This window comes from Halomicrobium sp. HArcel3 (assembly GCF_058933135.1).
Genome location: NZ_JBZYDN010000007.1, coordinates 1 through 55,529 on the forward strand (window position 1 = coordinate 1; position 55,529 = coordinate 55,529).

Sequence of the window (55,529 nt, forward strand, 5' to 3'; positions counted from 1 at the left end):
CAACAAACTCTTTAACATATTCAATGGCTTCAACGTAGCCACTCCCGCCGGAGGTGTCTCTGGTCGCGTAGATCATATCGTACTCATAGCTCTTTGTTCCACTGCGAACCTTTACTGGGACTTGGTGGCTCTTTGTGTCAAATAGACTCTCCATTTGGTCCATGTATTCCTGTTTATATTCTTCGCGCGAAGAGAGATTAAGGCTCCAAAGGTTGCGCCCAAAGAATTCCTTCATCTTCCCCTCATGAGCACCTTGATTATTTATATTCATTCCAACGGCCATTGCACCAGGATAATTGATGAGATAGTCCCCAGTTAGTTCACTTAGCTTTTCAAGGGCGTCCCAACAGAAGTCCATGGCTTGATTATCTGCGAAAGTTATCGTATGAAAACTGCTAGAGGGACCTCTCACCTCCCAGATATCGTCGTATATCTCATATATTACTTCATTAGAATTTCCTTGAAGAACGTCCCAGTCTCCCGGCTCCTGAATGTCTGAAGCAGGATCAGTAAAGATGTTCTTTAGCCTTTGCTCCAGCAGGTCACATTTTTCCTGATCGCTGTCAACAAAGTACATCTTGGTGAACGGCTCAGAGGCATGCTTGGCTGCAACAAGGGGAGATCCCAGAAAGCATTCGCCTTCTCCGTACTCAGATAAACCAGAGCCAGCAAGCGCATCAATATAGAAGAAGTCGTCAAAGTGCTTGGAAATGACTTTGGTATACATGTTGATGGTTGCTGAGTGGACAATCAATTTCAGTGCAGACCATGTATTGAAGCTATTGTCGACGCCTTCGACGTAAGTTGGTTCAATCTTATCAGCGCCTTCTGTGAGTCCTGCGACGCGATCAAGAATCCATTCGCGCTCTCCGTTCGGCATTACCTATCGCTAGCTATTTTTGCCGATAAATGTTGCGGGAGTTTCGAAGAGTCAGGGTCATTTACGGGTTGAAATGAAGAATATTACGTCCTCCAGGGTTGATTAGACTCTTTCCCCAATATCTTCCTTTTCAAGGGGTTCTTCCTTCAATTGTCCATGTTGGCAGGGAAGGAGAGAATCTGAAGTCGTACAATAGATATCTATCTATGTCGTCCATGGCTCGGACGGCGTGGATCAGCTGGCGGTCGTCGGCGCGTTCACTGTCCCGGGCGGCTCCTCGCGCGGCTGCGACGGCGGCCGACTGGAGACGGTCGTAGTACTCGTCCTCGTCGGCGGCGAAGCCCGCCTCGACCGCCTGTGCGGGCCAGTCGGCCGGTTCGTCCGCGCTCCCGTCGCGTATCGCGCGGGCTCCCCCGTCGACGTCGTCGGGGTCCAGCCCCGCGAACCACCCGTCTGTCATGCCACGACGTTGCGCCTCCCCGGCGAAAAAGGCACGCGATCCGTCCCGTGGAAACGTCGCTCGAACGGGGGCCTGAAACCTCGATCCGGATCACGAGACCGGACAGATCGGTGCCGAGAGGACCGGTATCGGGCGAATGATAGCACAGCTCCTGCTGAGTATATATAGACTCGCAACCAAGTATAGCCCGTTATGCCAAGCGCAAACGACCCCTTCGAGCAGATGGAAGCGATGTTCGAGCAGATGCGACGCTCGGTGATGGGGAACCGGGCCGTCGACGGTCACCCGATGCTCGGTGACGGAACACACGCTGGGTCTGCCCTCACGGCGGATGACGCTCGCGACGCGGGCGTCACAGTCGAGGAGCGCGACGGCGAGTACGTGGTCCTGGCCGACCTCCCCGGGTTCGAACGCGAAGAGATCGACCTGACCTTCGACGACGGCGTGCTGACCATCGACGGCACCCACGAGGTGGCGGGTGACCAGGAGTACCGCCAGCGGACGGTATCCGAATCGGTACGGATCCCGGGCGAGGTAGCGGTCGACGACGTCGGCGCCACCTACCGCAACGGCGTCCTCGAAGTGACGCTCCCCGTCGACGAACGCGCGAGCGACGCCGTCCGGATCGACGTCGAGTAGTCCTTCCGTCGAGGGGAGCGACAGGAAACTCCCGACAACTGAACGAACTCCGGAGACCGGGGCCTATATTTGCGTGCCATTCGTACGCAAGGGGTATGGGTACCGACGCATCGACCCGGGACTGGCGGGCGGCCGAGGCCGACTACGACGACCCAGTTATCGGGGAGGATACGCTTTCTGAGATGTTCGAGGCCACCGCCGACCGGAACGCGAACCGGGTGGCCCAGCGATACAAGGGTGGGGTGTACGACCGGTCGCTCGGCGGCGACGTCGTTCCGACGGCGCCGGACGGCCAGTACCGCGATATTTCCTACGACGAGATGCGCGGGATCGTCCGCCGTCTCGCGGCCGGCTTCCGTGAAATCGGCGTCGACTTCGACGACCGCATCGGCATCTACGCGAACACGCGCATGGAGTGGGCGCTGTCGGACTTCGGCCTGCTCGCCGCCGGTGGCGTCGTCACGACGGTGTATACCGAATCCTCGACGAAGCAGGTACAGTACCTGCTCGACGACCCAGACGCGACCGGCGTCGTCGTCGAGAACGGCGAACTGCTCGAACGCGTCCTCGCCGTCGAGGACGACCTGGACCTCGAGTTCTTCGTGGTGATGGACGCCTACGAGAGCGACCGCGACGACGTCTACTCGCTCGGGGAGGTGTACGAACTCGGTGACGAGGCGTTCGACGAGGACGAGTATCGCGGCTGGTTGGCGGCCCGCGACACCGAGGACCTCGCGAGCCTCATCTACACCTCGGGGACGACCGGTCAGCCCAAGGGAGTCAAACTCACCCACTGGAACTTCCGGGTGAACGTCAATCAGGTACACAAACGACTCGCCCCGCGGCCGGACAAAACTCCGGACTTGCCGGCGCTCACCCCCGGGACGAAGACGATTTCCTTCCTGCCGCTGGCCCACGTCTTCGAGCGGCTGGCGGGTCACTTCGTCATGTTCGCCGCAGGCGCGGCCGTCGGCTACGCCGAGCACCCCGACACGCTCGCGGACGACCTGAAACTGCTCGAACCGAACACCGGCGCCAGCGTCCCCCGCGTGTACGAACGTATCTTCGACACGATGCGCGAGCAGGCCAGCGAATCCGGCGTCAAGAAGCGCATCTTCGAGTGGGCGCTGGGCGTCGCTCGCGAGTGGCAGCGGACCGAGGATCCTGGTCCCGGGCTCAGGACCAAACACGCCCTCGCCGACCGCCTCGTCTACAGCACGGTCAAGGAGAACATCGGCGGCGAGATCGAGTTCATGGTCAGCGGCGGCGGGAGCCTCGCGAAGGAGCTCTGCGAGACGTTCAACGGGATGGGGATCACCATCGTCGAGGGGTACGGGTTGACCGAGACGGCCCCAGTCATCACGATAAACCCGCCGGAGGACATCCGACCGGGAACGCTCGGGGTCCCTGTCTACGGGATCGACGTGCGGCTGGACGAGTCCGTCGTCGACGCCACCGAGTTCGACGACGTCGAGGGCGCCGTCGGCGAACTCCAGGTCCGCGGCCCGAACGTCACCGATGGGTACTGGAACCGCCTGGGAGAGACGGAACGCGCGTTCACGGAGGACGTCCCCGCGAGCGAAGCGAGGGGGGAGTCGGAAACGGGGTCAGTTTCCGGAAGGTGGTTCCGGACGGGGGACATCGTCGAACAGACCGACGACGGCTTCCTGACCTACCACGACCGCATCAAGGAGATCATCGTCCTCTCGACGGGGAAGAACGTCGCGCCACAGCCGATCGAGGACGCGTTCTCGACGAACGACCGGGTCGACCAGATAATGGTCGTCGGCGACGAGCGGAAGTTCATCGGTGCCATCCTCGTCCCGAACTTCGAGGCGCTTCGCCACTGGGCCGACAGCGAGGGGGTCGACCTCCCGGCGGACGACGAGGCGCTCTGTGAGGACGACCGCGTGAGAGACTGGATAGGGGAGGCCGTCGACGAGGTCAACGAGGACCTCGAACGCGTCGAGCGCATCAAGGAGTTCGTGCTCGTCTCGCAGGAGTGGACCGCCGAGAACGACCTGCTGACCCCGTCGATGAAGAAGAAGCGCCGGAACATCCGGAACGCCTTCGAATCGAAGCTGGCCGAGATTTACGGGGGCGAAGACGAGGAGGAAGAGGAAGCGGTCGCCAGTTGAGGGCTGGGAACTGTGGGCCGGGAGCACCGAATTCTCACGTGCGGACGTCGACTGTCCGCGTCCGCGGCCCGTCGCACTCGACGAGCAGGACGGACTGCCAGGTACCCAGGTCGAGGTCGCCGTCCGACACCGGAATCGTCGCGTCCGGACCGATCAGCGCGGCCCGAAGGTGAGAATCGGCGTTCCCGTCTAGCTGGTCGTGAGCCCACCCTTCGTCGGCGACGCGGTCGGCCAGCCAGTCCTCGAAGTCGCCGATGAGTCGCGGTTCCGCCTCGTTGACCGTGACACCGGCCGTGGTGTGGCGGACGAACACCGTCGCGGTTCCGTCGGCGTCTGCCGGGAGTGCGTCGCGGACGTCGTCGGTGACGTCGACGACCGATAGCCGCCGGTCAGTGTCGACCGTGAACGTGGACATCGACGAAACTGTTCGACTGGGGCGCAGTAGAACGTCACGGTACCGACCGGCAGCGTTTCGACGGCATCGCTCACGACGGTGTGGAACGCGGAAACCCCGAGGGGGTCACGGGTTCGTGGGTAAGCAGGTGAGGAGAGAGCTCAGAACGCGCCGAGGCCGACGCTGAACGCCCAGCGTTCCACGGCGAGGACGGCCAGCGCGAGCGCGCCGCCCGCCAGCGCGACGTTCTTGAGGAAGTGCGTCATCTCGTCCTGTTGCTGGTCCTCGGGGACGGCCCAGAAGTCGTGGAAGAGCACGCCCGCGACGACGAGAAAAGCGGCGACGACGACGCCCCCCACCGTCGGGAAGATACCGAAGACGATGGCGAGGCCGCCCAGGATCAGTGCCAGCCCCGACCCGAGAACCGCCAGCTTCGGTGCTGGAAGCCCCTTGTGCTGGGCGTAGCCCGTCATCTGTTCGGTCTGCACGAAGTGATTGAGCCCGGTGAAGGCGATGACGCCGCCGAAGAGCACGCGCGCGACGAGGAGGACGAGTCCCTCGGTTCCCGTAAACGCCATCAGGCGCTCACCTCGGAGGCGGTATCGGCAATTGCAGTCGTTCGGCCCGGTACTACTGGTGTGGTTCGCACAGCAGGTATCATTGCGTTACCTGGTTCCTTCCGGAACTAATATATACGTTAGGCGATAGAAGTGATACTAGATTACGTCCATGTCATCGACGTTCGAGCAATCGGAGGAGACGGTCGAGGAGAAGAACGCCGGCGCCTGTCCGGTGATCGAGGCGGTCGACCAGATCGGCTCGCAGTGGCGCCTCATCGTCCTCCACGACCTGGCCGAGGGGGAAAAGCGGTTCAACGAACTCAAGCGCTCGACGGACGCGAGTTCCCGGACGCTCTCGCGCGTGCTGGACGACCTGGAGGACGCCGAACTCGTCAACCGCCGGGTCGAGGACCAGCCCATCGCCACTTACTACACCCTGACCGAGAAGGGCGAGGCGCTCTGTCCCGTCTTCAGCGACATCGAAGACTGGGCCGACGACTGGCTCTGAGGTCGCTCGCCGACCGCGGGCGGTATCGGAGGCCGTGAGAGCCAGAGAATTATCCCCGTCGCGTCCCTACGGTGACACATGCCCACGGAGATTCCCGGAATCCACCACGTCACCGCCGTCGGCAGCGACCCTGGCCGGAACCTCGCGTTCTACACCGAGACGCTGGGACTCCGCCTCGTCAAGCGAAGCATCAACCAGGACGACGTCTCCGTCTACCACCTGTTCTACGCCGACCACGACGGCACGCCCGGGACGAGCATGACCTTCTTCCCCTACCCGGGGGCTCGCAGCGGCCGCGTCGGCACCGGACAGGTCAGCACGACGGCGTTCACGATTCCGACCGACGCCGTCGACTACTGGACCGAACGGCTGTCCGCGGAGGGGGCCGACGTCGACGAACCTCGCGAGCGGTTCGGCGACACCGTCGTTCCGTTCCGCGACCCCGACGGACTCCCGCTAGAGCTGGTCGCGACGGCCGACGCGCCGCCCGCGAACCAGCCGGACGGACCAGTCCCCGAGGAACACGCGATTCGGGGCTTCTTCGGCGTGACGCTCTCGCTCCAGAGCGCCGGGCCGACCGTCGACCTCCTCCGAACGATGGGGTACGAGGAGACAGCGGGCGAAAGCGAGCACGACCGCCGCCGGTTCGAGGCCAGCGCCGATCTCGGCGCGGTCGTCGATGTCCTGGAGCAACCGCAGGCGCCCCGCGGCCAGCCGGGCGCCGGGACCGTCCACCACGTCGCGTTCCGGGTCGAAGACGACGAGCAGGAGGCCTGGCGCGAGGTGTTTCAGGACCAGGGACTTCGGCCAACCGAGATAATCGACCGCAAGTGGTTCAGGTCGGTGTACGTCCGCGAACACGGCGGCGTCCTCTTCGAGTTCGCCACGAAGTCGCCGGGCTACACCGTCGACGAAGACGTCGCAGAACTGGGGAAGCGACTCGTCCTGCCCGAGTGGCTCGAAGACCGGCGCGGGGAAATCAAGGCCGGGCTCCCAGACCTCTCCTGACCTGCGATTCTGGAGGGCGTAGTTTGCGTCAGCGGGGCGGGCGACGCGGTGGCGCAGCCGCGCGGTCGCTGGCCGCGACGCGAAGCGAGTACGCGATGGTCACGAGTCCGACGAACTGGAGGACCCGGACCGCGAGCCGGAACACGTTCTGGTACCGGACGGGGACGACGCGGAACGTGATGAGGCCCTGGCCGGCGAGGGCCACGACGTACGTCACGCCGAAGAGGAGGATCATCCCGACCGAGAGGTACCGCATCGACCGGTCCTCGTTCCGCCGGAGCCCGCGATAAGCGTGAACACCGATGTAGAGGCCGACGATGGCCGACCCCGTGGCAGCGACGCCGGCCGCGAGTCCAACGGTGCTGAAGAACGCGATCATCTCAGAAGTTCCCCCACAATCGCGAGAGCTCGTCGGCGACGTCCCCGCCGGCCCGCTCGACGGTCCAGTCGAGGTCTCCGTCGCGGATGGTCAGTTCGAACCGGTCGAGCGCCGAGGCGTACACCGTCTCGTGGTGCCCGTCGCGTCGGGGCCTCGTCCGCTCTTCCAGCAGGTCGAGGTCGCGCAGTTCGTCGACCCGCCGGTAGATGGACGACACCGAGAGGTCACAGTGGTCACCCAGTTCCTTCGCCGACAGCGGTTCCGCGCTCGTCGCGACGAGGATGGACCGGACGTGCTCGTCGTCGAGCAGCGCGACGACGTCGGCCAGGTCGTGTTCCCCGTTCACAGCTTCGTCTGTCATACGTGGGGGATATAGCTTGCTCTCGACCGGCGGGGTCCGCGAGCGGTCCGGACTGGGACAGCGAGATCCGAGGGCCGCGCTCATTCGTCCGCCTCCAGCCGGTAGTAGAACAACGTCCGCGACCCGATGCCTTCAGGACCGTACTCGATCTGCACGCCGTCCGCGTCGGGACTGTCGCTCAGGTCGACCGTCGTTTCGTCGCCCGGTCCCACGCGGTCTCCGCTTGACCACAGCGGGAGCTTCTCGATCTCGCCGTAGTCGTCGGGCGAGTCGACGTCGTACCACAGCAGGTCCGCGTCGACCGCCTCGCCGGCCTCGTGTCGGATCGTGACGGTCCGCGCGTCGGCGTCGAACGACGCGCCCCAGGTGACCTGTGGCAGGTCCCGAATCGGATCGCGGTCCCTGTCCGGTGCCAGCGGGACGCGCGCCTCGACCGTGGCGAGGCGGCCGTCCACCCCGACCTCGGGCGCGTTCGTTTCGGACGAGAGTTGGTGCGGCTGGTCCTCGAGGAGCCGCCTGAGCCGCTCCGCGGAGACGGCCTGCCCCTCGGGATACCGTTCCAGGAGTATCTGGTAGCCCGCGTCGCGGATCCTGAAAGCGTCCGCTCCCAGGGTCGCGTACTCGGTGGCGAGTCCCGGATGGCCGCCGCCGACGTAGAGCAGTCGGCTCGCGCCGACGGCCTCGGTGACCGCAGCGAAGTCGTCGTCGGCCTCGTGGTACCGCTCGACGGTACCGCGCCCAGCGTCGATGGTCGCTTCCAGGCTCGCGACGCGGTGGTGTTCGGCGCTCGTCCAGACGAACACGCCGTCGCGGACCGCCAGGCGCCGGGGGACGTCAGAGCGAGCGTACAGGTCGTAATCGCGGTACGTGCCGTCCGGTTCGTAGGCAGTGTCTGCGAGCGTCGCCGCGACCTCGTCGGCGGCGAACTCGGCCTCGACGACCGTCGCGAGGTTCGTGGTGACGAGCCGATCGTAGTTCTCGTACCCGATCCCGAAGTAGTCCTGTTCGGCCCGGTGGTGACCCCTGCGGGCCACGAACAGTTCGGGAGCGGTGCCGTCGAACGGTCCTGGTTCGGCGTACGTGAGGAGCCAGTCGTCGTCCGTCTCGACGACGGACTGGGCAGGGAGCCATCGCCGATAGTCGGGTCGGCCCGCTTCCGGGACGTCCACGCGCCCGTACGATGCTCTGCTACCGAGCGGCGGGAGCGCAGTACATCCCGCCGTACTCGCCGTCAGTCCGGTCGATACGGCCGCCGCGCCGGCCCGGAGGAGGGATCGACGCGTCGGCATGGAGGGCTCGTCTGGTGGCGTCATCTTCGCACGTGAACGGCTGACCGCCATCCCCTTCATAACAGCACGTCGACCGCGGGGTCGCGCATACCGGCGAAGGGTTTAAGTAAGCGGTAATCACCAGGCAGGTGTTCTGTGCGCAGCCGATGAGTGGCTCCGGCGGTCGGCTCGGACCGCCAGTCGGTGAAGCGGAGCGACACGGGCGCGCGGCGTCCAGAGAAGGGGGCGGGCAAGTAGGGGACCGAACGTTCAGGCCAGCCACTCCTCGGGCTTGGTGTCGTAGTCGACGTCGTCGGCCGCGAGGTGTTCGACCTCGGACCAGTCGACTTCCTGGACCGTGACCTCCTCGCCGTCGTAGCGCAGGCGCTTGCCGACGTCCTCGGGTTCGGGCTCGCGGTCACGCCGCCGGGCGACCTCGACGTCGTGCTCGTCGAACACCTTGTCGATAGTCAGCAGGTTCACCGGCCGGCCCCACAGCTGGAACACTCGCTCGAGCGTGTCCTTCGCCTGGTCCATGTCGAGGACGACGCCGTTGAACTGGTGAGTCAGGAGTAGCTCGTTGCGGTTCTCGTAGTTCCCGTCCGCCACAGTGATGGTGGGCTTGCCGAAGTTGGTGAACTGGAGCATCAGCTTCTTCTTGACGTCGCGGTAGTCCGTCGAGGTCACCCGGTAGTCGCCGGTGGACTGGGTGTACTCGTAGGTGAAGTAGTCGTTCTCGTCGACGAACTCCTGGCTGAGGAACTCGTCGAGGAAGGTGACGTCGTTGTGGCTCTCCCGGATTTCGCGCATGCGGTCCCAGCCGCGGGCGAAGTCCACGTCCGCCAGCGCCTCCGCGACGCTCTCGTACCGGGAGTCGTCGAACATGTACCGCGAGACCCGTTCGAGGTCCTCCTGCCCGATGCGGGAGACGAACCCGCGGTACTGGGGCTTGACCAGTGAGTAGTGGCGCTCGGCGAGGCCCTCGTAGGTGAGGACCTTCCAGGGGTACCGCTCGACGTCGAACTCGCCACTCTTCGCGGCGTCCAGCATCTCCGCGTCGACGTGGGGGTCGTCGGCAGGTATCTCCTCTAGCGACCCCGGGATATTCCGGAGCCAGGGTTCGGGCGCGAGGTGGTCCTGGACCTCGCGGAAGTCGACGACGTCCTGGAAATTGCGCCAGGTGATCCCCTCGACGCGGAGGAGTCGCTCGGCGACCTCCCGGCGGTTCTCGCTGTTCTCGATGTACTCCCAGAGCTCCTTGCCGAGCTTGTAGGGGTTGAGGCCGGCCGACCCCAGCACCTTGGACTGGTGGTCGGCGTAGAGGACGAACTCGTCGTCGCCGGCGAACCCTTCCTCGCCCATCATCATCGATTCCCAGTATGCAGCCCACCCCTCATTCATTATTTTTGTCATTTTCTGCGGGGCGAAGTAGTAGGCCTCGCGCCGCAGGATTTCGAGCACGTCGACCTGCCAGTCCTCCATCTCGACGGCCTTCTCGCCGTCCTCGTCGTACTGCATCCCGTGGGTCCTGAGGAACGCCAGCACGTCCTTCTCCGGTTCGGCGGGGAAGGTGATCGCCTCGTCGTCGGGCGACTGGGCGTCGAGCCACTCCTGGCTGAACACCTGTTTTTTGACCTCGTCTGAGACGTTCAGGTCCTCCAGCTGGTCGGCGACGTCCTCGAAGTCCTCGTCTATCTCTGGGACGTCGGGGTCGCCGACGGGGGCGTAGGGCTGGTGCTGGTCGACGTTGTCCTCCAGGCAGAGGACGTGGTCGATCCACTTCTCGACCTCGGCCCTGTCGATCTCCGGGTCCTGCATGTACTCCCGGATGGTGTCGCCGTGGCGGGCGAGCATCGCCGAGGCGTCTGGAGTCCTCGTGCGGCTGTCGCCGCCCTCGCTTTCGTCGTCGCGTCGCGACGACCTGCCCGCAAACATCCCGAACCACTCGTTGTTCGAGAAGAAGTCCGCGTGGGCCTCAACGTGGGTGATGACCGCCTTCTGATCGGCCAGTTCGTTCGACTCCTGCAGGAACGCGTGGGCCGGGTTGTCGTTGTTGACGATTTCGAACGCCTTCCCGCCGAGGAACTGGCCCTGTTTCTGCTGGCGGTCGTACTGCATCCCCCAGCGCCAGTGCGGGTATCGCTGCTGGAACCCGCCGTAGGCGATGAGTTCGTTCATCTCGGCGTAGTCGACGATCCAGTAGTTCACCGGGTACGGCTCCAGGCCGAGGCGCTCGGCCAGGTTGGCAGCCTCCTCGACCGGTTCCTCCAGTTGCTCGGCCGCGCGCTGGGCGCGGATACGGTCCTTTCTGCTCATGCGTCTTCCTCCTCCGTGCTCAGTATCTCGTAGATGGCGTCGACGACGTCCTCCGGCGAGGAGACGTAGGCGACGGCGACGTCGCCCGCGTCCCGGAAGTGACGCCCGACCTCCTCCGCGTGGGTCGCGTTGATCGCGTTCCCGCTGGGCTGTGTCTCCACGTATGCGTGGAGGTTCGCCGGAATCCGCTCCATCAGCGGAATGACGTGCTCCTCGGTGTCGTTCGAGGAGTTCTCGGAGTCACCGGCGGCGAACACGTAACGGTTCCACTCGCTCCAGGGGTACTCCTCTTCGAGGCGCTCCATGGCGACTTCGTAGGCGCTGGAGATGCGCGTTCCACCACCGGAGCGGATGCCGAAGAACTCCTCGCGGTCGACCTCCCAGGCGTCGGCGTCGTGGGCGATGTAGACGAACTCGGCGTTGTCGTACTTGCCCTGGAGGTACCAGTCCAGCGGCGTGAACGTCCGCTCGACGAGTTCGCGCTTCTTCTGGCGCATGCTCCCCGAGACGTCGCGGATGTTGACCACGACGACGTTGCGCTCCTTCTCCTCGATTATCTCGGGGTAGCGGTAGCGCTCGTCCTCGCGGCGGAAGGGGATCTGGTCGACCCCTTCCCGGCGGATGCGCGCCGCCGTGTCGGTTCGCTCGACGTTCGCCTCCATCTCCTCGATGGAGTCCCAGGTCGCCTTCTCGGCGTCGTCTATCTCCTCGTACGTCTCCTCCAGCCAGGCCTTCGAGACCGGGACGTGCTGGTCGCGCGCCCAGTCGAAGACGGTGGCCGGTCCCCAGCCGTCGACCTTGAGCGCCTCGCGGACGAACTCGCGGTCGAAGTCCATCGCCAGCTTGCGCTTCAGCCCTTCCTTGAACAGGTGCTCGAAGTCGAGCGTGCTGGAGGGACCAGTCCTGGTGATGTCCGTGAAGTCGCCCTCCGACTCCTCGACGACTTTCTTCCCCTTCGGGTCGAGGTCGAGGCCGAGTTGCTCGTCGAGTTCCTGGGCGAACTCCTCCGGGTCCATCTCGTAGTACTCGTGCTCGCCGCCCTCCTCGCCTGGCTGCCCGTCCTCGTCGCCGTCGCCGGGCTGTGGCTGGGGCTGGCCGACGGGGTCGCCCTCCTCGGCGCCCTCGCCCTGGCCGACACCGCCCATGTCGCGCTGGTCGTAGGCGAACTCGGGCAGGTCGACGATCTTGATGGGGATCCGCACCTCGTCCTGGCGGCTCTGACCCAGGTCGCCGTACTGGATGAACTCCGCCAGGTCCTGGCGGCGCTCCTCGCCGACTGCGCGGTACCGTTCGAGGTCCTCTCTCAGTCCCATTTGTAGCTCACCTGGCTCATGACGTAGCGGCTCGTCAGTTCGGCCGACGCCTCGCTGTAGCCGAACAGTTCCTGCATGTTCCGAACGGTCTTCGCCTTGAGGTCGGCCGTCTCGGTCCCGCTCGGCGGGTTGTCCCACTGGCGCGGGTCGAAGTCCTCGTAGGTCCGCTTGACGGCGGTCCAGTCGTGGCTCTCGAGGACGGTCTCGATGACCGGAATCTCCTTGGGGTTGACGTCCTCGACGCGGAACTCGTCGTCGCGGGACTGCCAGGCGTGGCGGTTGAGCGCGGTGATGATCTTTTCCGTCCGGAAGTGCCGGACCGCCTCGTCGGGCGCGTTGCCCTCGTAGTTCCGGTCGTCGAACCGGCCGAGGTGCTCGATCTCGAAGACCTTCATCTTCAGCGGGTCCGGCTCCTCGTACTCGCCGCGGTCGTTCTCGATCTGTTCGCCCGCCTCCCAGGCGTAGACGTGCTCGATGTACTCCTCGACGGTGGCCTGGTCGACGCGCTTGTCGCGCATGACCGCGTCGAGCACGTCCCGCTCCTGCTCGGTGAAGACGTGGTTCTTCACGGGGACGACGCGCTCCTCGAACTCGCTGGCCTCCGTCGGCGAGAACACCGGCGCGCCGCCGAGGTTCTCCGCCATCGTGTTCAGCACGTCACGGGGCATGATCACGTTCTCGACGTCCAGGTCGGCGTGGTGGCGGTCCTGCTGGTCGTGGAGCAGGTCCGCGATGACGTCCCGCGTGAAGGTGACCGGGATGCCGTGCTCGCCGTCGTTGGCGTTCGTGTCGAGTTCGTAGTCGTCGACGTCGATGCGCTCGTCGCCCTCCTGGAGGTAGCCCCGGTCGAAGAGGAGAGCCTTGTCGACCAGGTCCAGCCCGGCGGGTATCTCACCGGCGTCCAGCCGGGAGGCGACGGCGTACAGCGCGGCGGCCTCGATGGCGTGGGGCGCCAGTTCCTTGCCGGTGACCTCGTTGGAGCTATCGCGGACCTGGACGGTCAGTGGCTCCTGGATCCACTCCTCCAGTTCCTCCCAGGAGTCGGCCTGCCACACCGACGTCTCGTTCGTGAGTTCGCGGCGCAGCAACTCGGCCTCCAGCGAGAGGTTGGTGAGGTAGCTGAACTCGTGTTTGTCCAGCCGACGTTTGAGCGCCTTCAGCGGGTCCTGGCCCTCGCGTTCGGCGTGCTGGTTGAGCTGTGCCTCCAGGTCGGGGTTCGAGATGATGACCAGCTGCGTGTCGATGTCCATCCCGATGCCCTTGTCCAGTTTGACGTGGCCCTCGTCGGGGACGTTCAGCAGTTTCTGGAGCAGGTCCGCGTGCTGGGCCGCGTCCTCGACGATCGTGAGCAGGCCGTTGCCCTGGGAGAGGACGCCGTCGTAGGAGAACGCCTGCGGGTTCTTCCGGCCGCGTGAATCGAGTTCGCGAAGCATGCCGTGCATCCACGACCCGACGAGGCGTTCCTTGGGCGAGCCCTCGTCCTCCGAGTGAAGCACGCCGATGCCGTCGCCGACGTCGACGACGTAGTTTTTCACCCGGAGGTGCCGGGGATCGGTGACCGCCGAGAACAGGTCATCGGCGCCGTCTCTCCTGTACAGCTCCTCCAGGAAGTCGTACGCTTCGCGGCTGAACGGGTCGAGTTTCCCCTCGACGCGGACGGGGACGTGGTCGTCGAGCCGGTCGTTGAGATCCGCGACGAGTTCGGTCCGGACGTCGTCCGGGAACACCGACAGCGGGTGGGCCTGGACCGGGCTCTCGTACCAGTCGTCCTCGTCCTCGACCGGGCTGTCCCCGTAGGTGATGCCCGCGTTGTTCTCGCCGGCGCCGGCGACGTTCCACTCGACAGTGTACCGTCGCCCTGCGTCCGTCTTCGAGTACTCTCGCAGGCCGTTGATGAGACAGCGCTTCAGTTCGGACTTTCCGGTCGCCGTCGGCCCTTCGAGCCAGATTATCTTCTCGTCCTTGCCCCGGCCCGCCGCTATCGAGCGGAGGTCGTCCACGAAGTCGTTGAGCACCTCCGTGTTGCCGAGGATGGCGTGTTCGCCGTCGTTGTGCGGGTCGTCGAAGAACTGGTAGCGCTCCTTCTCCTCGCCCTCCTCGATGACGGTCCTGGTGCCGGCCTCCTCGATGGCCTCCAGGAGGTACTTCGAGGCGTGGGCGGCCAGCCCGGGTGCCTCCAGGATCGCATCGACGTACTCCGAGAGGGTCATCGGCTCCTCGTACGTCGCGTCGAGCGCCGCGTCGGCGCGACCGATGAAGTCCTCAGCCGTCATGGTGGTCAGTCCTCCATCTCGCTCTTGGCGACCTCGGCGCCGGCGAACTCGAGCACCTCCTTTGCCCCTTCCTCGGAGTAACCCTGTTCGACGAGCGCGTCGATCCACTGGTTGCGCTCGTCGTCGTCCATCTCGCCGCTGGAGACCAGCGCCGAGAAGTTGATGTTGTGTTTCTTGTCCTCCCAGAGTTTGCGTTCGAGGGCGCGACGCAGGCGGTCGTTGTCCTGCGGGTTGAACGTGTCGCCCTCGCGGGCACGACGGGAGACCCAGTTGGACACTTCCTGGCGGAAGTCGTCCTTGCGGTCCTCCGGCAGGTCGAGTTTCTCCTCGACCGAGCGGAGGAACTGCTCGTCGGGTTCCTGTTCGCGGCCCGTGATCTCGTCCTCGACGGTGTCGTCGTCGATGTAGGCCATCACGTGGTCCATGTACTTCTCGCCCTGGCGCTGGATCTCGTCGACGTCGTAGGCCAGCGCGTGGCGGACGTCCTCGATGGCCCGCTCCTTGTACTCCTCGCGGACGAGTTCGAGGTAGCGGTAGTACTGATCGAACTTGTCCGCGGGGATGGAGCCGTGGTTCTCCAGGTTGTCCTCGAAGTGGTTGAACGTCGTCAGCGGGGAGAGGAACTGCCGGTCCCGGTGCATGGAGTCCATGATCGCCTCGGCTATCTCGTCGCCGATGAACCGCGGGGAGACGCCCTCCATCCCCTCGCCGATCTCCGCCTTGTTCTCGGCCTCGTCGCGGAGTTTCTTCACGTCGACGTCGTCGGCCTCGCCGATCTCGCCGTTGTAGGCCTTGACCTTCTGGAGCATGTCGACCGTCTCGGTGTCGGGTTCCTCGACGCGGGTGAGGACGCCGAACAGGCCGGCCATCTCCAGCGTGTGGGGTTCGACCTGGATGTCCGGCAGGTCGGCGTTGCGAAGCATCTTCCGGTAGATCTGGGCCTCGTCCTCGTAGCTGAGGACGTACGGGAAGTCGATGCGCTTGGTCCGGTCGTTGAACGCCTCCATCTTCTCGTCGCCCTTCTTGTCCCGGTACTCGGGCATGTTCGTCCGCCCGACGATGACCTGGTCGATGTCGATCCGGGGGTTCGCCTTGGGCTTGATCGTCTGCTCCTGGGTCGCGTGGAGGAAGTCGTAGAGGAACTCCCGCTGGAGTTTCAGTAGCTCCTCGCCGGAGAAGATGCCGCGGTTGGCGTTACAGAACGCGCCCGAGTAGTCGAACGCCCGCGGGTCGCTCTCGCCGTAGACGGCGATCTTCGAGTAGTTGACGTCGCCGGTGAGTTCGGTCTCGTCCTGGTTCTTCTTGTCCTTGGGTTCGAACGTCTCGATCCCGCGGCGCTGGTTCTCGTCGGCGATGAACCGGACGATCTCGACGTGGTTGGAAAGCACCTGCTGGAGGTCGTCGTCGTAGTACGCCAGCAGTCGGTCCATGTAGAACTCGCTGGCCGGGTCCAGCGCCTGCTCGTTGCGGATGGTGTAGGGCGCGTCCAGGTCCTCGTTGATGTCCGCGATCACCCGGTCGCGCTGGTCCTGGGGCAGGAGCACGATGGGGTCCTGGTTCATCGGCGACCGGACGACGTCGTCCGCGGGGTCCTGGTCGCCGACGACGTCACAGAGGTTCGTCCAGCGGAAGGTGTACATCCGGCCCTCCTCGCGCGTGGTGTAGTCCTCGAAGTACCGCCGCACCTGGCGGTCGAAGTCGGACTTGCCCGACCCGACCGGGCCGAGCAGTAACTTGATGCGCTTTTGCGGACCGAGCCCGCGTGCGCCGGATTTGACCTTGTTGACGAACTCGTGTATCGCCTCGTGGACGACGGGGCCGTAGAAGGTGTTCTCCCCGTCGTTGAGGGGGTCCTCCGAGGCCAGCTCGTACTCGACGACGCCGGCGTCTTCGTCGTACTCGGTGCCGTAGTAGTCGAACATGTCGGCAACGCGCTGGTGGGCGTTGCGGGCGATTCGCGGGTCTTCGTACAGCTGGTCGAGGTACCAGTCGAACGAATGGGTGGCTCGCAGGTCCGACGGGATGGCGTCCTGGTACTCTCGGCTCAGCTCTTCGAGTGTCTCTTTCGTGTCTGTCATGCTATCACGGACAGTTCGCGTCGGTAGCTGGCTCGCGTGCCAGACGCGGTCGACGTGGAATCGCTGCCGCGCGTCTCGGGAACAGTACGGTGTGGCCAACATCGAACGCTCCGTCCGTACCTGCCGACAACCGCCTCGGGGCCCGGCCGCCCGGGCCGACTGCGCTCGATTCGTGCCATGCTATCACTTGTCAATCCAGAACGCGGGGACGATGCTCCGGATCTGTTTCGATACGCCGTTCGGAACTGTTTCCGATACTATTTATTGTAGAAGGACTGTGCCAGTATAACCCTTTCCCCAGATAGCGTATATAACGATCATCGTTCCGTGCCGGTACGAGTGGAAACTACAGGGTAGAACGCGTCCGTGTGTATCACCCACACGCGAAATAATCTCGTATTAAAACGTTCCGACACGCCAGCCACTGCCGGAACGGTGGACTCTTTCGCACACCCGTCCAAGCGCTGCCCATGAGCTTCGACTCGCTCGACGATGACTGGGTCGTCTGGAGCGACGAAGGCGAGAAGGCCGTCCTCGCCTTCCGTCCGGACGTCTTCGACGGCGACGAGTTTCCCGCGCCCTGTCTCCCGACGATCTACCTCACTCGCGGCCAGCGTGACCGCCGACCCGGCAGTCGGCGCGTCGGGGCCGACTGGTACGTCACGCTCGCGCTCGAACCGGAGATTACCCGCGAGGCAGACGCCTACGAGGACCGCGAGGGAGCCGTGGCGGGCGCCGTCGCCCTCGCCGAGGCGTTCGCGGCGGGCGAAATCGACTACCGCGACCTCTACCAGGTCCCCCGCCCCGACTACTTCGACCGGCTCGACGAACTGACGGGCCGGCAGGGCTGATAGTGGTGGTTGTAACTTTGTACCGGCGAACGCCGGTACGGGCTTACAACCACCACTATGACACTCCGCTCGCACGCGCCAGGCCATACGCTTACTTTCGTCGCCACACTAGCCTCCGCTATGACCACGGTTACGCTGGTCGGGTCCCGCCTCGCCGAAGTGGACCAGGAGTTCGTCTACCAGGGAGAAGCCAGCGGGTGCGAAGGGTGCCCTTACCGGACCCAGTGCCTGAATCTCACGGAGGGCGTCCGGTATCGCGTCACCGACGTCCGTGAGGACGGCCAGACGCTGGACTGCGCCGTCCACGACGCTGGCGTCAACGCCGTCGAAGTCGAGCCCGCGCGCGTCAGGGCGAACGTGGCTTCGAAGGGCGCCTACGCCGGCAGCAAGGCGACGCTCCTTGGACCCTGCCCGTACACCGGCTGTCCGAGTCACGAGTACTGTGAACCCGCGGGCGCCGACTTCGACGAGGAGCATCGAATCGACGAGGTGATCGGTGACCCACCCCACGACTACTGCGCGCTGGACCGCGACCTGACGCTCGTTGAGTTCGCACCGTCGGAAGACGGGTGAGCGAGGCCTGGTTCCCGACGACTGCAGACTGCTACCTGGGTGCCCTCGACCTGTAGGGATCCGAATCAAGTGGCCTCTCCCACTAGTGCTGACACCGGTAATCGGACGGGAATCTATGGGAAGGCACGACGACTCACCGGCCGACGAGCTGAGGAACAGCCGTTCGAACGCGACGACGTACACCCGAGACCCCGACGAATCGCCCTCCGAGAGCGTCGTCAGGACCGTCGCCGCCGTCACCGGGACCGAACCGACGCGCATGGACCCGCTCTACGAATCGATCGACCCGGACGCGCTGGACACCGTCGTCGAATCGACCGCCACCGCTGCGGGGACGCAGTCCAACTCCCGGTCCAGTGTTCGGTTCCGATACCAGGGCAGGACAGTCACGATCCACGCGGACGGGCGAACGGTCGTCTCACCTGCGGCCGCCGACTAGTCCGCACGACCGGATCCGCGGCCGAACAGGACGGTGAGCAGTTTGCGCTCCGCCGCGTGGATGTGTTCGGAGAACGTGGCCGAAGAGATACCCAGGTCCGCCGCGATCTCGCTGCCCGTTCGCTCGCGGGGCCAGTCGTAGTACCCCGCCTCGTAGGCGGCCTCGATCACCTCGCGTTGCCTGTCGGTGAGGTCGTTCTCGAGGATCGCCCGGAACGCCGATTCGGCGAACATCGGCTCGACGCCCTCTTTCTCCCGCTTGGAGGCCAGTTCGGCGTCGTCGTACTCGTCGAGAAACGTCGCCACGACCGCCGAGGCCTCGTACCCCGTCGGGATGTCCGCCACGATGCGACCCGTTCCCCCGACCCCCTCGACTGTCCGCGGGAGGGCACCGAGTTCGGCCAGCGAGTAGGCCGGACAGTCGCCGGAGACGGTGAACTCGAACAGGCCACCGCGCTCGTATTCGGCGAGGAGCGTGGCGTCCAGGGTCTCGTGGGCGGACGCGAGCGAGACGATCCCGTCGGGATCGGTCCCCGTCACGTCGAAGAACTCCGCGTACTGCCCCCCGGGGCGGGGGAGCATCTTCGCGAGTTTCGTCGTACACTCCCGGTCGGCAGACACGCCGACGAAGGGGTACGTTTCGCTCTGGACGCGGAATTCGACCTCCACGACGGACTCCGTCTCGCTCCTGCCGGCCACTTCGGACATGTAGGATCTCCTGTCAATTCCCCGCTCTAGTGTAAGTGCCTTTACCAATATTGCGCCCCAGATCGGCCGAAATTCGACAGGCCAGTCCGATTATCCAATCCCCTTGTCTATGAATTCAACATCCCGATTCGAACGGCTGGGAGAGAAGCGGGGTCGGCACCCAAGAATCAGCGGTCCTCGGCCGAGAGCGTCCCCACCCGCTCGGCCCGGTAGCCGAAGACGTCCTCGTAGCCGTCCGATGAGAGCAACACGGGGTGGAACGGTTCCTCCGCGACGACGTTCTCCTCGCCGACGGCGGCGAACACCTCGCCGGCGGTCACCTCCTCGAAGTTCGAGACGTAGACGTCGTAGGTGTCGGCGGCGCGCTTCGGGATCGGTCCCCGGAGGCGAAAGACGGGGAGGTCCGCCTGTCGCGAGCCGTCCTGGTCCGGGAGCGCGCCGGTGGCGGCCAGGAACTCGCGGGTCACCTGCACGGCGTTCTCCGCGGCCTGTGCCGAGCCCTGGTAGCCACACTCCACCTCGATGGCCTCGGGTATGACCGAGTAGATACGGCCCTCGTTCGCGCCGGTCGTCTCGACGACGGCGTCGATAGAGAGGCGCGGGCAGATCGACCGTGCCGTCGGCCCGATCTCGTCGACGAGCGCGAACATGCCGTCGTAGGACTGTGTGGAGTGCAGTCCCAGGACGGTGCAGCCACGGAGTTCCTCGGCGACGGCGGCCGCGAGACGTCCCTCGTGGGTCGGCGCGTTCGGATCGCCGGGAAACGCCCGGTTGAGGTCCTCCTCCACGTACCGCTCGTTCCGGTCGCGGGCCAGTTCGTTGGCGACGACGAACTTCACCGGTCGCTGCACGGCCGGCCGTTCGTCCAGCAGCGTCCTGACCGCGTGCTCGCCACAGGGCTCGTCGCCGTGGATGGCGCCCACGACGGCTATCTCTGGATCACCAGTGCCGAGCTGCTCGACGTACACGTACGAGGCCTCGGACGCTATCCATTAGAGTGGTACGCTTCGATCCGGACCCGGAATCACCGGTCCCGGACCGGCGTGTCATGGTGATGGTTGTACCTTTTTGTCGGCGTTCGGCCGGACGCCGGGACGGGCGTACAACCACCACTATCAGGCATCCATCGCCGGCAGCGTGAACGAGAACGTCGCCCCGTCCCCGGGCGCTGCGTCGACCCAGATCACTCCCCCGTGCCGTTCGACGATCCGTTGACAGAGGGCGAGTCCGATCCCGGTCCCGGCGTGTTCCTCGTGGGTGTGCAGGCGCTGGAACACCTCGAAGATCCGGTCCGCGTCGTCGGGGTCGATACCGACGCCCTGGTCCCGGACGGAGACGACCCAGTCCGAGCCGTCGCGTTCCGCCGAGACCTCGATTCGCGGCGGTTCGTCCCCACTGTACTCGATAGCGTTACTCAGGAGGTTCTGGAACACCTGACGTAACTGGCTCGGGTCGCCCATCACCCGGGGGAGCGACGTCGTCTCGACGTTCGCGTCGCTCTCCTCGATCCGGACCTGCAGGTCGTCGTAGACGACGTCGAGGACGTCGTTCAGGGCCACCGGCTCGAAGGGGTCGCCCTGTGTCTCCACCCGTGAGTACTGGAGCAACCCGTCGATCATGTCGCGCATGCGGTCGGCGCCGTCGACGGCGTACTCGAGGAACTCCTCGCCGTCGGCGTCGAGTTCGTCCCCGTACCGGGTCTCGATGAGCTGGAGGTAACTCGAGACCATCCGCAGCGGTTCCTGGAGGTCGTGCGACGCGGCGTAGGCGAACTGTTCGAGGCGCTCGTTGGACTCCTGGAGGTCGGCGACCAGGTCCTCGAGTTCGCTCTGGTACCGGTCCCGTTCGATCGCCTCGGCGAGGACGTTGGCGACGCTCTGGACGAATTTCACGTCTTCTCGGGAGAACTGCTGGTGCCCGGTGTCGTGGGTGCCGAGTATCCCCCACGGCTCGTCGACCGACCCGATCGTCGTGCTGATGCCGCTCCTGACGCCGTGGTCGGTGAGGAGGTCCGGGCCGGAGAACCGCGTCTCCGCAGGGAGGTCCTCGACGACCACTGGCCCCTCGGAGAGGAGGGTGTAGCCCGCCTGTGAGTCGTCGTCCGCGGCGACGGTGGCCTCACCGACGATTCCCTCGTCCCAGCCGACGCCCTGGCGAACCAGCAACTCCTGCCGGTCGGCGTCCAGGTCGAGCACCTTGGCGTACGCGTTGTCGAGGACGGTGGCGACCTGTCTCGTGGCCTCGTTCATGAGTTCGTCGAGGTGGTCGGCTTCGAGCGCGAACTGGCCGAGATCCGCCACCACGTGTTGCTGGCGAGCGCGGCGTTCGAGTTCGCGCTCGCGCTCCTTGCGCTCGGTGACGTCACGGAAGTAGACGGAGATGCCGGTCTCGGAGGGGTAGAGGTTCGCCTCGACCCAGAAGTCGAACGCCTCGACGTACGTCTCGTAACTGGTGGCCGCCTGTGACTCCATCGCCGTCCGGAAGGCGTCGCGGACCGCGTCCGTGTCCGTCGCCGAAGGGAACACGTCCCACAGGTGCGTCCCGAGCAGTTCGTCCTCGGACTGCTGGAGGAGTACCTCGGCCTGCTCGTTCACGTGCGTGAACCGAAGGTCGTCGTCGACTGCGTAGAACGCGTCAGAGATACGGCCGAGCACCTGCTGGAGTTCGCTCTCCAGTTCGCGCTCGCGTCTGCGCCGATCGGTCATGTCGCGGGTGACCTTCACGAATCCCCGATGGGTCCCGTCGTCGTCGTAGACGGCCGTTATCGTCACGTTCGCCCAGAACTCGCTCCCGTCCTTTCGCACCCGCCACCCCTCGTCCTCGACCGACCCCGATTCGGTCGCCTGCTGGAGGTTCCGTTCGGGAACGCCAGCGTCCCTGTCGGCCTCGGTGTAGAACGTCGAGAAGTGCTCGCCCAGGATATCTTCGGGCTCGTACCCCTTGATCGCTTTCGCACCCTCGTTCCAGCTGACGACGCGTCCGTCCGGATCCATGCGGAAGAGGGCGTACTCCTCGACGGCGTCGACGAGCGAGTGGAACCGGGCTTCCGTCTCCTGTAACTCGTCCGCCGAGCGCTTTCGCTCCGTGACGTCGTAGTAGAGTTCGATCCGACCACCGGCGTACTGGCCCGACTCGATCGGCCTGCTGTAGTGTTCGAGCCACCGCTCTTGCCGGTCCTCACCGGGCGTGACGTGGCACCCGAACTGTTCGACGTCGCTGTTGTCGTCGTACGTCGCCAGCAGGCGCTCGGCGAACCGGTCGGAATCCTCGACCCGGTCGGCCACCTGATCGGTCACGACCGCCCGCTTGTCCCGGCCGACGAGGTCGTCGCTGTCCAGGCCGAAGTACGTCCCGACGGTCTCGTCGGCCCACGCAACCCGAAACGTCTCGTCGAGGACGAAGACGCCGATGTTCGCCTCGTCGAGGACGTCCGCCATCGGTCCGGCGGACCTCCGGTCGGACGCCACGGGCTCGGCTTCCAGCCCACGTTCGCCCTCGCGCAGGTCGCGAGCGACGCCGATAGTCCCCCGGAACTCGCCGTCTTCGACCACGAGGCTGATCCGGAGTTCGAGCGGCACCGTCCCCCCGTCGGCGGTCCGGGCAGTGACTTCGAACGACGCGACGTCTCGAGTGTCGGCGGCCAGCAGAGTCGCGATCTCCCGCTGAATGCGCTCGACGTCGTCGTCGAGGAGGACGACCGAGACGTGCTCGCCGAGCAGGGCCTCGCGGGAGTATCCAGTCGTCTCGATGACCACGTCGTCGACCGCGACGAAGCGCCCCTCGGCGTCGAGTTGATAGACGCCCTCGTCCATGGTGTCGAGGAGCGTCCGGTACCGCGCGAGCGCGACGTCGTCGTCACCGTCGTCGACATCCCCCCAGAACGCCGCGTCGGCGGCCCCCGGTCGTGAACTCATGTCTCAGTAAAACGTATCGACTCAGTTAAACCGCTCGTCGGTGACTGACGGCGGCCGTCAGGATTCGAGGACCGCGCTCGCGTCCGGTCGCCAAACGCACCGCGCGACGATCCGGGACCCCGTCGTCGATCGAGAACGCCGTCGTCAGTCGAGCGCGTTCGCGTACCGGTAGTCGGCCCGGTCGGCGGCCGGATACGCCCCGTCGACCGCGATTCGCCAGCCGTCGAGGACGTCGGGGTCGTTCAGCGCGTTCGTCAGCGTGGTCCGGACGTCTAGCAGGTCCACGCCGTAGTAGTCCCTGGGCACCCCCTGGAAGTACTGGAGTGCCGTCCGGAACAGCGAGCGCATCCCGTCGTCGTCGTGGAAGTCGTAGTGCTTGTACGCCCCCGCCGCGACCTGGACCATCCCGTGGAGGAACTTGCTCTCCGTCGACCCGCGTCCGTAGTTGTACCATTCGTCCTCGAAACAGTCGTGTGATTCGTGGTACGCGCCGTCGTTGTACAGCGCGACCCCGTGGACGACGGCACGGCGGAGCGTCGCGTGCTCCCACCGCCCGTCCTCGCGCCACCCGGTCGGAGCCCCCTCCGGCGGGTCGACGCTCGGGTCGCGCGTGTGGTCGTCCATGGTGAGACCGTGGCTCTGGAGGCGTGTAACTCCGTCGGGAATCGGTCTCGGGCGGTGAACGCTTATCCATCGAACAGCCGAACCGTACGGCATGAGCGTGGCGCCGACGCCGGCGGAGATTTTCGCCCGCGCCGTCGACGAAGGCGAACGACGACTCGAACAGACGACGGTCGAACTCGTCTCGACGGGTTTCATCGCCGGATTCACGATACTCTTCGGCATCGTCGCCCTCGGCATCGTCGAGGCGGCGGTCCACCCCGTCGTCCCGGAACTCTCGACGATTGCGGGCGCGCTCGCGTTCGGACCCGGCGTCGTCTTCCTGGTCGTGGGTCGGGCGGAGCTATTCAACGAGAACTTCTTCGACCCCGTCGCGAAGGCCGTCGACGCGGACGACTCCTGGCTGGTCGGTCCGCTCGTCCGACTGTGGACCGTCACCTTCGTCCTGAACATCGCGGGCGGCGTCGTACTCGCCTGGTTCCTCTCGTTCGAGGGCGCCTTACCGGCCGGAACGGCGGAAGCGCTCGCCCGGTACGCGGAACACTTGCTCCGCCGCGACACCGCGGCGATCTTCGGGAGCGCCTTCGCCGGCGGCGCGCTGGTCTCGCTGCTCTCGTACATGCTCGCCGCGGCGGACGACGTCACGAGTCGGATGTGGCTCGCCTACGCCGTCGGGTTCCTCCTCTCGCTCGGCCCCTTCGACCACGTCGTCGTCACCGCGCTCCACGCCGTGTTCGGCCTCTTCTTCGACGCGCAAATCTCGCTCGCGTCGCTGGCCATCACCGTTGCCGTCGTCACCGCCGGCAACCTCGCGGGCGGACTCGGTCTGGTCACGCTCACTCACGTCACCCAGGTGATGGGCGCCCGGGAGTCCGGTGACGACGGCGGCGAGTGAGCGCCCCGGTCCGAGTCGGAATTCTTTAGCTAACCGGCCCGTGACTCTCCTATGCGTGCGAGGGTAGCCAAGCCTGGAAACGGCGGCGGACTCAAGATCCGCTCCTGTAGAGGTCCATGCGTTCAAATCGCATCCCTCGCATCGTCGGGGCCCACCCCCGTGATGCGGAAGACGCTCTCGGAGCGCTCTTCCCTCGCAAAACTTCTGACGGAGTAACCGGGTAGCCAAGCCTGGAAACGGCGGCGGACTCGAGATCCGCTCCTGTAGAGTTCTCGTGAGCGAGCAGTGCGAGCGAACGAGAGCTCGGAAGGCGCGAGCGAACGAGCGAAGCGAGTGAGAAAGCGTCTTCCGGTGGTCCATGCGTTCAAATCGCATCCCTCGCATCGTCGGGGCCCACCCCCGTGATGCGGAAGACGCTCTCGGAGCGCTCTTCCCTCGCAAAACTTCTGACGGAGTCAGTAGATAGCTGTGCAGACGACTTCTCACACCCTCTGCGGTTCGATGAGGGCGTACTCGGTCGCCATCCGGCCCAGTTTCTCGACCCTTGCTGCCAGGTCGGGGTCGACGAACTCGCCCTCCTCGTCGAAGGCGTCGTAGGCCCCCCGAATGCCGACCTCGTGGGGGAGCGTCCAGCCGTGGACCGTCCGGACGCCCGTGCGCAGGTGTTCGAGCGTCGGGGCGTACGACCCGCCGCCGGCGGTGGCCAGCAGGCCGACGGTTTTGCCCGCGAACTCGTCCTTTCCCAGGTAGTCGAAGGCGTTCTTCAGCGCCGAGGACACCATCCCGTGGTAGACGGGCGTGCCCATGATGACCGCGTCGGCCTCGCCGACTACCCTGCGCAGCTCGGCGGCGTCGCCACGGTCGCGGTCGTCGGGGTCGAACAGCGGGAGGTCCCACTCGCGGAGGTCGATCAACTCGGTCTCGGCGCCGGCGTCCGCCGCCGCGTCGATGGCGTGGCCGAGCGCACGCTGGGTCGTACTCGGGTCGCCGAGGCTCCCGCAGATGGCGACGACCGTCGGAACTCGTTGCATACCTCCCACGATTCGCCGGGGCCCGATTACTATGGCGGATTCAGGAACCGTCACCGACGACCAGGTGACCCGGACCGACCTTTAAGCGTCCTCGCGCGGTACCAATTCACATGGCTAACGAAACGGCCGGCGACCGGCGGTCCGAGGTTCCACCGCTCGAGAACACCGCGTACTTCGCCATCGAACCGGACGACGGGTACGTCCGTATCGAGCAGTCGGTGGGCAACCAGACGCTCTATACGCCGGACGAGGCCCGCGACATCGCCGAATCCATCCTGGCGGCCGTCGACGACGCGAACGCGGACGAGACGTGATCCGGCGGCGCGGAATCCGGCGACGCGTGACCCGGCGGGCCGGGACGCGAGGGCGCGGAACCCGACGAAGCGGGATCCGGAAGCAACGGGAATTTGAGGGGGCGAGGCCGAGGGTGGCGTATGACTGACGCTCACCACCGGGCAGCAATGGCCGAACGAGCAGCGCGGGCGGGCGGCGCCGTCGCCCGGGAACACTTCCGGACGGACCTCAGCGTCCAGACGAAGCGAGACAAGAACGACCTCGTCACCGAGGCCGACCGGGACGCCCAGCAGCAGGTGCTGGCGACGATACGTGAGGAGTTCCCCGACGACGACTTCGTCTGCGAGGAGGAAAGCGGCGTGTTGCGCGGTCCGGAGGCCGACGCGGACGAGGCGCGACTGGTCGAAGAGATCCCCGACAGCGGCGCCTGCTGGGTCGTCGACCCCATCGACGGCACGACGAACTTCGTCCGCCAGTCGCGCGTGTGGACGACGAGCGTCGCGGCCGTCGTCGACGGCGAGGCGGTCGGGTCCGCGACGTACATGCCGGCGATGGGTGACCTCTACGCCGGCGGTCCGGAGAGCGCCGAGCGAGAGGGAACGACGATGTCGGTGAGCGAGCGCGAGGACCCCGAGACGTTCGTCGCGTCGCCCGTGGGCTACTGGCCCCCGGAGAAGCGCCACGAGTTCGTCGACCTCTTCGAGGCCGTCGCCGAGCGCTTCGGTGACGAACGCCGCGTGGGGTCGTTCCAGACGACGCTCGCCGCCGTCGCCGACGGCGGCCTCGACGCCGCAATCTGTACGCGACCGATGCGCCCGTGGGACACCGTCGCCGGCGTCCACATGGTCCGGAAAGCCGGCGGAACCGTGACCGACGTCGACGGGAACGAGTGGCGCCACGACAGTGACAGCGTCGTCGCCTCGAACGGCAACGCCCACGACGTCGTCCTCGAAGCGGCGCGGCAGGCCCTCGACGGATAGCCCTCGACAGATCGTCCCACCCCCCGGGCAGAACGCACCGAGAAAACGCCCGGGCGCACGCGCCGCACACGACCGGAAGGCTGAAACTTGCGGGTGATGCCAACACGGACATGCAGACGCTCGAAGCACGACTGGACGGCGTCGACCCCTTGCGCGCGTGGCTGGCGGCGTTCGTCGCCCTGCTCGGGGCGTTCGTCGTCGGCGTGCTGGCCGCCCCGCGACTCGTCTGGGACAGGTTCATCTGGCAGTACTTCTGGGGCCCCGTCGCGGCCGACGCGCAGGCCGCCAACTGCGCAGTCAACGAGGGTGGCACGGTCGAGATTCTCTACGACTCGGGCGCGTGTTCGGCCGCTCAGGCGAGCGGCGCCGTCTACGCTCAGCCGGGCTACACGCTCGTCTCCGAACTGGGCTACGTGGTCGCGCTGATGTTCTTCCTGGTCGGCGCGTACTTCTTCCTCGAACGGTACGGACTCGCCCGTGACGTCGACCTCTACTACCCGCTCGTTCCCTTCATGCTCCTCGGCGGGACGCTCCGGGTCGTCGAGGACGCGACGGACAAGGCGGTCGCCGCCGGGGTCGAGCCCCTGATCAGTTACCCGCTGAACTCGCTCCTCGTGAGTCCGATCATCTACTTCGTGATGTTCGCGTTCACCCTGGCAGTCCTCTTCGCGACGGTGGTGCTCGAAGACCGCGGCGTCGTCGACGACAGCTACCGGGCCCTCGGCACCGTCGGCGTCGCGCTGCTCGGGGTCAACATGGCCTACCTCGCCTACCTCGGTGCGACGACGGAGTACGTCTACCTGTTCCCGCAGATGCTCGCGGTGACCGTCGTCCTCGCGTCGGCCATCGCCTACGGCGTGTGGCGGGCCATCGAGGGCCGGTGGCCGGAGGTCGTCGGTGCGACGGGCGCCGTCGGCTTCTTCGTCCTCTGGGGCCACGCCATCGACGGGGTGGCGAACGTCGTCTCGGCGGACTTCATCCACGACATCGGCATCCCGGAGAACTTCAACTACTACCCGAAGCACCCGGCCAACGCGTTCATCATCGACGTGACCCAGTCCCTCCAGCCGGCGTCGCTCTCGGCCGTTGTCGGCACCTCCTGGCCGTTCCTCGTCGTGAAGATGGTCGTCGCCTCGCTCGTGCTGTGGCTGTTCACTGACGAGTTCATGGAGGAGAGCCCGCGCTACTCGCTGCTGTTGCTCGTCGCGGTGACCGCGGTCGGTCTCGGCCCGGGAACCCGGGACATGGTGCGAGTAACCTTCGGCATCTAGAGGCGTTCGAGCGCCCCTCGCGGATAGTACCGGCTGCCGCAGTTCGGACAGTCGGCGACGGTGACGTCGGTGTCGGTCCCCAGGTCGTCGACGATAGTGCGTACGAGTTCGTGCCCGCATTCCGCACACGGGAGGTCGAATTCTTCGATCACGGCGCTCACGGTAACGCACACGCGCTACCAACCCACATGGATCTTCACGCGGTCGTGTCATAAAATTACGGATTATGGGGAAGGGTGGCGGGTCGGGGTGCGGAGTGGCAAGGCAGAACGAGTGGGCAGGAGCGAGTCAGGGGAAGGGGTGGTGGGGGCGGTCGGGCGTGAACTCGAACCCGAGGTCCGCGGGCACGGTCCGCGCCCGCTCGCCGAAGAACGGGTCGCCGAGGAAGAGCGGCTGGGCCTCCGGGACGAGGACGCGCACGGCCTCGAAGTCGATCGATTCGAGGTCCCGCGTCGTGGTACGCGTCGCGTACGGCGTCAGGCCCGCGTCGCTGATCCGGTCGACGAGTGCGTCGAGGTGAGCCTCGCCCTCGGGAACGTCGGCAGGTCCGACCGACGCCGCGGGGACGGCCTGGTCGACGTCGATGAGTTCCTGGCCGGCGTCGGGCAGATCGGCGTACTCGCCGATCGCCCCACCCGCCTCGGCCGCTCGTTCGGGGCCCATCCGCCGGAGCTCCATCCAGTTCTGGACGGCCTCTTCCAGCGCGCCGCGGGCTGCTTCGTGGGGGTCCAGGTGAGCGGACGAACCCAGCGCGAGCTTCGGCCACTCGTCTCGGTGGACCGCCACCGCAACTACGGGAACGTCGACGTCCTGTGTGAGCAGGAGCGTCGTCACGTCCAGTCCCTCGGCCCCGGCCCGCGCCGCGAGCGTCTGGAATTCCGCGTCCTCGACTGCCAGTCCGAGCGGGTCGTACGTCGAGTACCAGGCGATCATAGAGGCGTCGCGCTCGACCACCTCGTACAGCCCGGACAGCATCGCGCCGACAGACGAGGAACCCAGCCCGAGGCCCGTCGTCAGCGGCGGCCGAATAGCACGGTTCCGCGGCGGGTGGAAGACAAGGTCCGCCGGGACGTGCGTCGACCCGTCGGTGGTGAGGTTACTCGCGGGGACCCACTCCGTCTCGGTCCCGGCGTCCCAGGAGAGTTCTTCGGGCGTGACGAACGACGACGGCGGGACGCAGCTGTCGAGGTCGGTCGCCGGGGCCGTCTGCGCGTCGGCGGAGCGGTAGACGCCTGCCGCGTAGCGCTCGTAGGACTCGCCGAGCGCCTTCATGAAGGCGGCGTCCCAGTCGACCGCGACGCCCGCGGCCTGGCGCGGCGCGGTGGCGTCGCTGAACGCCGACGTGTCGGAGAGATTCGCCAGGTAATACGGCGCAGGGTACGACTCCACCTCGCCGACCTGGGTGGTGATGCCGACGCGGTCGTCGAGCCCCCGTTCGGCGCGACCCAGGGCCTCCTCGACGGAGACGGCCTCGTAGTCGCGGCGAACGGTCAGGTCGCGGTCCCCGCCGCAGTGACAGCCCGGGACCGGAAGAAGCCGCCGCTTTGCGTGGGGAATCTCGGTGACGCGACCGAGCACAGCCCCGTCTGACTCGCCGCGGACGACGGTGACCGCCGCCTCGCCGGCGATGGCGCCCGCGACGTACTGTTTCTCGGCGTCGACTGCGCCGACCGGGTCGGTCTCCTCGTCGACGTTGGCCGCGACCCGCTCTGCGAGGCAGTCGTAGCACGCGCCGTCTCGGTCGAAGCCGGTGACGGCCGCGGTCGTCACGGGAACGCCGCCGATCCCGCCGAGTTCGACTGCGATCCAGGGCGTGTCGGACTCGATGGCGGACCGGTTCGCGTCGGCGAACGCCGACGCCCCGACCCGGTCGACGACGACGACGAGGTCCGCGTCGTCGAATTCGGCTATCTCGGGACGTGTGACGACGACGGACGGGTCGGCCTCGTCAGGCTCCCGCTCCGCGTACTGGTGCAGCGTGGCGACGGCGGCGTCGGCGGCGGGGCCGCTCCCCACGACAGCGACGGCTGGGCACATGCCGTGAGCAACGACGACGCGGGGGAAAAAGGCCTAGGAGGCGAGCAGGCTCTGGGCGACGCTCGCGAGTTCGTCCGTGCTGGCGTCTTCGAGGCGCTCGTCACCGAGCATCAGGCGCAGGCGCGGACGGCCGACGTCGATGGGGACCTTCTCGGTGTCGATGAGCCCCATGTCCTCGAGGGTCGTCTTCGTCCGGGAGAAGGTGGCCTTGCTGGCGAGGCCGATGTCCTCGCCCCACTTGCTGATGTCGTACAGCAGTTCGCCGTTGCGCGCGGCGACGAGGAGGCTGATGGTCACTTCGTCGAGTCCGTCGCCGTCCCCACGGGCCGTCTGGAGCGACGAGAGCACGGCGTCGAAGTCGCCCGCGGCGTCCGGTCCGATGTCGGATTCGAGCGTCTCACGGACGCGGGCGAGCGGCGGCGTCCGGAGCGAGTACTGTTCGGCCCGGTCCCACTCGCTCTCGTAGTAGTCGGCGACGTCGTCGACGAACGCCGACTCCTCGGTGGCGAGCCCGGCGACGCTGTTGCCGACGGAGACGATCGAGATGGTCGTATCCTCGGTGGCGATCAGCGAGTGATTCGGCGCGTGGTCGAGGACTTCGAGCGCGAGGTGGCCGGCGTCGACCAGGTCCGCCGCCTTGCTCGCGACGATGAAGTCGTCCATCACTTCCTTGAGGAGCGCGTCGTCGGCCAGGAGGCGGACGTCCGGTGGGTCCTCGCTTTCGGTCAGTACAGTGACCAGTTCAGAGATGGAGTCACGAGACGGATTGACGACGTAAATCGTTCCCGAGAGGTCTGCCAGCGCTGTCGATAGTACGGAACCGACGTCGTCTTCGAGCAAATTCGATCGAATCATCTAGTAGTTAGTAGCGAATAAAGATATTTAATTTTACTGGCCATATCGAGTTGAATTCGTCAGCTGATAGAGAAGAGTCACTGAAGGGGGTGAGTAAATATTGTGAGAGGTCGAGAAAACCACAAATCTTCGCCCGGCGAGACTCCCACTGACGAACGTAGCTGTTTCAGACAGTTCGCGACGCGGCACAGAAAATGTGCCACGACGACGACCGTCCGGCAGTCTCAGAGCCGGTCGACGAGTTCGCCCGACCAGTGGACGTCGTCGTCGTAGACGACAGGAACCGACGTCTCCGTGAGCGCCGTCGCCAGTTCCTCCCGGGAGAGTCGGAACTCCGTCGTTGACCCGTTCAGCACCGGCGTCTCGCCGAAGGGAAGCCGGTAGCGCGCGCCGTTCGACCGGGCGTTGACGACCTCACACCGGACGACGAACTCGTCGTCGGACGCCTCCCGTATCCACACGACTGCCGGCTGTTTCGGGCTGGGCAGCAGGGCGTAGGTGCCGTCGCCGACGACGGCGTAGTCCTTGCCCATGAGGATGCGGCGCCGGGCGAGCGAGAGCGCGCGCTCGAAGCTGAATCCGTGGACGAGCAGGCGCGCGAAGGCCGTCCCGACCCGGGCCGCCTGGCCGTCGAGGACAGTTCTGAACGTCACTGCGCCGGTAACCGACCCCTGCTCTACCAGTTCCAGCCCCTGTTCGTAGGAGCCACAGGCGTTGAGGAAGAACATCTGCGTGCGCGAGGTGGAAAGATCCGCGACGTCGAGGTTTCCATCGGGACACCGGAGCCCCTCGTCGTCGCAGTGGCCGATGTAGTGGACGAAGTCGTTCGCCGACTCGAAGACGTCCGCGAGGTCGCCCCGCGGGAGGCGTTCGCGGACCGTCACGTCGATCGGGAGGTTCGCCGCCCGGTCCCGGTAGATGTCCGAGACGGTTCCGTGTTCGTCAGCCATCCTGTCGTCGTTCAGCACGACCGACACCCGGAGTCGGTCGTTCGTCCGGTCCTGGTACTGGAACTGGTTCTCGAAGGCCCGCGTCGACGTCTTGAACGCGTCGATGGGCGTCCCCGACGCGAGCCAGGCGTGGACGTGACCCGCCTGAAGCGTCGGCTGGACGACGTCGGGCGGGGTCGCCGCGCCGCGGACCGGGTACGCGTCGTTCAGCGTGCTCTGGAGCAGGTCGCTCCGTTCGAGCGTGGACGCCTGCGGGAGGTAGACGAGGCTGAGTCGGTCCAGCAGGTACGGGAGACTGCGCGCGTGATGGGGCTCGGGGGAGACGTACGTCGTCAGGTGCCAGTCGGGTAACTCGGGGTCCAGTTCGCGAGGCGGCACGTCGAGGTAGTGTGCCAGCCGCTCGGCGGGACGGCCCGACTGGACGGCGGCCGGGTCGAGCCCGAACTGGCTCTGGAGTCGCCGCAGCGCCCGGTCGCGACACGAGGCGACGCGGCGGACCTGGCAGTCGAGGAAGAACACGCGCCTGAGAAGCTGCGCGCACTGGTGCTGGAACGCCGGGAGCGGGTCGAACTGGTAGTCGACGTCCGCCTCCGGCGACGTCAGTCGCGGGGCGTCCCTGGCGTCGTCGACGAAGACGTGGGCGCCGAGGTAGTACGCCAGCGGCGCGGCCACGAACAGGGCGTCGAGCGATTCCGGGACGTGGACGGCGAGGCCTGCGTCCGGCGTGTCCTCGCGGACGGCCGAGGGGATCTCCGTCTCCTCCCCGATGCGAACGAGCGGTGGATGGTCGCGGAATCCAGGGTGCGAGCGGGCCGGCCCGGTGGTGTGGTGGGCCGCGGAGAGGTGTGAAACGGCGCTCGCCACGCCTCGCACCGTGGGCTCGACGGTCATCTGCGCCGGAAACGACGACCCGCTGGTCTCGTGACCCACGGTGACCTGCGTGCGCTCCCAGAACGAGAGAACGGCCGATCCGTTGTTCGGTTTGACCGACGCGGGACCGTCGAACCGGACGTGGACCGTCGCGGGTCTGTTCTGCTCGGTGATACCCCGGGAGCCCCTGCTCGTGAGTCGGAACTCGCCAGTCGGGAGTTCCGTCGGCGAGTTGATGGGGTACTGCGTCCCCAGTTCGACGTCGGTGACGGTGACGTCCCGCCCCGGAACCACGAGCCTGCGCGCGGTCCCGGAACACGTCCGTTCGACGGACGGCGCCAGGTCCCAGTCCGGTTCGCTCGTCGGCCCCAGCTGGTCCCGGATAGTGACGAGGATGTCTCGTCCGTCTATCTCGACACCGCTGGGCCCATCGATGCCGTCCCCCCAGTCGTTGGCATCCGGCCCACCCCTGATGAACATGTAGGCGTACGTGTTACTTTCCCGAACCATAACTATTGCTACTCAGATTGTTGCCACATACCATAGGTCAGGGCCGGTCACCGGCCGGCGACAGTGTGTGATCCCGTCGCACTCTGCTCCACGGAAAGGTAGTTTATTGACGACCCGGCGTCGACTGGCAGGCATGAACTACGACCACGTCCGGGACCAGGACCCGGCAGTGGCGGACGCGCTCACCGGCGAGGTCGAGCGCCAGAACGACACGCTGGCGATGATCGCCTCCGAGAACCACGTCAGCGAAGCAGTGCTCGAGGCCCAGGGCTCGACGCTGACGAACAAGTACGCCGAGGGCTACCCCGGCGAGCGCTACTACGGCGGCTGTGAGTACGCCGACGAAGTCGAGCAACTCGCCATCGACCGCGCGCAGGAACTGTACGGCGCAGACCACGTCAACGTGCAGCCCCACTCGGGCTCGCAGGCCAACATGGGCGTCTACCTCGCCGTCCTCGACCCCGGCGACAAGATCCTCTCGCTGGACCTGACCCACGGCGGCCACCTCTCCCACGGCCACCCGGCCAACTTCGCCGGCCAGGTGTACGAGGTGGAGCAGTACGAGGTCGACGCGGAGACGGGCTACATCGACTACGACGACCTCCGCGAGCAGGCCGAGGCGTACGACCCCGACATCATCGTCTCGGGCTACTCGGCGTACCCCCGCGAGGTCGAGTGGGAGTCCATCCAGGCGGCGGCCGACGCCGTCGACGCCTACCACCTGGCCGACATCGCCCACATCACCGGGCTGGTCGCTGCGGGCGTCCACGGCTCGCCCGTCGGCGTCGCCGACTTCGTCACCGGCTCGACGCACAAGACCATCCGCGCCGGCCGCGGCGGCATCATCATGTGCGACGAGGCGTACGCGGACGACGTCGACTCCGCCGTCTTCCCGGGGATGCAGGGCGGTCCCCTCATGCACAACGTCGCCGGCAAGGCCGTCGGCTTCGGTGAAGCCCTCGAACCCGAGTTCGAGGCGTACGCCGAACAGACCGTCGCCAACGCGAAGGCCCTGGCCGACCAGCTCCAGGAGCGCGGCCTCGAACTCGTCTCGGGCGGCACCGACAACCACCTCGTGCTCGTCGACCTGCGCCCCTCCCACCCTGACACGACTGGCAAAGAAGTCGAGGAAGCGCTCGAAGACGCGGGCATCGTCCTCAACGCCAACACCGTCCCCGGCGAGACGCGCTCGGCGTTCAACCCCTCGGGCATCCGCGCCGGCACGCCCGGCCTGACGACGCGAGGCTTCGACGAGGACGCCTGCCGCGAGGTGGCGGACCTCATCGCCGAAGTCGTCGACTCCCCCGACGACCAGGACGTCTTCGCCGAGGTCGCCGAACGCGTCGACGATCTCACCGACACCTACCCGCTGTACGACTGACGTAACCGACCGCTCCACTTTTTGCCGGTCTAGCTAGTTAGCAGCGAAATCGACGACGACAGATTCGAAAGGCAGCCGTCACTCGGTCGCCTGCCGGTCCTCGACGACTAGCTGGTCGCCCTCGACGGTGACCGCGTAGGATTCGAACGTGAAGGAGACGCCCACGTCGGCGTCGTCGCCCCACTCCGTCAGGCTGTCGAGCGCGTCCGGGTCGACGACGTCGTGCAGGCACTGTTCGAAGTCGAGCGGGTCTACGTCGGAGAGCCGCGAGACCGCCATAATGACGTCTTCGCTCGGCTGGTTCGAGAGTTGCTGCTGGACGAATCCGTGTGTTGCGGGGGAACTCATCGTGACAACCGTTCGATTGCGGACACGCCAGCATAGCGTTACCTTCGATACACGTAATCGCCAGCCGGCACGCCCTTATTATGCTAGACGGCCGTGAGAGACGGTTCCACGACTCATCCTGCGTTGACCGCCCTGGACAGTCACTCGTCGCCGAACAGCAGCGAGAACAGCGTCCCCTCCCCGGCGCGGAGGTGGTGACTGATAGTCGGCTGGGAGACGCCGAGCGCGTCCGCGACGTCCTGCCCGGTCGCGTCGCGGGGGGACCGGAAGAACCCCTGGTCGTGGGCTGTCCGGAGGACCTCTAGCTGGCGGTCGGTCAGCGACGATTCGAGCTGCTGCAGGAAGCGCTCCCGTGCCATCGACGCACTCTCGCGCTCTCGCCGGGCGAGGAGTTCGGTGTCCGGATACCGTCGCGCCAGTCGATCGAGGAACGTGCGGACGGCGAGACTGTCCGGAACGGTCACGGTCGCGACGAGAGAACGGCCGTCGGCGGTCACCGTCTGCGTGACGCCACCCGACGCCGCGACGACCGACCCGACCATCTCGCCGCCGACCACGGCGTCGAAGCGGTGCGCGCCGTTCCCGCCGACGTGGGTGACGCTGTCGACGGCCACGAGGCCCGACGTCGCCGACAGGACCGACTCGACGGAGACGTCCGGGGCTGCGAACCGCAGCGCAGTCGACCCGTCTGGCCGCGGCCGCAGTTCGAGACAGTCGACCGTCGTCCCGACGCTCTCGGCGACGACGTTGAGCACGTCGTCGGCGCCGTCGATACGGAGTTCGAGCTCCGTCACGCCCGTCGACAGCATCGAGCGCCGTCGTTCGACGGCGTTGATCGCGTAGGCCGTCGTCTCCCCGACGCCGTCGAGGACCGAGACGAGTGGCTCGGTAACGGCACCGGGTCGGTTCGCGTAGACCGAGAGGACGCCGTACAGGACCCCTTCGTACACCAGCGGAACGCTCAGGACCGAGTGGAAATCGGACGCGAGGGCGTCCCGTTCCCAGCCGTCGCCGTCGAGAGTCTCCGCGACGTTCCGTTCGGCGACCGGCTGCCACTGCCGGGCCGTCCGACACGACGGTTCGTCGCAGTCGTCGACGACCAGCGACACCTCGTCCAGGTACTGTCCGCCCCCGTCGGTCCACTCCCGCGGCGTGAGTTCGCCGGTCCTGGCGTCGACGCCGCCGATCCACGCGAAGTCGAACTCGCCGTCCTCGACCAGGCACTCCAGCACGGCCGCCTCGGCGTCCTCGCGCGACTCGGCATCGACGAGCGCCCGGTCGATCGACGAGACCAGGTCGACAGTCCGTTCGAGGTGCGCCAGCCGTGACTCCTGCTCCCGGAGACGCCGGTCGCGTCGTCGCAGGTTCTGGGCGCTCTCGACCCGGTCGAGCGTCGCCTCGGCGGTCGTCGTGAGCAGTTCGATCACCTCGCGCGAGCGGTCGGTGAACGTCCCAACGGAGTCCGTGGACGCGACCACGACGCCGTGTTCGCCGAAGGGGACGAAGACGCTGCTTCTGGCGTCGGTGTCCTCGTTGACGCACGCCTCCGACTCCCTGAGGTCGTCGAACAGCGGCGAGTCGCCCGTGACGAACACCTGCCAGGTGATGGAGTCGGGCTTGCCGGGGCCGAACACCGTCTCGCCGCCGTAGTACTCGCACATCTCGTCCGTCATCGCCGCCGGGCGCAGGAGGTTGTCGCGGTCGTCGAACAGGAAGACGGCGACGCCGGGCGCGTCGAGGACCGCGGCCACTGCGTCCGAGATGACCGTCGCGACGGCGTCCCGCTCCTCTGCGTGGCGTATCTCCCGGACGGCTCCGGAGAGGACCGAGATGTGGTCGTCCGTCGGCGCATCCTCGCTTGCGGCCTCGGGGTGTGATTCGGCCGCCGTCGCCCCGTTCGGCGATTCGTCAGCGGTACCGGCAGGCCGGACGAACTGACGAATCCGGTTGGCGAGCACCGGCGGCGAGACCGACGACGGCGGCGCCTGGACGACGTCGGTCGCGCCTGCCGTCAGCGCCGCTTCGGCACAGTCCGGAGCCTCTCTGGCCGGCATCACTATCACCGGCAACTCGCGGTGACGCTCCCGGAGGGCCGTGACGAACTCGACGGCGTCGACTGCCGGCGGGTCGTGTCCGCAGACGACCGCGTCGATCCGGTCGTCGTCTTCGTTCGCTCCGATCCGGTCGATTGCCCTGTCGGCGGAATCGCAGACCTCGGCGTCGATCATCGGATCAGCGTCGTCAAGCGACCGATCGCTTCCCGGTAGCAGCCCACTCGACGACACGAGGAGGACCGTCAGTGGCTGCAGTAGTGGTGAAGACATGGATAGCTGTCCGGCGTCCACGGCAGCGCCGGGGCGGTTTGCGACGGGTAATAGCCCGACAGTCAAATACTCGGTTTGCGCGGTACGGGTCACTCACTGGCGGTGTATGGCCGGCTTGCTCGTCAGAGACGCCAGGGTTCGTCCCCAGTCGACGACGCCTGATCGAACGCGGGCTGGCAGGTCCAGCACGAACCGGTGGGGTACCGATCGGATCCGCCGGTGACGCCGCCGACGCTTTTCTGCCCGCGGGTCGTTTCCACGCCCATGACAGCCACGCACGGACGGCGGGCGTTCCTGACGACAACCGCCGCCACCGCCGCGTCCGTCGCCGGATGCGGTCAGCCAGAGAGTCGAGAGACGGCGACTGAATCTGGCGGCGGTACCGACGCAGACGCCGAGGGCGAGCCCGAGACCGGTGACGACACCGATCCCGCCGGAGTCGATACGGAGACGGAGCCCGAGACGTCCTCGACGGACCTGGACCGCAGGGAAGCCAACGTCGTCGGGGTGTCCGTCGAAACGGTCGATGGCGACCGATACCGATTCGACGTCACTCTGATTCACGACGTTCGAAAATCGCGTTCGCGATTTTCGCAGCCCATCAGAAATCGAAGATTTCTGAGGACGACGACGGTGAGGACGGCTACGCGAACTGGTGGCAGGTCGAGGCCCTCGACGGGACGCGACTCGGGCGGCGCGAACTCGCCCACGCCCACGGGACCCAGGAGTTTACGCGGTCGGCGGAAGTCGAGGTGCCCGGCGAGCACGCCTGCGTCGTCGTGCGCGGACACGACCAGACCCACGAGTACGGCGGGCAGGCGATGCTCGTGAACGTCGATTCGGGGACCACCGCAGCCGAGACCCAGGGGAGCGAGCCCAGGTCGTTCACCGAAGCGGACTGTCCCGAATGATTCGCACTGTCGGTCACTGATCCGGGACGTTGAAGGGTCACCGAATCGCCTGTTCCGGTAATGACCGACATCATCGACGGTGACGCGGTGGCCCAGGACGTGCGCGACGATCTCGGCGACGCGATCGAGACGCTCGACGACGCCGGCGTCCGGCCCTCGCTCGCGACGGTGCTGATGAGCGACGACCCCGCCAGCGAGACGTACGTCTCGATGAAACAGCGCGACTGCGAGGAGGTCGGCATCGACGCCGTCGACGTCGACATCGACCCGGACGCACCCGCCGAGGAACTGTACGACACTATCGACGAACTGAACGCCGACGACGCCGTCCACGGCATCCTCGTCCAGATGCCCGTCCCGGACCACGTCGACGACCGGGACGTGCTCGAACGCATCGACCCCGAGAAGGACGTCGACGGCTTCCACCCGACGAACGTCGGCCGACTCGTCGCCGGCGACGCCCGGTACAAGCCCTGCACACCACACGGTATCCAGAAGCTGCTCGAATCGGCGGGCGTCGACACCGAGGGGAAAGACGCCGTCGTCGTCGGCCGGTCGAACATCGTCGGCAAGCCGATGGCGAACCTCCTGCTCCAGAAGGCCGACGGCGGGAACGCGACGGTGACGGTGTGTCACTCCCGCACCGAGGACACGGCCGAGAAGACGCGGAACGCGGACATCGTAATCGCTGCGGCCGGCGTCCCCGAACTGATCGACGGAGACATGATCGGCGAGGGCGCGACGGTCATCGACGTCGGCGTGAACCGCGTCGAGGCGGACAACGACAAGGGGTACGAACTGGTCGGCGACGTCGACTTCGAGAGCGCCAAAGAGACGGCCGGCGCCATCACGCCCGTCCCCGGCGGCGTCGGCCCGATGACCAGGGCGATGTTGCTCTATAATACAGTCAAGGCTGCAGGCCTGCAGTCCGGCGTCGACGTCGAACTACCCTGAGAAGCAGACCGGCTCTTTTATTCGATCCCCTGGAGCCAGTTGTCCGCCGTCACGAGCGCGCTCTCCTCGCCGGAGATCAGGTACTTGCCGACGTCTCGCGCCGCGTGCAGGAGGCGCTCGGCGTCCTTGGGGTCGACGTCGCCGTCCAGCGCCTCGATTCGCTTTCGGTGGTCACGAACGCTCCCGGAGATCGAGCGAGCCTCTGGGTGGGGATGCTCGTCCAGGTACGTTCGCAGGTCACGCTGGTAGTCCCCGACGGCGTCGGCCATCGCGAGCCCGTGCGCACTCCGGAAGGCGTCGGGGACTTCCTCGGCCGGCGGACGCTCACCTCCGTCGGCGCCGGCCAACAGGTCCAGGAAGTACAGCTCCTCGGCCTCGGTCCGGCGGAGTTCGCGGGAGAGTTCCGCGCCGACGTGGCGGAGTTCCGTCGCCGCGACGAAGGTGTCGTCGAGGGGGAGCAACTCGCCCGCGTCGACGAAGCCGCGCTCGCGGACGTACTCCCTGACCAGGTCCACCGCCGCGCCGGCGACGTCGCGCAGGGGGGCCTCGTCGATCCGGTTCCGGACCGGCGTCAGGTCGAAGCTGGTCGGCGAGTCGGTGTGTCGCGTCCGGTCGTCGACGCCGACGCTCTTCATCGACCCGCAGTTCGGACAGTGGACGCTCGCCGTCTCGTAGTAGGACCACCGCGTCTCACACTCCTTGCACTCCCGGCGGCCGCGAACTTTCATAGGTGGACCTGTGGGCCAGCGCCTCAAGATAGTTCTGTCGCCGGCCCGAACCGGGACCCATGCGCACGGAAGACGAGATACGCGACCAGTACGAGTTCTGCTGTGAGCAACTGGAGAGCGAGGAGATGCGCCACGACCGCGTCCGGATGCTGTTCACGCACTACCGGCGCGCCCTGGGATGGGTCCTGGAGGAGGAGCACATCTGAGGAGCGTACCACCACTATCAGCTGTTCGACCGTTTCTGTCTGCTGCCGGTACTTTTAAGTGACTCACATACCACCTTTCAATTGACGCTTCGCTTGGAGGGCCGAAGCGTCAGCGGGGACCAATTCAGGGCGGCAAGCGGTCGCGTGGGCTTTTCCCCACGCGACTCGCTTACCACTTTCGAGGAACTATCGACGACGAGTCGAATCTCCGTCTGTTTTCCGGACGTCGAGCCGAAACGGCTCGAGCCACGAGACTACTCTATACTGAGTCCGCCGCCGCGCTCGTCGCCCTCCCCGCTTGCGTTCTCGTCCCACTCCATCTCGAGTTCGAACCCGATATCCGTCGGGCCGTCGGCGGGTCCCTCTCGTTCGACCTTGACCTCGAACTCGACGGTCGGCGGGACCGTCACGGAGAGGGAGTCTGCACCCGACTCCAGCGAGACGGGATCGCCGTCCTCGAGTCGGTCGGCGATCGTCCGGAGGTACGACGCCACTGCGTCGCGGTCCAGCTGCTGTTCGCTCTCGAAGAGAATTTCTTCGGGCATACCCTCCGTTCGATCGGTACGATGATACGTTTTTCGTCGTGAACCCCAGCGGTTATGACTGGTCAATGATGTGACGAAACGCGTACTATCATCAGCATAGTTATCTATCCAGCAACCAGTTTCTGCGGGACGTACTGGTTCAGCCGCCGGAATCTCCCCACCAATCCGACATACTTATGCAATTCCGACAGTAACGGGCGTGTAGACATTACCGATGTACGACTTGACAGGTTTCCAGCGTGACTTGCTGTACGTCATCGCTGGCGAAGAAGAACCCCACGGGCTCGCCATCAAGGAAGAACTCGAAGACTACTACGAGAAGGAGATCCACCACGGCCGACTGTATCCCAACCTCGACACGCTCGTAGACAAGGGACTCGTAGAGAAGGGCCAGCGCGACCGCCGGACGAACTTCTACAGCATGACCCGTCGGGGGAGCCGTGAAATCGAGGCTCGTCGGGACTGGGAGAACCAGTACGTCGAGGCGTAACCGCGCGGTCGCGGTCGAACGCGCCGATGCCCGTATTACGTCCGTCTGTACCCGCTAATCAGTCGTCGGGCCGACGTCGTCCGCGGGCATCCCGTCACCGGCCGCCGCCCCGGGCGGCGAGACGTCGGCGGACCCCGACGAAGCGGGTTCCGGATCGTCGACGGGACCGTCGACGACGTGCGTCGGATCCACCGAGTACGGTTCTATCGGCGTCCCGGTCAGGAGTTCCGGCAGGACGATTCTGACGAAGTGGACGACCAGCACGAGGAGCATCGGCCCCAGGAAGATGCCGTACCAGCCGAACAGCAGCGGGCCGAGGATGTACGCGAACATGAGCGCGCCGACGTGGAGGCTTCCCCCGGAGACGTACGGGCGGACGACCAGGTCGGGAATGACGTCCACGACGGCGAACGCGACGGCGACGAACAGGCCCACGAACCACCAGCCATCGCCGTTCACTGCGGCGAGGCCAGCGAGGTAGATCGCGAGCGGGACGTAGACCAGTTTCATTCCGACGATGGGGATCAGGCTGGCGACGCCGGCCAGAAGTCCAGTCAGCGCCGGATAGGGGACGTTGAACGGGGCTGGCGCGAGGTTCAGCAGGCTGAACGCGATGGCGCCGACAGTCCCGGTGATGACCGCGTTGAGGATGTTGCCGTAGAACACCTTGTCGAGGCTCTTGTCGACTTCGCGGAAGTAGTGGTCGAGGACGCCGCGTCTGTCGGTGAAGGTCGTTCCCCACCGCGCGAGTTGCGGCCCGTCACGAAGCAGGTAGAACGCGAGCGCACACATGACGAACAGGTGGAGGAGCCCTGTTCCGACGATTCCGATGTAGCCCAGTGCAGCGGTCAGCGTCTCGGAGAGCGCGCCGAGACCACCGGCGTCCGTCAGGACCGCCGTCGGGTCCTGGACGACCGTGGAGAGTTCGACGTACGGTTCCACGACGTCGAGGTAGGGACCGATCTGGGCCTGGGTTTCCACGTCGTTCAGTCGGTCCGTGGCCCTGGCGAGTTCCTCCAGGGCGATGGCCGCGGTGTAGTAGAGCAGGACGAGCGCCGGCAACGCGAGCAGTGTGAGTGAGACGCCGGCTGCCAGACTCGCCGGCCGGACCCGACGGCGGACCCTGCGGTGGAGCCGACGGGTCGCGTAGTAGAGGAAGAGTCCGAAGACGAACGTGCCGACGAACGAGTGGAGGACGAAGACGATCGCTCCGGCCAGCACGAGCCCGAAGACGATCCAGATCGTTCGTGGCCAGTTGATATCCAGTTCGAACTGGACCATACCCCGAACAGTCCAGCGGGATACAAAAATGTTCCTGCTGCGGAATGACGGAATGGTTTATGCCGGGGCCGCCTACTATCCACCAGTGACCGTTCTCGGCCAACTCGGCTCCCTGGCGCTCGAATCCGCCGTCGAGCGTCTCGTCCTCGCCGGCGCCCTGGGCCTCTTCCTCGGCCTCGAACGCGAGTGGTCCCAGAAGTCCGCCGGCATCCGAACCTTCTCGCTCGTGAGCCTCCTCGCGGCCGTCTTCACGACGGTCGGCAGCGAGTTACTGCTCGCCGTCGGCGAGCTCCTGGTCGTCGTCCTCGGCGTGTTCCTCGGCGTCGAGGGACTCATCGACGAGCAGGAAGGGCTCTCACTGACGACGTCCGTCTCGATGCTCGTCGCCTACGGCGTCGGCGCGCTCGTCGCCGACGGCTACGTCCTCGAAGGCGTCACCGTTGCCGTGCTCTCCTCGCTGTTGCTCGTCCTCAAGCGGGAACTCCACAGTTTCGCGTGGGACCTCACACACGAGGAACTGCGGTCGGCGACCGAGTTCGCCATCCTGGCGTTCGTCGTCTACCCGCTGTTGCCCGCCGAGCCCCTGGACGTCTCCGTCGCCTCGCTCTCGCTCGCGCTCGAACTCCGCATCGTCTGGCTGCTGGTCGTCACCGTCGCTGGCATCGGTATCGTCAACTACGCCGTCGTCCAGTCCTACGGCGGTCGTGGCGTCGCCGTCACTGGCTTCTTCGGCGGGCTGGCGTCCTCGACGGCCGTCGTCGGGACGATGCTGGACCAGGTCAAACAGCGACCGGAGGCCGTCTCGTACGCCGTCGCGGCCATCCTGCTGGCCGACGCGGCGATGGCGCTCCGGAACCTCGCCATCGCCGTCGCCTTCACCGTCCAGCGGGGCGTCCTCTTCGAGGCCGTCGTCCCGCTCGGCGCCGTCATCGTCGGGAGCTTCGCCGTCGCCGCCTACACCGCGGACTGGTCCCAGGAGGTCGACATCGACCTCGATAGCCCGTTCTCACTCCGGAACGCCCTCGTCTTCGGCGCCATCTTCCTCGTCGTGCTCGTCGCCGGCACCGTGGCGCGGGCCGAGTTCGGCTCCGCCGGCCTCTACGTGACGTCGGCACTGTCCGGGCTGGTCTCCAGCGCCGGCGCGACCACCACCGCTGTCGTGCTCTACCGCGGTGGCGCTATCGGTGCCGACGAGGCGACCATCGCCGTCCTCCTCGCCACGGCCGCGAGCATCGTCGTGAAGGCCGGCCTGACGCTCGCGAGTCCCAACCGCGGGTTCGCCTACCGCGTCGCCGTCTGGAGTCTGGCGCTGCTGGGCGCCGCGACTGCGGTGACGGTCGTGGTCACGGTCTGAGCATCCCTCGAATCGATCGCGCCGTTCCATCGCCGGGCGACGAGAGATCACTCGACCCAGGTCCGGGCGAAGGCGTCGAAGAACTCGGCGTCGCTCTCGACACGGACGTGGCGCGCGTCCACGTTTCGGGCGGTCTCGGACACTCGCTCGACGTGACTTTCGAGGCGTTCGCTGTACGTCCGTCGCTGGGGCGACCCGAAGTACGTTCGCAACTCCAGTTCCCGCTCCAGCCCGCGGAAGATGGTGTCGCCGCTCGTCGGCGGGTCGACCTCCTCGGGTGCGAACACCTGCGCGAGGACGACGTCGTTTCGGGCCAGCGCCTCGACGCCCGCCTCGACGTCGTCGACGTCGGCCAGGAAGTCGCTGGCGACGAGGACGAGCGACCGCGAGTCGATAGTGGCGGCGTACTCCACGGGCGCGTGGTCGAAGTCCGCCTCGCCCGCCAGTTCGATCTCGTTCAGCCGGTCGATCAGCGCCAGGACCTCCCCGCGATTCGACCGGCCGGCGTCTATTCGGTCGAACCGATCCGTGAACACGGAGAAGCGGAAGTCGTTGTGTTCCGCGGCGGCCAGCGCACAGAAGCCCAGCCCGAGTTTCGCGGCGAACTCGAACTTGTGCATCTCCTCCCCACCGACGTCCATCGACGCGCTCGCGTCCAGCAGGACGTGGACGGTCAGGTCGCGCTCGGCCTCGAACTGCTTGACGTAGCGCTCGCCGGTCCGGGCGTAGAGCTTCCAGTCGACCAGACGGGTGTCGTCGCCGGGGACGTACGACCGGTAGTCGGCGAAGCGCTGGCCTTCGCCGAGTTCGGTCGAGCGTTGCTCGCCGCGCTGACGGGCGTCGGTCACCTGCGAGAGCGAGCCGTCGAACCGGTCCAGTTCGTCGAGGAACGCGGCGTCGATCATAGCAGGTCGCCGACCACGTCGTCCGGCGCAACGCCCTCGCGCTCGGCCCGGAAGTCGACGACGACGCGGTGGCGCAGGACGGGGCGGGCCATCGCCTCGACGTCGTCGGGTGCGACGTGGCTCCGGCCGGCGAGGAACGCTCTCGCCTTCGACGCGAGCACGAGGTCCATGCTGGCCCGCGGGCTGGCCCCGTAGTTCAGCCGGTCGGCCTGCCGCGTCTCCCGGACGACGCCGACTGCCCGGTCCCGGACGTCGTCGGCGATGGGCAACTGGCGGACGAGTCGCTGGGCGTCCCGGAACGACTCCGGCGTGAGCACCGGCTCGACCGGGATGTCGTCGTCGAGCCGGCGAGTGTACCGGTCGACGATTTCCGTCTCCTCGTCGTCTTCGGGGTAGTCCAGCAGTATCTTCATCGTGAAGCGGTCGCGCTGGGCCTCCGGGAGCGGGTAGGTCCCCTCCTGCTCGATGGGGTTCTGCGTCGCCAGCACGAAGAACGGCTCCGGCAGGTCGTACGTGTCCCCGGTGACGGTGACCTGTTGTTCCTGCATGGCCTCCAGCAGCGCGGCCTGGGTCTTCGGCGTCGCGCGGTTGATCTCGTCGGCGAGCACCACGTTCGCGAAGATGGGGCCAGGGTCGAAGACGAACTCCTGACCCTCCGCCGTGTCCCGGACGATGTCGGTGCCGGTGACGTCCGAGGGCATCAGGTCCGGCGTGTTCTGGACCCGGCTGAACGAGAGCGACGTGGCGTCGGCCAGGGTCTGGACGAGCAACGTCTTGCCCAGGCCGGGCGTGCTCTCCAGCAGCGCGTTGCCGTCGCACAGCATACACGCGAGCAGCTGGTCGACGACGGCCTCCTGGCCGACGATCCGCTTTCGCACTTCGTCCCGGACGGCGTCGAGCGCGTCCTGGAGTCGCTGTACCGCCTCGTCGTCGGATAGGTTCTCAGTCATCGTCGTTCTCCTCGCTCATACGGAGCGCGTACTCCCTGACCAGTTCTGGGTCCTCGACCGATCCGGGGTCGTCGTAGCCTGCACGCTCGGGCGAGATATCCTCGGCTGACGGATGTCCCGCGTTCTCGTAGCGGGCCCGCTCGTCGCCGGCCCCGGACCCCGACCGGTCCGACAGGTTCGCCGTCAGCGCCTCGTCGCCCCGCGCGACCTCGCCGGGGTCGCCGAGGACGGTACTGCCGTCGGTGTTCGAAATCGGGTCCGAGTCGAGGCTGTCGCTCGATTCCGGCGGCGGGTCGTCGGGCTGCTGGTCGCTGTCGGGCCCATCCGACCCGCCGACGGTGGGCGAGTCGGCCAGATCGAGGGCGACGCCGGCGACCGTGACGTGGATGGAGCCCACCGCGAGGACGAAGACGACCACCATCCGCAGTGCCAGTCGTCGCTCGTCCAGCAGACGCCCGCTCGACGCCTCGGACAGGCGGTCCAGCGCGTCCGCGTAGAGCCGCCGGGCCATCGTGTCGTCGTGAGCCGAGTGAGCCGCATCGCGTGCCGACCGCAGGGCGGCGCCGAGTTCGGGGTTGGCCGCCTCGAAGCGCTCGACTCCGTGCCGGCGGGCCCGGACGACGACGCTCGCCAGCCCGACTGCGAGCCCGACGACGGCCGCGATCAGGCCTTCCGTCCCGACGGGGAGGGCCGAAAACGAGGGCACGTCGACGGCGACGACGGTCAGCCCGACGTCGACGGCCAGCAACGCGAGGACGGCGTCCGCCGTCGCGAACACGGCGGCCGCCTTGTACCCCTCCCTGCGGACCTCGTCGACGGCCGCGTCGAGGGTCTCGAAATCGGTCACGATCCGCCCTCCACTTGCGATTCGAGCTCGTCGATCCGCTGTCTGAGCTCCTCGTTCTCCTGTTCTAGCTGGGTGATCTGTTCTTCCAGCGTCGCGACCTGCGTCTCCAGTTCGGCGTTGCGGGTCTCGACCTCGGTGGCTCGCTCGCGTAACTCCTCGTTCTCGGTTTCGAGCGTCCGGCGCTCTTCGCGCTCCGTGACGACGGTCCGCTCGAGTTCGGACACCTCGTCGTCCAGTTCCTCGACGCGGTCCTGGGACTCTTCGAGGTCGTCCTGGGCCTCACGTAGCTCTGCGCGAGTGGTGTTCAGTTCCCCTTCGGTCTCGTTGAGCTGCGTGATCAACGTCTGGAGGTCGTCCTGTCGCGTGGACAGGCTCTGATTGAGGTTCTCCAGCCGGGTCTGTAACTCGGTACTGTTCTCGCGCGCGGTGGCGAGTTCGGTCCGGAGCTGTTCGTTCTCCGTCCGGAGCTCCTGGTTCTGTGCCGTCACGTCGCCGACCGACGACTGGTAGTACAGCGTCGATCCACCGATGGTCGCGGCGGTGAGGACGGCCACCACGACGAGTCCGAGGTTGAGTTTCGTTCCGACGTAGCTCATGAGTCGTGCCTCCTGTGTCGTATCGTCTGGACGCGCCGGGCGCCGACTTCGAGGACGAACAGCGCGAGCGCGGCGGCCAGGAAGAGCCAGCCCCACTCGCGCTCGACGGCGCGTTCGCGAACCGACCGCTGGCGGGCGTACTCGGCGACGGCCGCCGCATCGTCCGCGTCGAACGTCCGGCCGCCCGTCGTCTGGACGGCGGCGGTCAGTGCCGGCGACTGCCCGAAGCCGGCGTGCTCGCGGGGGTAGTCGACGGCGTAGGTCGCCTCCCGAATCGTCTGGTAGCCGGCCTGGTCGTGGGTGACCGTCGCCCGGTACGCCCGCGGGCCGGTGCGGACGAACGATGGATCGTCCGTGCCCGGCCGCTCGGACCCCCGGTAGGTGATGGCCGTCCGCTCGCCGACGCGCGTGTCCGAGACGTCGGTCACGTCCGTCGCGAGGCGCTCGGGGTCGCCGACGGCCCAGTTCACCGAGCGCGTGACGGCGAGCGAGTCCGGACTGGTCAGGAGCCCGCCGAGGCGGCCGTTCCCGTCGTGGGCCGTGATGGCGACCGATCGGCCGAGCCCGTAGCGCCAGGCCGACATCGCCGGCGTACCCTCCCCGCTGGCGACGAGGTAGGTCGCGCGGTCGCGGACCGAGACGTCGTTGGCCGACCCCGGTGCGGCCGTGAACCGGACGCCCTCGGTGACGAAGTGGGCCCCGTCGACGACGGTCAGTCCGTCGCCGGAGTACTGGCGCTGGTCGTCGCCGAAGAACAGCCGGAGCCGGTTCGTCTCGCTCGCGCGGAGGTAGGTGCCCCCGCCAGCCCGCGCGATGGCGATCAACCGGCCCTCCCGTACGTTCCCGCCGACGCCGACGGTGACGACCTCGATGCCCCGCTCGGAGAGGGTCTCCGCTCTCGCCACCGCAGGCTCCCTGTTCGAGTGCCCGTCGGTGACGAGGACGACCGTCGCGTCGCCACCGTCGACCATCGCCGCGCTGCCTGCCAGGCCGACGTCGATGCTCGTCGCACCGCCGCTCTGCAGCCGGCGAATCCTGTCTCGGAGGACGTCCCGTGATCCCCAGAGCTGTCGGGGCTGCGCGATGGCGTGGGGGTTGTGGTTGAACGCGACGATTCCCACCCGGTTCTGGTCGCCCAGTTGCGAGAGGACGTCGAGCGCGAGGCCGCGCTGGACGGCCATCGACTGCTCGGAACTGCCCGAGACGTCGACGGCCAGGACGACCGTCGACTGCCGGTCTCGGTCGTCGTAGTCGACCGGCGTCAGGTCGCCGATAGGCGCGTCGCCGTATCCGCCTGCCTCGAACGCCTGCGGGCCGCCGACAGTGACCAGCCCGGTGCCGTTCACGACGGCCCGCTGGAGCGCGGCCTGGTCACCGAGCTGGCCCGCCGGCACGTCCTGGACGACGACGGCGTAGTAGCCGTCGAGGTCGGAGGGAACCGACTCGGCGCGCTCGACCGTGTATAGCTCCGAGAGGAACGACTCCAGCGGGTACGAGTCACGCGAGACGTAGAGGATCCGCGGGGGCTGGACGACGCGGACCGTCTTCCGGGAGACGTCGTTGCGGGCGAACCGGTCGTCGCCGTCGATTCTCGCTGTCACTCGGTGGCTCCCCGTCTCGGCGAAGGTGTGTTCGAACTCGACCGACTCCGCGCCGGTGACGGTCCGCTCGACGACGGTCTCGCCGTCGACAGTGACTTCGAGCGTCATCTCGGTGCCGTTCAGCCGGGTTCCATCGACGGTGACGAGGAAGCTCTCGTTCACCCCGGCGCTGACCTTGGACGGACCGGCGACACCGACGTACCGCTCCGTCTCCGTCGCGCGAACGTCGACGCTACTGATCGTCGCGTCGACCTGCCGGCCGAGTTCCGCCGCCTCGCCCAGCGACTGCCCGCCGGTGACCTGGCCATCCGAGGCGACGACGACCGTCGCGTTCGGGGCGAGCGAACTCGCGACGGCGTCGCCGACCCGCGACTCCGTCCCGGAGCCGACCGTCGTGGTGTCGACGTCGACGCCGCGCTGTTCGAGGGCCCTCGCGAGTTCGCCCGTCTCGTTGTCCGTGACCGCCATGCTCGCCGACCGGTCGACGACCAGCCGGACGGACGGCTCCTCGGAGACCGTCCGGCTCTGGACAGTGTAGGGACCGGCCAGCGAGACGACGAGGACTGTGACGAGGAACGCCCGCGAGCCGAAGAGCAGCCAGCGACGGCGGGAGCGAACCCAGCCGGCTTCCGAAGTACGGAGGACGAGCCAGCCGACGACCGCGACCAGCAGTGGGGTGACGACCAGTGCGAGCGGGCGCGCCAGCCCGACGCGGACGCCGCCGAGAGTGGTCTCGACGGCCATCAGAGGTCACCCCGCCGGCGGAGGTACGCCAGTTCGAGCAGGACGAGCAGCGTCGCCAGGGCGACGACCGCCGGCGTCAGTTCGACCGGGACCGACGCAGTACCAGTGGAGCCGTCTGACTGTCCGGCCGACCGGACCTCGTCGATGGACGGCGCCGTCACGTTGGACTCCGCCGGGTCCGCGAGCACGGCGGCGTAGCGCTGGTCGTCCACGTCGTACGTTCCGACGGCGTCCAGCGTCGCGACCGTCGTGGTCCGGTCACCCCGTGGCCCACTGACCGTCCGTTCGGACTGAAACTGCAACTTCGCGCCCGTCTCGCGGTTCAACTCGGCGACGGCCGGCCGGTCGGCGAGGTGGAACATCGCGCGTTTCCAGAAGATCGGGTAACGGACGCCCCGCTGGAACGACGAGTGGTCGGGGACGTAGCCGTAGTACAGCACCCTCCCCTCGCCGTGGGAAGCAGTGGCCAGGAGCGGCGACCCGTCGGTGTAGTTCACGAGCGCCTGGCCGCGCGTCAGGTTCGCCGCCAGCGCGCGCTCCGGCCGGGGGAACTCGAAGTTCCGGGTGAGGTCGTGGTCCGCCGGCGATTCGACGCCAGGCTGGGCGGTCATCCGTCGCGGCTCGACCGGTGAGATGGGACCCAATCCGAAGTCGGCGAGGTCCGGCTGGGCGACGACGGCGACGCCGCCGCCGTCGGCTGCGATGGCTCGAACGGTCTCGACCGTGCTGTCGAGCACTTCGCCGGCGTCCACCTGACCCACGATTGCGACGTCGTAGTCGCCGTCGACGGACGCCGGCGGCTGGGCGACGGTGAGGTCGACGCTCCCGATGACGTCCAGTGCCGTCGCGAGGTTCGAGTCGGGTTCGTTCGTCACCAGCAGTACCTCCACGGTGGGGTCGGCAGGGGCTGCGACGGGCGCGGTATCGTCGGTGGGGAACGAGTCCCCTGGCGAAAGTTCCACGGTACCGCCCCCGGCCGGGACGCCGAAGGAGAGTTCTCGGACGTCGCCGGGTTCGAGGGTCACCTCCGTCGACTGGTCGCCGAGACTGACGGTGCGCTCGGCTCGTTCGGTCCCGGTGTTGCGGACGGTGACCGACGCGCCGCGTTCGGTGACGTCGTGGCCGACGATTCCGACGTTCGCCGCGCCACCGCCGTCGAACTGCCTGAGCCGGACGTCGACGCCGTTCGCCCGGGCCGTCCGCACCGCCGACCGCCAGCCGCTCTCGTCGACGAAGTCGCTGAGGACGACGACGCGGGCGCCGTCGTCGACCGACGTGGCCGCCGTAGCTGCCCGGGAGATAGCGCCCCGCAGGTCGCCCGACGCATCGGTGACGGGCACCGTCCGGAGCGCGTCCCGCGCGTCGGCCGGGCCACCGGCGTCGACCAGCGTCCCTGCCGCCGGCGCGGTGGTCACGACAGTCGTCTCGCCGGCGACGGCGTCGCGCGCCGTCGCCCGGGCCGCGTCGAACCGGGTGCCGTCGCCCGTCTCGGTCGCCATGCTCGCGCTGGTGTCGAGCACGACCACGGTCGAGCTCCCGGCAGTCTGGCGGTCGACCGTCACGTACGGCGAGGCCAGCGCCGCCGTCAGCGCCAGCACGACGAGCACCTGGAGCAGGAAGAGCAGGTCCCGCGTCAGCCGCCGCAACACGGGGTGTGCGCCGCCGTCGTCGCGTTCCTCGGCCAGGAACCGGACCGTCGGCAGCGACAGCTCTCGCGGGTCGGGCCGCACGAGGTAGAGGATCACGAGCGGCACCAGCGCTACCAGACCGGCGAGTCCGGCGGGATCGACGAAACCGAGCTGGAGGACCATTGGCTGTCGAGGACCTGTTAATTCCCCTTGAGAGCCACCTACGAATAAAATAAGGGGATGATAAATTCCCGATTTACGCTATCGCAAGCCAGATAGTCGTCGAACCCGAGCCAGTCGTCCGGACGCCAGCGCTCAGAACTGGTAGCGCCGGTCGTCTTTCTCCTGGGCCTGCGGGAACTGGTTCGCGCCGGTCATCTCGTCGAAGGTCATCCCCGAGAGGTACTCGTCGTAGGTGCAGTCGTAGCCCGACCGGAGGTGGAAGTCCATGTTCCCCGTCTCGATGGCCGTCTGGAACAGCATGTGCACCGCGCGCCGGACGAGTTCGTCCGTGCTCTCGGGCTCCAGCGCCGTCGTCAGGAGCGCCAGTTCGTTCCGCGTCTCGCGGTCCAGCGAGACGGCGAGTTCGTCGCCGAGGTCCGAGTACTGGTCCGAGACGTCGTCAGAGAGGTCGTCGAGCGTCATACCGTGGTGTTTGCGAGAGCGCGGAAACGAGTTTCGACTACGATTGTCTGATGGTCGGTGCGTTCGTCGATTTGTCGTAGCTCAAGTGGCCTTTCGTTTTCCGCACTCACTCTATCTGTGAGTTGAACGGGTGATTCTCGGTTGTGCCAGTGAAACCAATGCCGACAGCAAGACCCAGAAAGCCCTCGGCGCGCTCCGGTCCCGCGGCCCCGCTGCGCTTCTCACTGCGTTTCGGTGCTTACGGGGCCGGGGTTCCCGGAGCCCGCCTCGCCCTTTCAGTCCCCCAGGTACCGCAGCCCTACCCTCCCCCTGGTCGGCCGACGAGACGGCCTCCCGGCCGGGCGGTTGCCGAGCGGTCAGGAAGCGTGATTCGGCGCGGACAGGGTGGCGCGAAGCGCCACCTATTGCGCGAACGGCGTCAGCCGTGAGCGACGCGCCGAATCCGGGGAGGATTGGCGGACTCAATCGCGAGCGCGTTTTATCGCGCGAGCGATGCTGAGCCTGGAGGAATGAAAGGGCGAGGCGCGGTCGGCGAAGCACGGACCCGCAAGCACCGACGGCGCGCAGCGAGTCCGCGCGAGTCGAGCGGGCCGAGGGCTTTCGAGGTATTGTCGTCTTCAGTTACGTCACCAGTTCGAACCACACCAAACGATACGTCTACACACTGTACTGACCAGAAAGCACTCGTCCAAGTTCAAAACGATCAGACGGAATCGCTAGACCCAAACCACCCAAAGGCCATCCTAGGTTCGATGAGCGAGCTGGCGGGGGAGGTACCCGACGACGTCGAGGCGGTCAGGGACGCCCTGGTAGCGTGGTACGAGGCGGACCACCGCGAGTTCCCGTGGCGGGTGACCGAGGACCCCTACGAGATACTGGTCTCGGAGGTGATGAGCCAGCAGACCCAGCTGGGCCGCGTCGTCGAGGCCTGGAACGACTTTCTGGACCGTTGGCCGACGGCGGCGGACCTGGCCGAGGCCGAGCGGGCCGACGTCGTCGGCTTCTGGACCAGCCACTCGCTGGGGTACAACAACCGGGCGAAGTACCTCCACGAGGCCGCCCGGCAGGTGACCGAGGGAGAGGTCGGTCCATCGGACCGACCTCACGATGGCGGTGAAGCCGCCGAAGTCGACGGCGAGTTCCCCGAGACCCCCGACGAACTCCAGGAGCTGATGGGCGTGGGTCCCTACACCGCCAACGCCGTCGCGTCGTTCGCGTTCAACAACGGCGACGCGGTGGTGGACACCAACGTCAAGCGGGTGCTCTACCGCGCCTTCGACGTGCCCGACGACGACGCGGCATTCGAGCAGGTGGCCCAGGCGCTCATGCCCGAGGGCGAGTCCCGCGTCTGGAACAACGCCGTCATGGAACTCGGCGGCGTGGCCTGCGAGAAGACGCCGGCCTGCGACGGGGCGGGGTGTCCCTGGCGTGAGTGGTGTCACGCCTACGAGACGGGCGATTTCACCGCACCGGACGTCCCCACGCAGCCGAGTTTCGAGGGGAGTCGCCGGCAGATGCGCGGCAAGGTCGTCTCGGTGCTGAAGGAGTACGACGAGCAGGCGCTCGACGACCTCGGCCCGCGGATCCGCGTCGATTACGCCCCCAACGGCGAGTACGGCCGCGAGTGGCTTCGGGGGCTACTCTCGGACCTGTCGGACGACGGTCTCGTCGACGTCGACGAGCGCGACGGCGAAGGCGAGGGCGAGGTCGTCGCCCGCCTCCGGCGCTGACCGCCGCCGACCTTCGCCTCCCTGCCGGTCGCGCCAGGTGCGGCGAACGACGGGTTCCGGGAGGGAACACGCCTTTCACCTGTTCACGACAACAGGGAGTCGTGAACGGCCTCCTCGTCCCCCTCGGGCTGGCGGTCGTCGGCACCGCCGTCATCTGGAAGGGGAGCGTGCTCCTCGAACGCGCCGCCGAGCGGCTGAGCAAGTACTATGGACTCCCGGTGGCCGTCCACGGCGCCATCGTTATCGCGATCGGCTCTAGCTTCCCCGAACTCAGTTCTGTCGTCATTAGCACGGTGGTCCACGACGAGTTCTCGCTCGGCGTCGGCGCTATCGTCGGCAGCGCCATCTTCAACTTGCTGGTCATTCCGGCGCTGTCGGCGCTGGTCAGCGACCGCTTGCAGGCGACCCGGGACATCGTCCACAAGGACGCCCAGTTCTACATCATCAGCGTGCTCGTCCTGTTCATCGTCTTCGCGCTCGGGGCGACGTACGTCCCCGGCGGGACGAACGAGGCGGCGATACTGACGCCGCCCCTCGCCGTCCTGCCGCTGGCGACCTACGGCATTTACGTCTTCCTCCACCAGCAGGACGCCAGCGAGCACGTGGCCACCGAATCCGTCGACGTCCGTCCGGGTCGCGAGTGGGCGATACTCGCGGTGGCCCTGGTGCTCATCGCCGGCGGCGTCGAGGGCATCGTCATCGCCGCGCTCTCCCTCGGCGAGATATTCGGCACGCCGAGTTTCCTGTGGGGGCTGACCGTCATCGCCGCGGCGACGAGCCTCCCGGACGCCATCGTCAGCGTCCGCGCCGCGCGCAACGACGAGGACGTCACCAGCATCACGAACGTCCTGGGAAGCAACACGTTCAATCTCCTCGTCGCCATCCCCGTGGGCGTCCTCCTGGCCGGGTCGGCGACCATCAACTTCCTCGCCGCCATCCCGACGATGGGGTTTCTGGCGTTCGCGACGCTCGTCTTCGTCGTCTTCACGCGGACGGACCTGGAACTCACTAACCTCGAGGCCTACGGCTTCCTGGGACTGTACGCACTGTTTCTCGTCTGGATGACGCTGGAGTCTGTCGGCATGATCGAGACCGTCCAGGGCATCTAGCGGGCACGGGCTGTGAGCGCGTCACTCGGATGCCATTCGATGGAACGCCACCGGGCTCACTGCGGCGCCGAGCCGGGGAGGAACACCGAGAGGAAGATGAGGACCATCCCGACGCCGACGACGCCGCTCTGGATCGTCCCGGAGAGCGGTCGCGACAGCTGAAAGGCGTCGTAACAGACGCCGCCGAGGACGGACCCGACGCTGAGGAACGTGAACCCGCCGGCGGTGAGCAACATCCGCTGGCTCCGTTCGCGCCGCGCCGCGCGAAACCCCTGGAACGCGACGACCAGTCCGAGGAGGACGACGACTGCTTTCACCGCCAGCAGCCAGACGTACACTCACTCCCACCCCGGTTGCATCGCGTCCCAGATCGTCCGCAATCGGTCGGGCGCGTCGTCGCGCCTGTCCACGGCTACCTGCAACGTTCCGTCGTCCAGGCTCACGGCGAGACACTCCAGGTTGGACTCGAACTTCTTGAAGTGGTTCCCGTCGGCCTGGAACTCCGTCCGCTCCCTGAGCAGGCCCAGTTCCAGCAGGTCCTCGATGCGTCGGTAGATCGTCGCGAGCGACGCGTCGCAGTAGTCGTCGAGCCCCTGAGCCGACGTGGCCCGCTGGTCCGTCACGGTGAGAATCCGCTTGACGACGTCGTCGCTGAGCAGTTCGAGTATCTGGTCGTTTCGCGGGTCGGTTTCTACCACGGCGTGACGGAACGAACCCTCCTGAGCCCTTACTTAGGCGGTGAATAGTCAGGTAGGTTCCGCTGATGGCTCAGTGATTCCAGCGCGTTCGCAGCGGCTGCGAACGTGCTACAACGTTTATTCCGAATACCGACGTGGCATCAGAATAGATAGCTACACCGATGACACCACAAATCTCCCG

General features: G+C 66.8%; 51 protein-coding genes, 1 tRNA gene and 2 pseudogenes. 20 read left to right on the forward strand and 34 right to left on the reverse strand.

Annotation, left to right across the window (positions count from 1 at the left end):
- Both tcmP and AC5FRV_RS15935 read right to left on the reverse strand, forming a co-directional pair.
- A partial coding sequence (gene tcmP, locus AC5FRV_RS15930) for a three-Cys-motif partner protein TcmP (RefSeq protein ID WP_493562080.1) occupies positions 1 to 880 on the reverse strand: 880 nt, incomplete at its 3' end.
- A gap of 199 nt (positions 881 to 1,079) precedes the next feature.
- Positions 1,080 to 1,340 (reverse strand): annotated as a pseudogene (locus AC5FRV_RS15935) (NOP5/NOP56 family protein); the annotation flags it as partial.
- Positions 1,341 to 1,532: 192 nt separating this feature from the next.
- Here AC5FRV_RS15935 and AC5FRV_RS15940 point away from each other — a divergent pair.
- Entirely contained in the window at positions 1,533 to 1,979 is a 447-nt protein-coding gene (locus AC5FRV_RS15940) for an Hsp20/alpha crystallin family protein (protein WP_493562081.1), read from the forward strand.
- 95 nt (positions 1,980 to 2,074) lie between these two features.
- Positions 2,075 to 4,117 carry an AMP-dependent synthetase/ligase gene (locus AC5FRV_RS15945; protein ID WP_493562082.1) on the forward strand — a complete coding sequence of 681 codons (2,043 nt, stop codon included), beginning with the start codon at positions 2,075 to 2,077 and terminating at the stop codon, positions 4,115 to 4,117.
- 34 nt (positions 4,118 to 4,151) lie between these two features.
- On the opposite strand, the gene AC5FRV_RS15950 is transcribed toward AC5FRV_RS15945, so the two are convergent.
- Entirely contained in the window at positions 4,152 to 4,532 is a 381-nt protein-coding gene (locus AC5FRV_RS15950) for a secondary thiamine-phosphate synthase enzyme YjbQ (protein WP_493562083.1), read from the reverse strand.
- Between the two features lie 140 nt (positions 4,533 to 4,672).
- Positions 4,673 to 5,089 carry a DoxX family protein gene (locus AC5FRV_RS15955; RefSeq protein ID WP_493562084.1) on the reverse strand — a complete coding sequence of 139 codons (417 nt, stop codon included), beginning with the start codon at positions 5,087 to 5,089 and terminating at the stop codon, positions 4,673 to 4,675.
- A gap of 151 nt (positions 5,090 to 5,240) precedes the next feature.
- Between AC5FRV_RS15955 and AC5FRV_RS15960 the strand changes: the two genes are divergently transcribed.
- Together AC5FRV_RS15960 and AC5FRV_RS15965 are read left to right on the forward strand one after the other, a co-directional pair.
- Positions 5,241 to 5,579, forward strand: a complete 339-nt coding sequence (locus AC5FRV_RS15960) for a winged helix-turn-helix transcriptional regulator (RefSeq protein ID WP_493562085.1) — start codon at positions 5,241 to 5,243, stop codon at positions 5,577 to 5,579.
- Between the two features lie 78 nt (positions 5,580 to 5,657).
- Positions 5,658 to 6,587 (forward strand): ring-cleaving dioxygenase, encoded by a 930-nt coding sequence (locus AC5FRV_RS15965; RefSeq protein WP_493562086.1) that lies wholly within the window; start codon positions 5,658 to 5,660, stop codon positions 6,585 to 6,587.
- 28 nt (positions 6,588 to 6,615) lie between these two features.
- On the opposite strand, the gene AC5FRV_RS15970 is transcribed toward AC5FRV_RS15965, so the two are convergent.
- The 7 genes from AC5FRV_RS15970 to AC5FRV_RS16000 form a co-directional block, all read right to left on the reverse strand.
- On the reverse strand, positions 6,616 to 6,966 hold the full coding sequence (locus AC5FRV_RS15970; RefSeq protein ID WP_493562087.1) for a DUF7521 family protein: 351 nt from the start codon (positions 6,964 to 6,966) through the stop codon (positions 6,616 to 6,618).
- Between the two features lies 1 nt (position 6,967).
- Positions 6,968 to 7,327: a helix-turn-helix domain-containing protein gene (locus tag AC5FRV_RS15975; RefSeq protein WP_493562088.1), complete on the reverse strand. Its 360-nt coding sequence runs from the start codon at positions 7,325 to 7,327 to the stop codon at positions 6,968 to 6,970.
- An 80-nt stretch (positions 7,328 to 7,407) separates the two neighbouring features.
- Positions 7,408 to 8,640 (reverse strand): hypothetical protein, encoded by a 1,233-nt coding sequence (locus tag AC5FRV_RS15980; protein ID WP_493562089.1) that lies wholly within the window; start codon positions 8,638 to 8,640, stop codon positions 7,408 to 7,410.
- 225 nt (positions 8,641 to 8,865) lie between these two features.
- The gene (locus AC5FRV_RS15985; RefSeq protein ID WP_493562090.1) at positions 8,866 to 10,911 is read right to left on the reverse strand and encodes a SpoVR family protein; all 2,046 of its coding nucleotides are present in this window, start codon (positions 10,909 to 10,911) and stop codon (positions 8,866 to 8,868) included.
- Complete coding sequence (locus tag AC5FRV_RS15990) at positions 10,908 to 12,224, reverse strand: YeaH/YhbH family protein (RefSeq protein WP_493562091.1); 1,317 nt, start codon at positions 12,222 to 12,224, stop codon at positions 10,908 to 10,910. The genes AC5FRV_RS15985 and AC5FRV_RS15990 overlap by 4 nt, the downstream gene beginning before the upstream one ends.
- Complete coding sequence (locus AC5FRV_RS15995) at positions 12,215 to 14,497, reverse strand: PrkA family serine protein kinase (RefSeq protein ID WP_493562092.1); 2,283 nt, start codon at positions 14,495 to 14,497, stop codon at positions 12,215 to 12,217. The genes AC5FRV_RS15990 and AC5FRV_RS15995 overlap by 10 nt, the downstream gene beginning before the upstream one ends.
- A gap of 5 nt (positions 14,498 to 14,502) precedes the next feature.
- Positions 14,503 to 16,575: a PrkA family serine protein kinase gene (locus AC5FRV_RS16000; RefSeq protein ID WP_493562093.1), complete on the reverse strand. Its 2,073-nt coding sequence runs from the start codon at positions 16,573 to 16,575 to the stop codon at positions 14,503 to 14,505.
- Positions 16,576 to 17,045: 470 nt separating this feature from the next.
- Between AC5FRV_RS16000 and AC5FRV_RS16005 the strand changes: the two genes are divergently transcribed.
- The 3 genes from AC5FRV_RS16005 to ddfA all read left to right on the forward strand — a co-directional run bounded on the left by AC5FRV_RS16005 (position 17,046) and on the right by ddfA (position 18,438).
- Positions 17,046 to 17,426: a DUF5820 family protein gene (locus AC5FRV_RS16005; RefSeq protein WP_493562094.1), complete on the forward strand. Its 381-nt coding sequence runs from the start codon at positions 17,046 to 17,048 to the stop codon at positions 17,424 to 17,426.
- Positions 17,427 to 17,546: 120 nt separating this feature from the next.
- Positions 17,547 to 17,999: a UPF0179 family protein gene (locus AC5FRV_RS16010; protein ID WP_493562095.1), complete on the forward strand. Its 453-nt coding sequence runs from the start codon at positions 17,547 to 17,549 to the stop codon at positions 17,997 to 17,999.
- Between the two features lie 115 nt (positions 18,000 to 18,114).
- Complete coding sequence (gene ddfA, locus AC5FRV_RS16015; RefSeq protein WP_493562096.1) at positions 18,115 to 18,438, forward strand: DdfA family disk-determining factor; 324 nt, start codon at positions 18,115 to 18,117, stop codon at positions 18,436 to 18,438.
- On the opposite strand, the gene AC5FRV_RS16020 is transcribed toward ddfA, so the two are convergent.
- From AC5FRV_RS16020 to AC5FRV_RS16035, 4 genes are all read right to left on the reverse strand, one after another.
- The gene (locus AC5FRV_RS16020; RefSeq protein WP_493562097.1) at positions 18,435 to 19,145 is read right to left on the reverse strand and encodes a helix-turn-helix domain-containing protein; all 711 of its coding nucleotides are present in this window, start codon (positions 19,143 to 19,145) and stop codon (positions 18,435 to 18,437) included. The genes ddfA and AC5FRV_RS16020 overlap by 4 nt on opposite strands.
- A gap of 167 nt (positions 19,146 to 19,312) precedes the next feature.
- Positions 19,313 to 20,113, reverse strand: coding sequence for a M14 family metallopeptidase (locus tag AC5FRV_RS16025; RefSeq protein WP_493562098.1), 801 nt, complete (start codon positions 20,111 to 20,113; stop codon positions 19,313 to 19,315).
- A gap of 147 nt (positions 20,114 to 20,260) precedes the next feature.
- The gene (locus AC5FRV_RS16030; RefSeq protein ID WP_493562099.1) at positions 20,261 to 23,059 is read right to left on the reverse strand and encodes a PAS domain-containing sensor histidine kinase; all 2,799 of its coding nucleotides are present in this window, start codon (positions 23,057 to 23,059) and stop codon (positions 20,261 to 20,263) included.
- Between the two features lie 144 nt (positions 23,060 to 23,203).
- A complete protein-coding gene (locus tag AC5FRV_RS16035) occupies positions 23,204 to 23,683 on the reverse strand; it encodes a DUF309 domain-containing protein (protein ID WP_493562100.1) in 480 nt (159 codons plus the stop codon).
- A 91-nt stretch (positions 23,684 to 23,774) separates the two neighbouring features.
- Between AC5FRV_RS16035 and AC5FRV_RS16040 the strand changes: the two genes are divergently transcribed.
- Together AC5FRV_RS16040 and AC5FRV_RS16045 are read left to right on the forward strand one after the other, a co-directional pair.
- Positions 23,775 to 24,575: a formate/nitrite transporter family protein gene (locus tag AC5FRV_RS16040; RefSeq protein ID WP_493562101.1), complete on the forward strand. Its 801-nt coding sequence runs from the start codon at positions 23,775 to 23,777 to the stop codon at positions 24,573 to 24,575.
- A 57-nt stretch (positions 24,576 to 24,632) separates the two neighbouring features.
- Positions 24,633 to 24,716, forward strand: a tRNA-Leu gene (locus AC5FRV_RS16045).
- 341 nt (positions 24,717 to 25,057) lie between these two features.
- Here the strand turns inward: AC5FRV_RS16045 and AC5FRV_RS16050 are convergent.
- Positions 25,058 to 25,606 (reverse strand): NADPH-dependent FMN reductase, encoded by a 549-nt coding sequence (locus tag AC5FRV_RS16050; protein WP_493562102.1) that lies wholly within the window; start codon positions 25,604 to 25,606, stop codon positions 25,058 to 25,060.
- A gap of 110 nt (positions 25,607 to 25,716) precedes the next feature.
- Between AC5FRV_RS16050 and AC5FRV_RS16055 the strand changes: the two genes are divergently transcribed.
- The 3 genes from AC5FRV_RS16055 (at position 25,717) to AC5FRV_RS16065 (ending at position 28,151) form a co-directional block, all read left to right on the forward strand.
- Positions 25,717 to 25,920 carry a hypothetical protein gene (locus AC5FRV_RS16055; protein ID WP_493562103.1) on the forward strand — a complete coding sequence of 68 codons (204 nt, stop codon included), beginning with the start codon at positions 25,717 to 25,719 and terminating at the stop codon, positions 25,918 to 25,920.
- 120 nt (positions 25,921 to 26,040) lie between these two features.
- Positions 26,041 to 26,880, forward strand: coding sequence for an inositol monophosphatase family protein (locus tag AC5FRV_RS16060; protein ID WP_493562104.1), 840 nt, complete (start codon positions 26,041 to 26,043; stop codon positions 26,878 to 26,880).
- Between the two features lie 110 nt (positions 26,881 to 26,990).
- Positions 26,991 to 28,151 carry a DUF63 family protein gene (locus AC5FRV_RS16065; protein WP_493562105.1) on the forward strand — a complete coding sequence of 387 codons (1,161 nt, stop codon included), beginning with the start codon at positions 26,991 to 26,993 and terminating at the stop codon, positions 28,149 to 28,151.
- Here the strand turns inward: AC5FRV_RS16065 and AC5FRV_RS16070 are convergent.
- The 4 genes from AC5FRV_RS16070 to AC5FRV_RS16085 form a co-directional block, all read right to left on the reverse strand.
- Positions 28,148 to 28,312: a hypothetical protein gene (locus tag AC5FRV_RS16070; RefSeq protein ID WP_177227573.1), complete on the reverse strand. Its 165-nt coding sequence runs from the start codon at positions 28,310 to 28,312 to the stop codon at positions 28,148 to 28,150. The two genes, AC5FRV_RS16065 and AC5FRV_RS16070, sit on opposite strands and share 4 nt — an antisense overlap.
- Positions 28,313 to 28,439: 127 nt before the next feature.
- Positions 28,440 to 30,188 (reverse strand): YcaO-like family protein, encoded by a 1,749-nt coding sequence (locus tag AC5FRV_RS16075; RefSeq protein ID WP_493562106.1) that lies wholly within the window; start codon positions 30,186 to 30,188, stop codon positions 28,440 to 28,442.
- Positions 30,189 to 30,221: 33 nt separating this feature from the next.
- A complete protein-coding gene (gene tbsP / locus AC5FRV_RS16080; protein ID WP_493562268.1) occupies positions 30,222 to 31,040 on the reverse strand; it encodes a transcriptional regulator TbsP in 819 nt (272 codons plus the stop codon).
- 227 nt (positions 31,041 to 31,267) lie between these two features.
- Positions 31,268 to 33,373, reverse strand: a complete 2,106-nt coding sequence (locus AC5FRV_RS16085) for a hypothetical protein (RefSeq protein ID WP_493562107.1) — start codon at positions 33,371 to 33,373, stop codon at positions 31,268 to 31,270.
- A gap of 133 nt (positions 33,374 to 33,506) precedes the next feature.
- Between AC5FRV_RS16085 and glyA the strand changes: the two genes are divergently transcribed.
- The gene (glyA, locus tag AC5FRV_RS16090; RefSeq protein WP_493562108.1) at positions 33,507 to 34,754 is read left to right on the forward strand and encodes a serine hydroxymethyltransferase; all 1,248 of its coding nucleotides are present in this window, start codon (positions 33,507 to 33,509) and stop codon (positions 34,752 to 34,754) included.
- 78 nt (positions 34,755 to 34,832) lie between these two features.
- Here the strand turns inward: glyA and AC5FRV_RS16095 are convergent, their stop codons facing one another.
- Positions 34,833 to 35,102 (reverse strand): HalOD1 output domain-containing protein, encoded by a 270-nt coding sequence (locus tag AC5FRV_RS16095; RefSeq protein ID WP_493562109.1) that lies wholly within the window; start codon positions 35,100 to 35,102, stop codon positions 34,833 to 34,835.
- 140 nt (positions 35,103 to 35,242) lie between these two features.
- Entirely contained in the window at positions 35,243 to 37,330 is a 2,088-nt protein-coding gene (locus AC5FRV_RS16100) for a bacterio-opsin activator domain-containing protein (RefSeq protein WP_493562110.1), read from the reverse strand.
- A gap of 360 nt (positions 37,331 to 37,690) precedes the next feature.
- On the opposite strand from AC5FRV_RS16100, the pseudogene AC5FRV_RS16105 reads away from it, so the two are divergent.
- Positions 37,691 to 38,337 (forward strand): annotated as a pseudogene (locus AC5FRV_RS16105) (hypothetical protein).
- A 60-nt stretch (positions 38,338 to 38,397) separates the two neighbouring features.
- Complete coding sequence (locus AC5FRV_RS16110; protein ID WP_493562111.1) at positions 38,398 to 39,291, forward strand: bifunctional methylenetetrahydrofolate dehydrogenase/methenyltetrahydrofolate cyclohydrolase; 894 nt, start codon at positions 38,398 to 38,400, stop codon at positions 39,289 to 39,291.
- A 17-nt stretch (positions 39,292 to 39,308) separates the two neighbouring features.
- Here AC5FRV_RS16110 and AC5FRV_RS16115 read toward each other — a convergent pair whose 3' ends face one another.
- Positions 39,309 to 40,019, reverse strand: coding sequence for a DUF7117 family protein (locus AC5FRV_RS16115; RefSeq protein WP_493562112.1), 711 nt, complete (start codon positions 40,017 to 40,019; stop codon positions 39,309 to 39,311).
- A 59-nt stretch (positions 40,020 to 40,078) separates the two neighbouring features.
- On the opposite strand from AC5FRV_RS16115, the gene AC5FRV_RS16120 reads away from it, so the two are divergent.
- The gene (locus AC5FRV_RS16120; protein WP_493562113.1) at positions 40,079 to 40,225 is read left to right on the forward strand and encodes a DUF8555 family protein; all 147 of its coding nucleotides are present in this window, start codon (positions 40,079 to 40,081) and stop codon (positions 40,223 to 40,225) included.
- 254 nt (positions 40,226 to 40,479) lie between these two features.
- Here the strand turns inward: AC5FRV_RS16120 and AC5FRV_RS16125 are convergent, their stop codons facing one another.
- Positions 40,480 to 40,770, reverse strand: a complete 291-nt coding sequence (locus AC5FRV_RS16125) for an amphi-Trp domain-containing protein (protein ID WP_493562114.1) — start codon at positions 40,768 to 40,770, stop codon at positions 40,480 to 40,482.
- Positions 40,771 to 40,984: 214 nt separating this feature from the next.
- Here AC5FRV_RS16125 and AC5FRV_RS16130 point away from each other — a divergent pair, with 214 nt between their 5' ends.
- Positions 40,985 to 41,260 carry a PadR family transcriptional regulator gene (locus tag AC5FRV_RS16130; RefSeq protein WP_089817821.1) on the forward strand — a complete coding sequence of 92 codons (276 nt, stop codon included), beginning with the start codon at positions 40,985 to 40,987 and terminating at the stop codon, positions 41,258 to 41,260.
- A 54-nt stretch (positions 41,261 to 41,314) separates the two neighbouring features.
- On the opposite strand, the gene AC5FRV_RS16135 is transcribed toward AC5FRV_RS16130, so the two are convergent.
- A complete protein-coding gene (locus AC5FRV_RS16135; protein WP_493562115.1) occupies positions 41,315 to 42,541 on the reverse strand; it encodes an AI-2E family transporter in 1,227 nt (408 codons plus the stop codon).
- A gap of 52 nt (positions 42,542 to 42,593) precedes the next feature.
- On the opposite strand from AC5FRV_RS16135, the gene AC5FRV_RS16140 reads away from it, so the two are divergent.
- The gene (locus AC5FRV_RS16140; RefSeq protein ID WP_493562116.1) at positions 42,594 to 43,895 is read left to right on the forward strand and encodes an MgtC/SapB family protein; all 1,302 of its coding nucleotides are present in this window, start codon (positions 42,594 to 42,596) and stop codon (positions 43,893 to 43,895) included.
- 47 nt (positions 43,896 to 43,942) lie between these two features.
- On the opposite strand, the gene AC5FRV_RS16145 is transcribed toward AC5FRV_RS16140, so the two are convergent.
- The 7 genes from AC5FRV_RS16145 to AC5FRV_RS16175 form a co-directional block, all read right to left on the reverse strand.
- Positions 43,943 to 44,800, reverse strand: coding sequence for a DUF58 domain-containing protein (locus tag AC5FRV_RS16145; RefSeq protein ID WP_493562117.1), 858 nt, complete (start codon positions 44,798 to 44,800; stop codon positions 43,943 to 43,945).
- Complete coding sequence (locus tag AC5FRV_RS16150; protein ID WP_493562118.1) at positions 44,797 to 45,750, reverse strand: AAA family ATPase; 954 nt, start codon at positions 45,748 to 45,750, stop codon at positions 44,797 to 44,799. The genes AC5FRV_RS16145 and AC5FRV_RS16150 overlap by 4 nt, the downstream gene beginning before the upstream one ends.
- The gene (locus tag AC5FRV_RS16155; RefSeq protein ID WP_493562119.1) at positions 45,743 to 46,597 is read right to left on the reverse strand and encodes a DUF7502 family protein; all 855 of its coding nucleotides are present in this window, start codon (positions 46,595 to 46,597) and stop codon (positions 45,743 to 45,745) included. Before AC5FRV_RS16155 ends, AC5FRV_RS16150 begins: the two co-directional genes overlap by 8 nt.
- A complete protein-coding gene (locus AC5FRV_RS16160) occupies positions 46,594 to 47,193 on the reverse strand; it encodes a chromosome partitioning protein (RefSeq protein ID WP_493562120.1) in 600 nt (199 codons plus the stop codon). The genes AC5FRV_RS16155 and AC5FRV_RS16160 overlap by 4 nt, the downstream gene beginning before the upstream one ends.
- On the reverse strand, positions 47,190 to 49,538 hold the full coding sequence (locus AC5FRV_RS16165; RefSeq protein ID WP_493562121.1) for a VWA domain-containing protein: 2,349 nt from the start codon (positions 49,536 to 49,538) through the stop codon (positions 47,190 to 47,192). The genes AC5FRV_RS16160 and AC5FRV_RS16165 overlap by 4 nt, the downstream gene beginning before the upstream one ends.
- Positions 49,538 to 51,349, reverse strand: coding sequence for a DUF7408 domain-containing protein (locus AC5FRV_RS16170; RefSeq protein WP_493562122.1), 1,812 nt, complete (start codon positions 51,347 to 51,349; stop codon positions 49,538 to 49,540). Before AC5FRV_RS16170 ends, AC5FRV_RS16165 begins: the two co-directional genes overlap by 1 nt.
- A gap of 132 nt (positions 51,350 to 51,481) precedes the next feature.
- Positions 51,482 to 51,811, reverse strand: a complete 330-nt coding sequence (locus AC5FRV_RS16175) for a ribbon-helix-helix protein (protein ID WP_089817839.1) — start codon at positions 51,809 to 51,811, stop codon at positions 51,482 to 51,484.
- A 752-nt stretch (positions 51,812 to 52,563) separates the two neighbouring features.
- Between AC5FRV_RS16175 and AC5FRV_RS16180 the strand changes: the two genes are divergently transcribed.
- Positions 52,564 to 53,541 carry an HhH-GPD family protein gene (locus AC5FRV_RS16180; RefSeq protein WP_493562123.1) on the forward strand — a complete coding sequence of 326 codons (978 nt, stop codon included), beginning with the start codon at positions 52,564 to 52,566 and terminating at the stop codon, positions 53,539 to 53,541.
- Between the two features lie 101 nt (positions 53,542 to 53,642).
- A complete protein-coding gene (locus AC5FRV_RS16185) occupies positions 53,643 to 54,650 on the forward strand; it encodes a sodium:calcium antiporter (RefSeq protein ID WP_493562124.1) in 1,008 nt (335 codons plus the stop codon).
- 56 nt (positions 54,651 to 54,706) lie between these two features.
- Here AC5FRV_RS16185 and AC5FRV_RS16190 read toward each other — a convergent pair whose 3' ends face one another.
- Complete coding sequence (locus AC5FRV_RS16190; protein WP_493562125.1) at positions 54,707 to 54,988, reverse strand: DUF7521 family protein; 282 nt, start codon at positions 54,986 to 54,988, stop codon at positions 54,707 to 54,709.
- On the reverse strand, positions 54,989 to 55,348 hold the full coding sequence (locus AC5FRV_RS16195) for a hypothetical protein (RefSeq protein ID WP_493562126.1): 360 nt from the start codon (positions 55,346 to 55,348) through the stop codon (positions 54,989 to 54,991).
- Between the last annotated feature and the right edge of the window lie 181 nt (positions 55,349 to 55,529).

What these genes read in the sequence shown, in the direction of transcription:
- AC5FRV_RS15965 (WP_493562086.1), top strand. Translation starts at nt 5,658, where the DNA reads ATGCCCACGGAGATTCCCGGAATCCACCACGTCACCGCCGTCGGCAGC.
- AC5FRV_RS16175 (WP_089817839.1), bottom strand. Translation starts at nt 51,811, where the DNA reads ATGACGCTCGACGACCTCTCTGACGACGTCTCGGACCAGTACTCGGAC.
- AC5FRV_RS16180 (WP_493562123.1), top strand. Translation starts at nt 52,564, where the DNA reads ATGAGCGAGCTGGCGGGGGAGGTACCCGACGACGTCGAGGCGGTCAGG.
- AC5FRV_RS15940 (WP_493562081.1), top strand. Translation starts at nt 1,533, where the DNA reads ATGCCAAGCGCAAACGACCCCTTCGAGCAGATGGAAGCGATGTTCGAG.
- AC5FRV_RS16085 (WP_493562107.1), bottom strand. Translation starts at nt 33,373, where the DNA reads ATGGTTCGGGAAAGTAACACGTACGCCTACATGTTCATCAGGGGTGGG.
- AC5FRV_RS16140 (WP_493562116.1), top strand. Translation starts at nt 42,594, where the DNA reads ATGGTTTATGCCGGGGCCGCCTACTATCCACCAGTGACCGTTCTCGGC.
- AC5FRV_RS15950 (WP_493562083.1), bottom strand. Translation starts at nt 4,532, where the DNA reads ATGTCCACGTTCACGGTCGACACTGACCGGCGGCTATCGGTCGTCGAC.
- AC5FRV_RS15985 (WP_493562090.1), bottom strand. Translation starts at nt 10,911, where the DNA reads ATGAGCAGAAAGGACCGTATCCGCGCCCAGCGCGCGGCCGAGCAACTG.
- AC5FRV_RS16060 (WP_493562104.1), top strand. Translation starts at nt 26,041, where the DNA reads ATGACTGACGCTCACCACCGGGCAGCAATGGCCGAACGAGCAGCGCGG.
- AC5FRV_RS15975 (WP_493562088.1), bottom strand. Translation starts at nt 7,327, where the DNA reads ATGACAGACGAAGCTGTGAACGGGGAACACGACCTGGCCGACGTCGTC.
- AC5FRV_RS16000 (WP_493562093.1), bottom strand. Translation starts at nt 16,575, where the DNA reads ATGACAGACACGAAAGAGACACTCGAAGAGCTGAGCCGAGAGTACCAG.
- AC5FRV_RS16050 (WP_493562102.1), bottom strand. Translation starts at nt 25,606, where the DNA reads ATGCAACGAGTTCCGACGGTCGTCGCCATCTGCGGGAGCCTCGGCGAC.
- AC5FRV_RS15980 (WP_493562089.1), bottom strand. Translation starts at nt 8,640, where the DNA reads ATGACGCCACCAGACGAGCCCTCCATGCCGACGCGTCGATCCCTCCTC.
- AC5FRV_RS15960 (WP_493562085.1), top strand. Translation starts at nt 5,241, where the DNA reads ATGTCATCGACGTTCGAGCAATCGGAGGAGACGGTCGAGGAGAAGAAC.
- AC5FRV_RS16065 (WP_493562105.1), top strand. Translation starts at nt 26,991, where the DNA reads ATGCAGACGCTCGAAGCACGACTGGACGGCGTCGACCCCTTGCGCGCG.
- AC5FRV_RS15955 (WP_493562084.1), bottom strand. Translation starts at nt 5,089, where the DNA reads ATGGCGTTTACGGGAACCGAGGGACTCGTCCTCCTCGTCGCGCGCGTG.
- AC5FRV_RS16075 (WP_493562106.1), bottom strand. Translation starts at nt 30,188, where the DNA reads ATGTGCCCAGCCGTCGCTGTCGTGGGGAGCGGCCCCGCCGCCGACGCC.
- AC5FRV_RS16125 (WP_493562114.1), bottom strand. Translation starts at nt 40,770, where the DNA reads ATGCCCGAAGAAATTCTCTTCGAGAGCGAACAGCAGCTGGACCGCGAC.
- AC5FRV_RS16020 (WP_493562097.1), bottom strand. Translation starts at nt 19,145, where the DNA reads ATGTCCGAAGTGGCCGGCAGGAGCGAGACGGAGTCCGTCGTGGAGGTC.
- AC5FRV_RS16100 (WP_493562110.1), bottom strand. Translation starts at nt 37,330, where the DNA reads ATGATCGACGCCGAGGTCTGCGATTCCGCCGACAGGGCAATCGACCGG.
- AC5FRV_RS16165 (WP_493562121.1), bottom strand. Translation starts at nt 49,538, where the DNA reads ATGGCCGTCGAGACCACTCTCGGCGGCGTCCGCGTCGGGCTGGCGCGC.
- ddfA (WP_493562096.1), top strand. Translation starts at nt 18,115, where the DNA reads ATGGGAAGGCACGACGACTCACCGGCCGACGAGCTGAGGAACAGCCGT.
- AC5FRV_RS16010 (WP_493562095.1), top strand. Translation starts at nt 17,547, where the DNA reads ATGACCACGGTTACGCTGGTCGGGTCCCGCCTCGCCGAAGTGGACCAG.
- glyA (WP_493562108.1), top strand. Translation starts at nt 33,507, where the DNA reads ATGAACTACGACCACGTCCGGGACCAGGACCCGGCAGTGGCGGACGCG.
- AC5FRV_RS16110 (WP_493562111.1), top strand. Translation starts at nt 38,398, where the DNA reads ATGACCGACATCATCGACGGTGACGCGGTGGCCCAGGACGTGCGCGAC.
- AC5FRV_RS16130 (WP_089817821.1), top strand. Translation starts at nt 40,985, where the DNA reads ATGTACGACTTGACAGGTTTCCAGCGTGACTTGCTGTACGTCATCGCT.
- AC5FRV_RS16035 (WP_493562100.1), bottom strand. Translation starts at nt 23,683, where the DNA reads ATGGACGACCACACGCGCGACCCGAGCGTCGACCCGCCGGAGGGGGCT.
- AC5FRV_RS15970 (WP_493562087.1), bottom strand. Translation starts at nt 6,966, where the DNA reads ATGATCGCGTTCTTCAGCACCGTTGGACTCGCGGCCGGCGTCGCTGCC.
- AC5FRV_RS16040 (WP_493562101.1), top strand. Translation starts at nt 23,775, where the DNA reads ATGAGCGTGGCGCCGACGCCGGCGGAGATTTTCGCCCGCGCCGTCGAC.
- AC5FRV_RS16135 (WP_493562115.1), bottom strand. Translation starts at nt 42,541, where the DNA reads ATGGTCCAGTTCGAACTGGATATCAACTGGCCACGAACGATCTGGATC.
- AC5FRV_RS15990 (WP_493562091.1), bottom strand. Translation starts at nt 12,224, where the DNA reads ATGGGACTGAGAGAGGACCTCGAACGGTACCGCGCAGTCGGCGAGGAG.
- AC5FRV_RS16150 (WP_493562118.1), bottom strand. Translation starts at nt 45,750, where the DNA reads ATGACTGAGAACCTATCCGACGACGAGGCGGTACAGCGACTCCAGGAC.
- AC5FRV_RS16115 (WP_493562112.1), bottom strand. Translation starts at nt 40,019, where the DNA reads ATGAAAGTTCGCGGCCGCCGGGAGTGCAAGGAGTGTGAGACGCGGTGG.
- AC5FRV_RS16030 (WP_493562099.1), bottom strand. Translation starts at nt 23,059, where the DNA reads ATGAGTTCACGACCGGGGGCCGCCGACGCGGCGTTCTGGGGGGATGTC.
- AC5FRV_RS16145 (WP_493562117.1), bottom strand. Translation starts at nt 44,800, where the DNA reads ATGATCGACGCCGCGTTCCTCGACGAACTGGACCGGTTCGACGGCTCG.
- AC5FRV_RS16160 (WP_493562120.1), bottom strand. Translation starts at nt 47,193, where the DNA reads ATGAGCTACGTCGGAACGAAACTCAACCTCGGACTCGTCGTGGTGGCC.
- AC5FRV_RS16120 (WP_493562113.1), top strand. Translation starts at nt 40,079, where the DNA reads ATGCGCACGGAAGACGAGATACGCGACCAGTACGAGTTCTGCTGTGAG.
- AC5FRV_RS15995 (WP_493562092.1), bottom strand. Translation starts at nt 14,497, where the DNA reads ATGACGGCTGAGGACTTCATCGGTCGCGCCGACGCGGCGCTCGACGCG.
- AC5FRV_RS16055 (WP_493562103.1), top strand. Translation starts at nt 25,717, where the DNA reads ATGGCTAACGAAACGGCCGGCGACCGGCGGTCCGAGGTTCCACCGCTC.
- AC5FRV_RS15945 (WP_493562082.1), top strand. Translation starts at nt 2,075, where the DNA reads ATGGGTACCGACGCATCGACCCGGGACTGGCGGGCGGCCGAGGCCGAC.
- AC5FRV_RS16095 (WP_493562109.1), bottom strand. Translation starts at nt 35,102, where the DNA reads ATGAGTTCCCCCGCAACACACGGATTCGTCCAGCAGCAACTCTCGAAC.
- AC5FRV_RS16005 (WP_493562094.1), top strand. Translation starts at nt 17,046, where the DNA reads ATGAGCTTCGACTCGCTCGACGATGACTGGGTCGTCTGGAGCGACGAA.
- AC5FRV_RS16170 (WP_493562122.1), bottom strand. Translation starts at nt 51,349, where the DNA reads ATGGTCCTCCAGCTCGGTTTCGTCGATCCCGCCGGACTCGCCGGTCTG.